We start from the raw sequence: 56,993 nt of genomic DNA, 5'->3' as shown, positions 1-56,993 counted from the left end.
TCGCCGCCGCATCCGCCGCCGCGCCGTCTCCTGCCACGGCCGTCTACCCGTTTTACCAGGAGCACCAGGCCGGCATTGTCACCCCGGCCCAGGACCGCCTGCACTTCGCGGCGTTCGACGTCTCCGCGGGCACCACCCGGGCCGGGCTGATCGAGCTGCTCCGGGACTGGACCGTGGCCGCCGCGGCGATGGCGGCGGGGCGCGATATCGGCGACTTCGGCGCCGTCAGCGGGCCCTACGACGCGCCCCCGGAGGACACCGGCGAGGCGCTCGGCCTGCCGGCGTCCGGGCTGACGATCACCTTCGGCTTCGGCCCGAGCCTGTTCGAGAACGCCGACGGGGTCGACCGGTTCGGCATCAGGGCTCGGCGCCCGGAGGAGCTGACCGAGCTGCCGCACTTCCCCGGCGACATGCTCGAACCGGCCCGCAGCGGCGGGGACCTCTGCATCCAGGCCTGCGCCGATGACCCGCAGGTAGCCGTTCACGCCATCCGAAACCTCTCCCGGATCGCCTTCGGGCGCGCGGTCATCCGCTGGTCCCAGCTGGGTTTCGGGCGCACCTCGTCGACGAGCACCAGCCAGGCCACCCCGCGCAACCTCTTCGGCTTCAAGGACGGCACGTCCAACATCAAGGCGGAGGAGCCGGACGCCGCCGACGGGCATGTCTGGGTCCGGGACGGCCCGGCCTGGCTGGCCGGCGGCTCCTACCTGGTGGCCCGCCGCATCCGGATGACCATTGAGACCTGGGACCGCACCATCCTGCGCGAGCAGGAGGCCGTGTTCGGGCGCAACAAGGGCGAGGGTGCTCCCTTGTCCGGCGGTACGGAGTTCACCACGCCGGACTTCGCACTCACCGGTCGGGCCGACCTGCCCCTGATCGGCGCGGCCGCGCACGTGCGCCTGGCCCACCCCAGCCGGAATGAAGGCATCCGGATGCTGCGCCGCGGTTACAACTTCGTCGACGGCACCGACGCGCTCGGCCGCCTCGATGCCGGGTTGTTCTTCATCAGCTTCCAGAGCAATCCCGAGCACTACACCGCCGTGCAGCTGAACTTGGCTCGTCATGACGCATTGAACGAGTACATCCGCCACGTCGGTTCGGCACTGTTCGCCGTTCCCCCCGGCACCGCACACGGTTCCTATGTGGGATCCGCCCTCTTCGCCTGATCCTCCGCGCCCGCTGCAAACCTCCCCCGTGCCGATCTCGGCCCGCGAGAGCGCAGACGGGGGGGGCCGAGGGGCTGCTAGGCGACTGGGGAGACCGTGTAGAGCACTCCTTCGGGGGTGCCGGCGATGACCACGGACCAGGTCTCGTTCGTCAGAGCCGCAACGCCGGCGTCGCCGATGTTCGCGGTGTCGGCGCTGAATCCGGCGGCTTCCAGAACTGTCGTGGCGTCGGAGAGCGGGTCCGCCGCGTCAGTGGTGACGGTGACGACCCAGCCTCTGCCACCATCCGTGCTGTTCGCTGCCCCGAATCCAAGGTCACCCTCTATCACCGGGATGTCCGCCGGCCAGCCGTCGGGCAGCTGACCGCCGAGGCTGACATCACCACCGGAGGCCTCCGTCACCACACCGTTCACCGCGCCGCCGACGCCCTCGCCGGAACACCCGGAGAGCAGGGCCAGCGCCGCCACGGCCACGGCCAGCACACGTACACGGTTCGGATGCATCAGCTACCCATTCGTCGGTTCGATCACTCGCGCATAAAAAAGGCGAAACCGCAGTGGTGTCGCTATGGAAGACCATAGACGACAACCCCTGCGGTTTCGCTCCGAAGCCTGTGCTCCGGCAGTGGCGACGGTTAGTTCGCGTCCTGCTTCTTCAGACGTGAGACATTGCGCTGACGAGCGGATGCCGCCAGTTCGACCTTGCGGATACGCACGACGGCCGGCGTAACCTCGACGCACTCGTCTTCACGGGCGAACTCGAGGCACTGCTCGAGGGTGAGCTGCTTGGACGGGGTCATCGACTCGAACGTGTCGGAGGTCGACTGACGCATATTGGTCAGCTTCTTTTCCTTGGTGATGTTCACGTCCATGTCGTCAGCGCGAGAGTTCTCGCCGATGACCATGCCCTCGTAGACCTCTTCGGTCGGGTTGACGAAGAACGACATACGCTCCTGCAGGGCGATGATCGCGAACGGCGTGACAACACCGGACCGGTCGGCGACGATCGACCCGTTGGTGCGGGTGTTGATGGTGCCGGCCCAGGCCTCGTAGCCGTGGAAGATGGCGTTGGCGATACCGGTACCGCGGGTGTCCGTGAGGAACTCGGTGCGGAAGCCGATCAGGCCGCGCGACGGAACGATGAATTCCATGCGGACCCAGCCGGTGCCGTGGTTCGCCATGTTCTCCATGCGACCCTTGCGGGCGGCCAACAGCTGGGTGATCGCGCCGAGGTACTCTTCGGGCGAGTCGATGGTGAGGTGCTCGTACGGCTCGTGGATCTTGCCGTCGACGCGCTTCACGACAACCTGCGGCTTGCCGACGGTGAGTTCGAAGCCTTCGCGGCGCATCTGCTCGACCAGGATGGCGAGGGCGAGTTCTCCGCGGCCCTGCACCTCCCAGGCGTCCGGGCGTCCGATGTCGATGACGCGGAGCGAGACGTTGCCGACGAGTTCCTTGTCGAGACGGTCCTTGACCATGCGGGCGGTGAGCTTGTGGCCCTTGACCTTGCCGATGAGCGGCGAGGTGTTGGTGCCGATGGTCATCGAGATGGCCGGGTCGTCGACCGTGATGGTCGGCAGCGGGCGTGGGTCCTCGGGGTCGGCGAGGGTTTCACCGATGGTGATGTCGGCGAATCCGGCGACGGCGACGATGTCACCGGGGCCGGCGCTCTCGGTCGGGTAGCGATCGAGAGCCTTGGTGATCATGAGCTCGGTGACACGCACGTTCGCGATGGTGCCGTCGTGCTTGATCCAGGCGACCGTCTGGCCCTTCTTGATCGTGCCCTGGAAGATGCGCAGGAGCGCGAGGCGGCCGAGGAACGGCGAGGAGTCGAGGTTGGTGACCCAGGCCTGGAGCGGGTGCTCGTCGTCGTAGACCGGCGCCGGGATGTGCTCGAGGATCGCTTCGAAGAGCGGCTCGAGGTCATCGTTGTCGGGCAGCTGGCCGTTGTCGGGACGGTTGAGGCTCGCGGAGCCGTTACGGCCGGACGCGTAGACGACGGGCACGTTGAGCACGAGGTCCAGGTCGAGGTCGGGAACGTCGTCGGCCATGTCGCTCGCGAGGCCGAGGAGCAGGTCCTGGCTTTCCTCGACGACCTCGTCGATGCGCGCATCGGGACGGTCGGTCTTGTTGACCAGAAGGATGACGGGCAGGTGCGCTTCGAGCGCCTTGCGCAGAACGAAGCGGGTCTGCGGCAGCGGGCCCTCACTGGCGTCGACGAGGAGCACGACACCGTCGACCATGGACAGGCCGCGCTCGACCTCGCCACCGAAGTCGGCGTGGCCGGGGGTGTCGATCACGTTGATGGTGATGGGGCCATCCTTGGCGTGGATGCCCTTGTAGGAGATCGCCGTGTTCTTGGCGAGGATGGTGATGCCCTTTTCGCGCTCGAGCTCGTTCGAGTCCATGGCGCGCTCTTCGGTGTGTGCGTGCTCAGCGAACGAGTTGGTCTGCTGGAGCATTGCATCAACCAGCGTGGTCTTGCCGTGGTCGACGTGGGCTACGATCGCGACATTTCGGAGGTTATTGCGCGTGGCAATCGCCATGAAGTAAATCCTTACGAAGAATGGATGCCGCAGAGTACCGCATGCGACGAAGAATGGATGTGTGTGGTCAAAGTCCGACCCAACGGACAATCCTACCGCACTCTCTCCGTCCGGAGGCTGAGAGTCGCGCTCGATCCGCCGGTGGGCATGAAAAAAACGGGACGGGAACCGAAGTTCCCGCCCCGTCAGCCGTGACGTGTTGCGGGCCTCTCGGTTACTTCTTCCAGCCGACGACGGACCAGTCGACCGTTTCGAACTGCGTGGCCCCGTAGTTGACGAGACCGGACTTCACGGCGTAGACGTTCGGCAGCGGCGCGAGCGGGATGATCGGCACATACGCGGCGAGCACCGTGTCGATCTCGTTGGCGATGACGATGCGCTTGTCGGCGTCGAGCTCCGTGTTGGCCTCGTCGAAGAGGTCCGCGAGCTTCTTGTCGGTGATGCCCGTGAAGTTCGACTCGGAGTCGACCGGGGCGAACAGCGCCTCGCTCGAGGAAATCGGCCACGGTGTGCCGACCCAGGAGAAGCTGGTCATCTCGAAGTCGCCCGGGATGATGTAGTCCGAGAAGTACTTAGCGGCGGGAACCTCGTTGAGCTCGACGGCGATGCCGACCTCCTTCAGGTCTGCCTGCACCTGCACGGCGCGCTGCTTGTTCGTGGGGGTGTCTGCCGGCACGGTGATGGACAGCTCGAGAGCCTTGCCGTCCTTCTCGCGCATGCCGCCGTCCCCGACCGTGTAGCCGGCGTCCTCCAGAAGCTTCTCGGCCGCGGTGACGTCGTAGCCGATCGCGTCGCCCACGTTGTCTTCATAGCCCTTCTGACCCGGCATGAAGATGTAGCTGCCCTGAGTGGTGGCGTCCACGCCGACCGGTGTGTTGGCCGATTCGGAGATCAGCGACCGGTTGACCGCGTGGCCGATGGCGCGCCGCAGCTCGACGTCGGCGAGCGGGCCCTTCGAGCCGTTCATGGTGACGTGGGTCCAGGTGAGGCCTCCGGATGCCTGGATCTCGGCATCCGCGCGCTTCTCAGCCGTCTGGTAGGCGTCCGCGTTCGACGAGATGTAGAGCACGTCGGTCTCGGAGTTGCCGAACGACGTGGCTGCCGCCGCGCCGCTGATGACCTTCACGATGATGGTCTCCAGCTTGGCCGCCTCACCCCACCACAGCGGGTTGCGGGTCAACGTGACGACCTGCCCGGTGGTGTCGACGTCAGAGATGACGAACGGACCGGACGACGGCACCGGCGTGGTGACGTAGGCGGTGTTGAATACCTCAGGCGTGGACGTGACACTGGCCGGCAGCACGCTCGTGAAGATCGACGCCCAGTCGGCGTTGATCGAGTCGAAGGTCACCGTGAAGTCGAAGTCGGTTCCGGTGGACTCGATCGCGCTGATCTGCTCGAAGATGGCTGTGGAGGCCGGGGAGAACTCTTCGTTGCTGCCGTTCATGGCCGCCCAGGTGGCCGCGTAGTCCTTGTAGGTGATCGGGGTGCCGTCTTCCCAGACCGCGGCCGGGTTCAGTTTGATCTCCACGACCTGAGGGTCGTCGCTGATGACCTCGACGCTGCTGGCGTAGTTCGGGTCCACCGTGGTGGTCCCGTCGGCCGAGACCCGGATCGGGCCTCCGGTGGTCGGCGCCACGGTGTTGACCGTGTCGGACTCGTTGCCGTCGACCTGGTAAGTGTTCCAGTTCGAGGGCAGGGAGCCGATGGAGAGGTTGAGCGTTCCACCGTCCTGCACGTCGGCGGCGTCGGCGACCTCCCACGCCGTGGTGGGAAGGACAGTGCTCTCGCTCGCGGCGGGCGAGTCCTCGGCGGTGTTTCCGGGAGCGCAGGCCGTGAGCAACAGGGCGGACGCACTCAGAACGGCGAGCGCTGCGAAACCAGTACTTTTCCGTTTCATGTGTGATTCTCCTTTTCTTGGTGGGATCAATTCCGGTGAGGGAAGTAAAGGGACTAGACGGCCGCAGTCAGGAGGGTGTTCTGCTCCGAGTGGTGGCAGGCCGTCTGCACCGTGTCGTGCAGCGCCAGCAGCGGGTCGAAGCTCTCGCAGAGAGAGCGCTTTTGCGGCGGCAGCAGGGTGTACAGCGGGCAGCGGCTGCGAAAATTGCAGCCGTCGATCTGCTCCGTCGGGCTCGGCAGGTCACCCTCCAGCAGCACGCGCTTACGGTTGCGCTCGATCTCGGGGTCCGGGATCGGTGCCGCCGAGATGAGGGCCTGCGTGTATGGATGCCGCGGGTGGGCGAAAACCTCGGCGACCGGTCCGTATTCGACGATCCGTCCGAGGTACATGACGGCGACCGTGTCCGCGATCTGGCGCACGATGGCCAAGTCGTGGGCGACGAACAGGTAGGAGAGGTTGAGCTGCTCCTTGAGGTCTTCGAGCAGGTTGATCACGCCGGCCTGGATGGACACGTCCAGCGCGGACACCGGTTCGTCGAGCACGACGAGCCGCGGGTTCGTGGCAAGGGCACGGGCGATGCCGACCCGCTGTCGCTGCCCGCCGGAGAACTCATGCGGGTACCGGTCGGCCATTGCAGGGTCGAGCCCGACGAGGTCGAGCAGCTCCGCCACTCGGGCGCGCCGGTCTGCGGGCTTCACGCCGTGCACGGTCAGCGGCTCGGCGATGATGTCGCCGATCGGCAGCCGCGGGTCGAGTGCGGCCATCGGGTCCTGGAAGACGATCTGCACGTCCTTCCGCAACCGCAGCAGGTCGGCCCGGCCCAGGGTGGCCACATCCTGGCCGTCGATCAGGATCTGCCCGGCCTGCGGCTTCCTCATCTCCAGGATTTCGAGGATGGTCGTCGACTTGCCACACCCGGACTCGCCCACCAAACCCAGGGTCTGGCCGGGCTGGATGGAGAACGACACCCCGTCCACGGCACGCACGGTGCCGATCTGGCGGGAGAAAACCCCGCCCTTGGTGAGGGGGAAGTGGCGCACCAGCCCCGTGACCTTAAGGACCGGCTCGGTGTCCGCGTTCTTCTCCCGGTGCTCCACGGCCAACGGTTCCGGCCGGGGGAAAACGTCGGGCCGGGTCAACGTGCCCGACGCGATCTCGGCCGAGCGGTGGCAGGCGGCGACGTGCGCGGCCTCGCCGAGCCCGGCGACGGGCACGCCGGGTGCCGCCGGCGCGTGGTCCAGCAGCACGGGCTCGGTGTCGAGGCAGGCGGATACGGCGATCGGGCACCGTGCCGCGAAGGGGCATCCGCGCGGCAGTACCGTGAGCGACGGCGGCCGCCCCTCGAGTGGAACCAGCCGCTGCGTTCCGGCGGTCTGCATATTGGGCACCGAGCGCAGCAGCCCGATCGTGTACGGCATATGCGGGTCGGCGAAGACCTCATGGGTCGTGCCGTTCTCCACGAGCTTGCCCGCGTACATCACGGCGATGCGGTCGGCGTGGCCGGCCACCACACCCAGGTCGTGGGTGATCAGCACCACGGCGGCGCCGGTCAGGCTCTTCGCCTTCTCGAGAACCTCGAGGATCTGCGCCTGGATGGTGACGTCCAGGGCCGTCGTCGGCTCGTCGGCGATGATCAGGAGCGGGTCGTTGGCGATGGACATGGCGATCATGGCGCGCTGGCGCATTCCGCCGGAGAACTCGTGCGGGAACGCCCGGGCCCGTCGCTCGGGCGCCGGGATGCCGACGATCTTGAGCAGTTCGACGGCCCGGGCCGCGGCGGCCCGCTTGCTCAGGGCGGCGTCGTGCAGCAGGAGCGCCTCGGCGATCTGGTCGCCCACGGTGTACACGGGCGTCAACGCCGAGAGCGGGTCCTGGAAGATCATCGAGATCTCCTGGCCCCGGATGCCGGAGAGCTGCCGGTCGTTCAGCTCCAGCAGCGACCGGCCGCCGAACAGGATGCTGCCGGTCACCGTGGCCGAGCTGGGGAGCAGCCCCATCAGCGCCAGTGACGACACGGACTTGCCCGAGCCGGACTCCCCCACGATGCCGAGGAACTCACCCTTGTGCACCTGATAGCTGATGCCGCGCACCGCCTGGACCGACGGGCCGCCGCGCTGCGGAAACGTGACCGAAAGGTCCCTGACCTCGAGGAGTGGGGGGTCGGTGCGACCGTTCCCGGACGGGTTCTCGTTCGTCAGCAGATTAGTCACGGTTGACTCCCGAGGTTGGATCGACGGCGTCGCGCAGGGCGTCACCGATGAGGCTGACGGCGAACAGGGTCACGATGAGCGCACCCGCCGGGAAAACGAACAGCCACGGCCGCGTCACGGCCGCGCTCGTCCCCTCGGCCAGCAGGGTGCCGAGAGAGACGTCGGGAGCCCGGATGCCGAAGCCGAAGTAGCTGAGGCTGGTCTCGGCCAGGATCGCCGCGACAACGCCGAGGGTCGCGTCGATGATGAGCAGCGACGCCACGTTCGGGATGATGTGGCGACCGAGAATCTTGGGCATGGGAACGCCCATGTACCGGGCTGCCTTGACGAAGTCGCGGTCGCGCAGCGACTTGGTCTGGGACCGCACCACCTGGGCCATGATCATCCAGCTGAAGCCGGCGATGAAGATGGTCAGGAACACCCAGGACAGCCCCTTGAAGAGCGGGCTCAGGATCACCAGCAGGATGAAGGACGGCAGCACCAGGAGCAGGTTGATGCACCAGACCAGCACCCGGTCGACCACACCGCCCATGTAGCCGGCGACGGAACCGACCACCGCGGCGATGAGGGTGCCGAGCGGCCCGGCGATCAAACCGATCACCAGCGACTTCTGCAGACCGACGAGGGTCTGGGCGTACAGGTCCTGGCCGATGCTGTTGGTGCCGAACCAGTGCAGCTGGGTGGGCCCGAGGCCCATGTTCAGTGGGTCACGCCCGAAGGCGTCGAACGGGTAGAACAGCGGTCCGAGCAGCGCCCAGGCGAGAATCAGGCCGATTACGATCGCCCCCACCCAAAACCGGGAGGTCTGGGTGAGCCGGCGCCAGATCAGGCGTCCTCGGGACCGGGGCCGGGCCGGCGGACCGCTCGGCACGCCTACCCCGAGGGGTTGCGGCGTGACCAGGACGTCCGGGGCACCCAGTTCGGCGTTGGTTTCTTCGAGCAGGGACATCTCAGTTCCTCACTCTCGGGTCAAGCGCGGCGTAGAGCACTTCGGAGAGCGTCGACGAGAACAGGATCAGGATCGCCACGAACAGCGTCGTGCCCGCGACGGCGTTGATGTCGCTCTGGCTGATGGCGTTCAGGGCGAATTCACCCATTCCGTGGAAGGAGAAGACGATCTCCAACATGATCGAGCCAGAGACCAGGGTGCCGAAGCTGTAAGCGAAGAAGGTGGACATCGGGATGAGCGCGACCCGAACGCCGTGGCGCACGAGCGCCGAGTTGCGGGAGCGGCCCTTGGCCCGGGCGGTGCGGATGAAGTCGGCCGACAGCACGTCGAGCATGACACTTCGCTGGTAGCGCGAGTAGCCGGCGGCGCCGATCAGTGCCAGCGCGATGGTGGGCAGGAGTAGGTGGATGCCTCGATCGAGGGCCAGGTCCCACCACGACCCGGTGAGACCGGCCGAGTATTCCCCCGTGAAGGTGATCAGCTGCATGCCCGCGGCGCCGTTCAGCACTGTCGCACCGATCATCAGCAGCACTCCGATCACGAAGGTCGGCGTGGCGAAGATCAGGTAGGAGCCGTAGGTGACCACCTGATCGCTCAGCTTGTACTGCCGCACGGCACCCCAGACACCCAGGGTCACGCCGACGATGGCTCCGATCAGGGACCCGATCAAGAGCAGCCGCAGACTGACCCCCGCCCGGGAGATGATCTGGTCAACGATGGAGACGCCGTTGACGCCGTTGCCCAGTGAACCGTGCGCGACGATGTTGACCAGCCACTCCCAGAGCCGCTGCAGAACGGGGACGTCAGGGTTCACCCCCAGCCCATTGAGGATGTTGTCAATCGTCTGCTGCGTCGGCTGCGGGTTGCGCCCGTAGTACTTGGCCGCCGGGTCGAGCGCCAGGCTGGAGACAACGTAGGCGAGGCAGGTGGCGATCATCGATAGGAAGAAGTAGTTGATGAAGCGCTTGAAGATATAGAGAACCATCGAGGCGGGAGATCAGAACCGCGGGCCGCGCACTGCGATCGACAACGTGCAAAGAACCGAAACCATGGCAACTCCCCCATCGCGCCTCCTGCCGGATTCCGGCGAGAGGAACAGTTTGCAATCTCATGTGTTGAGGGGAGAGCCCATGCCTGAGCGAAGCGACTCTGCCCCAGTTGTCAGTCTGGACCAGATTCAGACAAAAAATGTAACAGTTTCGAAACTTAGGGAGCATTCTGTTCAGAAGAGCACGATTCGATTGAGCAAAACTCAGTCAATGGCCACCACAAGAAGCTGAACGACCACGGCGACGGCGAGCGTGGCAGCCACCAGGATCGACCGGCGATGCCAGCGGCGAACGCTGGCCTCCCCCACCCGCCGTGGAGCCTCATGCCGCTCCCAGTAGCCCCGGATGGCCCGGTGCGCTCCGGAGCCGCTGATCCGGCCGCTCGGTTCGCGCCCCTGCGACGCCGTGCGGGTGGTTAACGCAGTCGAGCGCGCCGACGACGGGGCGCCCCAGCACAGTAGCCGCTCACCGCTCCGGGTCAGCACGATGACCTGGTGGCGCAGCGCGATGTCTTCCACCTCGCCCCAGGGCACGCTGGTCGTGCGCAGCACGTTGACAACGTCGAGCCCCTCCGCGCGCAAACGCAGGCAAGGTCTAGCGAAGACAAGCCAGGCAGCCCACAGCAGGAGTGCCACCGCAGGCAGGGCGGCCAGGGCCACGTCCCAGCGCCCCCGCAGGGTCGCATCCGTCACGAGGGCGGCGCACAGCAGGGCCACGGCCGCGAAGACCACGACCGATGCCGGCGACCGCACCGCTATCACGGCCGGCTCCAGCCGCATGTCAGCCCCCGAGGGTCTCCGGCGGTCGGGACGTCGTCCCGAGCCGCCGGTCACGCGCTAGCGGCCGAACTCGAAGTTGGCACCGGGGATGGCTGCGAGCAGCTCCCGGGTGTAGGCCTCGCGGGGGCTGTCGAAGACCTCGTCCGTGGACGCGGACTCCACAATTTTGCCCTTCTGCATGACGCAAACGTTGTCGGCGACCAGGCGCACGACCGCCAAGTCGTGCGTGATGAAAAGATAGGTCAGGTCCAGCTCCGTCTGTAGCTCGGTGAGCAGGTTCAGGATCTGGCCCTGCACGAGCACGTCGAGGGCGGAGACGGCCTCGTCGAGCACGAGCACGTCCGGTTTGAGGGCCAGGGCGCGCGCGACGGCGATACGCTGGCGCTGCCCGCCGGAGAGCTCGCTCGGGTACCGGTACCGGGTGGCCCACGGCAGGGACACCTGGTCGAGAAGTTCGCGCACGCGAGCCTGGCGTTCCGCCGACGAGCCGATCTTGTGCGCCAGCAGCGGCTCCGCGATGGTGTTGCCCACGTTGTACTGCGGGTCGAGGGAACCGTACGGGTCCTGGAAGACCGGCTGAACCCGGCGACGGAACTTCAGCAGCGCCGTGCCCTTGAGCCCGGCGACATCCTGGCCGTCGAATTCAATCTGCCCGCTCGTGATGCTTTCGAGCTGCAGGATGAGCTTGGCCACGGTCGACTTGCCCGAGCCGGACTCGCCGACGAGTGCTGTGGTGGTGCCCTTTTTGATGGCGAAGGAGACGTCGTTGACGGCGAGCAACTCGTTGTACTTCAGGCCTTTTGTGCGGATGCGGTACATCTTGGAGATGTTCTGCACCTTGATGAGGTCTCTCGCCTCGGCGGCAGGCTCCCGCTCGGCCGCGCGGGCCACGAGGGTCGTGTCGAGCGATCCGCCGGAGTAGATGTCCGCGCCGCTCGCATCGTCGTTCTTGGCCGACTGGATGCGACGAGAGGCCAGGCTCGGAGCCGCGGCCACGAGACGCTGGGTGTACGGGTGCTGCGGGTTGGCGAGGATCTCCTGCGACGGCCCGGATTCGACGACCTTGCCCTTGTACATCACGACGAGCTGTTCGGCCCGCTCGGCCGCGAGGCCGAGGTCGTGGGTGATGAACAGCACCGAGGTGCCGTAGTCACGCGTGAGGGTGCCGAGGTGGTCGAGGATCTGGCGCTGCACCGTGACGTCGAGGGCCGAGGTGGGCTCGTCGGCGATCAGGAGCTTCGGCCGGGCGGACAGGCCGATGCCAATCAGTACGCGCTGGCGCATGCCGCCTGAGAATTGGTGCGGGAACTGCTTGAGGCGGTCCTGGGCGTCGCTGAGGCCCGCTTCCTGCAGTACCTGGATGGTGCGCTGGCGTGCGGCCTTGCCCTGGGCCACGTTGTTGGCCCGGATTGCCTCCTCCACCTGGAAGCCGATGTTCCACACGGGGTTCAGGTTGCTCATCGGGTCCTGCGGCACGTAGCCGATCAGGCGACCGCGCACATCCTGCATCTGCTTCTCGGACAGGCCCGCGAGGTCGCGGCCCTCGAAGAGGATCTGCCCGGCCGTGATCGTGCCGGTGCCGGCAAGGAGTTTGATGATGGCCTGCGCGGTCGTGGTCTTGCCAGAGCCGGACTCCCCCACGATCGCCAGCGTCTGGCCGGCGTAGAGCGTGAGGCTGACCCCGCGCACGGCGGGAACGAGCCCGCGCTGGGTCTGGAACCCGACCTCGAGGTCACGGATCTGGAGCAGGGGTTCTTTGGCCAGGCCGGAGCCGTCGTTGACGGGTTCGCTGACGGGTTCGATGACGGTCTGGCTCATCGGCGGGCTCTCGCTTCGGGGTCGAGGGCGTCGCGCACGACGTCGCCCAGCATGAGGAACGCGAGGACTGTCACGGACAGGGCTGCAGCGGGGTACAGAAGCACCTGCGGATTGGTGCGGAGGGAGCTTTTGGCGGCGTCGATGTCGTTGCCCCAGGACATGATGGCCGGCGGGAGACCGATGCCGAGGAATGACAGGGTGGCCTCGGCCACGATGAATGTGCCCAGCGAGACGGTCGCAATCACGATCACGGGCGCGATCGAGTTCGGAACGACGTGGCGCAGCAGGATGCGGAACTTGGAGACGCCCAGGGCGACGGAGGCCGTGACGTAGTCCGAGTTGCGGGCCGAGAGCACGGCGCCACGCATGATGCGCGCGATCTGCGGCCACGCGAAGAGCGAGAGCACCAATGCGATGGTGACGGGCGTGCGCTCCGGCAGGACCGACATCAGCACGATGGCGCCCAGCACGGTGGGGACGGCGAAGAAGATGTCGCCGATGCGGGAGACGATGGCGTCGAGAACGCCGCCGTAGTAACCGGCGAGGGCACCCACGATGATCCCCGTGAAGGTGACCAGGATCGTCGCGAGCAGGCCGACGGTGACCGAGGCCTGCGTGCCGAAGATGATCCGCGCGTAGATGTCGCAGCCCTGTCGGGTGAAACCGAGCGGATGCCCGTCCTCGGCGCCACTGTGACTGTCACCGAGGTCGCAGTCCCGGGGCGAGACCTGGGCGAACAGGCTCGGGAACAGGGCGACGATGACGATCAAGAGGATCAGGGCCGAGGAAACCCAGAAGGTGGGTCGCACGCGCATGGCGTCCCAGGCATCCGCCCAGGTGCTGCGGGCCTTCTGTGATTCGTCGAGCCGGTCGACTGTCTCTACCGGCGTCTCTTCCAGCGCGGCGACGTAGTGCGTCTGCGCGTTCGGGTTCTTATTTGGCATAGCGAATCCTCGGGTCCAGGGCTGCGTAGAGGAGGTCGACGAGCAGGTTGGCCAGCACGAAGATCACGACCATCACCGCGATGAACGAGACCACGGTGGGTCCTTCCCCCAGCTTGATCGCCTTGTAGATGGTGCCGCCGACGCCGTTGATGTTGAATATGCCCTCGGTGACGATGGCACCGACCATCAACGATCCGAGGTCGACACCGAGGAAGGTGACGACGGGCACCAGGGAGTTGCGCAGCACGTGCACACCTACGACGCGGCGGCGGGAGAGCCCCTTGGCCGTGGCCGTGCGCACGAAGTCCGCGTTGAGGTTGTCGGACACGCTCGCCCGGGTGAGTCGCACGATGTACGCGAACGAGACGGAGGCCAGCACAAGGGCCGGCAGCAGCAACTCGCTGAAGGGAGCCTCACTGCTCACCGTGGTGCGCGCCCAGCCGAGCTTCACCGCAAAGACGTACTGCAGAACGAACCCGATCACGAACGTGGGAACGCTGATCAGGAGGAGGCTGACCACGAGGGCGCTGGTGTCGAACAGCTTGCCCTTGCGCAGGCCTGCGACCAGGCCGACCAGAATGCCGAAGAAGGCTTCTATGGCCAGCGCGAGCAGGGCTAGGCGGGCCGTGATCGGGAACGCCTGCGCCATGACGTCGCCGACGGGACGGCCGGAGTAGGTCGTTCCCAGGTCACCCTGGAAGAAGTTTCCGATGTAGATGAGGTACTGAACGATGAACGGCTTGTCCAGGTTGTACTGGGCGCGGATCTGCTCGATCACGCCGGGCGCCGGAGGCCGGTCGCCGTACAGGGCAGCGATGGGGTCCCCAGGGAGGGAGAACACCATGAAGTAGATCAGGAGGGTTGCACCGAAAAACACCGGGATCATCTGGAGCAGGCGCTTGCCGGTGTACCAGATCATCAGGTTCCCAAGCCGGAACGTATGTACATGAGATTCACAATCACTGGTTGAGTCTAGTCAGTGTGGGGTCCGGGGCTTCACGCCCCGGACCCCACACTTGGTTCTATCTACTGCTGTTGAACAAATCGAACGAGTTCTACTCGCCCTTGGTGATGTCGGTGTACAGCGGCACAGAGTCCCAGCCGTAGACGACGTTCTCAACCTTGTCGGACCAAACACCGGTCACGTTGGAGTACCAGAGCGGGATGGTCGGCAGGTCCACGAGCAGCAGTTCCTGCGCTTCCTGGTACTTCGCGGTCGCATCCTCGACGGAAGACGCGGATGCGCCTTCCTTCAGCAGAGCGTCGAACTCGGGGCTGGCGTAGTCCTCGTAGTTCGAGCCGGCACCGGTCTGGTACAGCGGGGCGAGGAAGTTGTACAGCGACGGGTAGTCGCCCTGCCAGCCGGCGCGGGTTCCACCGGTCAGTGCGTCGGATTCACGGTCTTCGAGGGCCGCGGCGAACGTCGGGTACGGCTTGCCGATGGCTTCGATGCCGAGCGTGTTCTTGATGCTGTTGGTGACCGCGTCCACCCAAGCGGCGTGGCCGCCGTCGGAGTTGTAGGAAAGGTCGAACGTGCCGGTGTACGGCGCGATCGCTTCGGCTTCGGCCCACTTGGCCTTGGCCTCTTCGGGGTTGTACTCGAGAACTTCGGCACCCTTGAGGGAGTCGGAGTAGCCGTCGATGACCGGCGAGGTGAAGTCGGTCGCCGGGGTGCGGGTGCCCTGGAAGATGACGTCTGTGATTTCCTTACGGTCGATCGACATCGAGATGGCGGCGCGGCGCAGCTTGCCTTCCTCACCGCTCCAGTGCTCGAGGTAGTAGGGCATGTTGAAGCCCTGGAAAATCGCGGCCGGCTGGTTGATGAAGCGGTCCGGGAAGTCCGACTCATAGGATTCGAAGGCCGCATCCGGGACGGCGTCGAGCACGTCGAGGTTTCCACCCTGCACGTCCGCGTACGCTGCATCCTGCGAGGCGTAGAAGACGATGGTCAGGCCGCCGTTGGCGGGCTTGCGCACGCCGTCGTAATCGGGGTTGGTGACGAGGTCAATTCCGACCTCGTGCTCCCAGGCACCCTCTCCGTCCAGCATGTACGGACCGTTGCCGATCGGGTTCTCACCGAAGGCTTCCATGTCGTCGTAAGCGGCGGAGGGCAGCGGCATGAATGCCGTGTAGCCGAGGCGCAGCGGCCAGTCAGCCTCAGGCGAGGCCAGCTCGACCGTGAAGGTGGTGTCGTCGACGACCTTCAGGCCGGTCAGTTCGGCATCGGCCTCGCCGTTGAAGCCCGCGATGTCATCAAAGAAGTACGAGGCACCCTGCGCGTTGCTGAACATGGCGCCGTAGGTCCAGGCATCCACAAAGGAATCGGCCGTGACGGCCTCGCCGTTGGTGAACTCCCAGCCCTCGTTCAGGGTGACGGTCCAGTTCTGCGCGTCGTCGGATTCGATCGACTTGGCGACCTCATTCTCGGTCTCGCCCGTGGCGGTGTACGAGACGAGTCCGGCGAAGATCGAGGTGGCGATCTTGCCACCACCGGTTTCGGTGGTGTTCGTCGGGATGATCGGGTTCTGCGGCTCAGAGCCGTTGGTCGTGATGATCGACGCTTTGTCGCCCTCTGCGGGGGTGTCTCCGCTGGCGCATCCGGAGAGCACGAGGGCTCCCGCAGCGGCCAAGGCGATGGCTGGTATGCCCAGTCTCCTGATTTTCAATTTTCCTCCAGTGCGCAGGGAAATGTCGCGCGGCCCTTGGGCGCGCAGACACCTCGGATATATCGACCTTAAAGAGCAGGTGCGGAATTCGCATAATCTCTTGAGGAAACGTTACACATGCGAAACAAACTGCGCAGGATAGTTGCGCCACAGCAGGTTCTTGCGCGCAAACTCTCCGCCACATTCAGCATCATGCCCGTTCCGGGCAGTGGCAGGATTGGATGATGACCGTGACCGCACCTGCCCGTCTTCCGCTGCTGATCTTCGACGGCGATTGTGCCTTCTGCACCACGTCCGTCAACGCCATGAAGAGCCTCCTGCCCGCTATGCCTGCCTCCTCCCCCTACCAGTGGACCGACCTGGCCTCCTATGCGCTGACGACGGAGGATGCCCAGTCCCGGGTGTGGCTGGTCGTCGACGGACACCAGTTCGGTGGCGCCGCCGCCGTGGCGGCGCTGCTCCGGCATCAGCCCACGGCCGCGCTGCGCGCCCTGGGCTGGCTGGGTACCGTTCCGCCGTGGTCCTGGGCCGCCGAAGCGGGCTACCGGTTCGTGGCCCGGTACCGCCACCGGCTGCCAGGCGGAACCCCGGCCTGCCGGATGAAGCCCTGAGCGTGACCGGGAGCGGAACCGGGAGCGTGACTCTGCGCGGTGATCGGCGCGCTCTCCGCTGGGAGGTGGGGATCGTCCTCGGGCTCTCGCTCGGCGCATCCGCTCTCTATTCGATCATCTCGATCATCGCCCGACTGACCGATACCCGCCCGCTCGCGGAACAGTCGGCGACCCTCAACGGGTCACAGTCGACTCGAGAGTGGCTCGACTTCAGCTACCAGTTCCTGGAGATCTTCTTCGCCCTGTTCTCGGTGGCCCTGGTGTTCTACCTGCTGTGGCTACCGGGGCAGAACTCGTTCCGCCGTCTCGGCTTCGACCTCACCCAGCCGGGGCGGGACCTGAAGCGGGGTGTCGGGCTGGTGCTCGTGATCGGCATCCCCGGCCTGGCGCTCTACCTCGCCGGACGGGCCCTCGGTTTCACGGTGGCGGTCGTTCCGTCACCGATGGATACGTTTTGGTGGACGATCCCGATCCTGCTGCTCTCGGCGCTGCGCTCGGCACTGGTGGAGGAGCTGATCGTGGTCGGCTACCTGTTCACCCGGCTGCGCGAGCTGGGCTGGTCGACCTGGACGATAATCGTGTCCTCGGCGCTGCTGCGCGGCAGCTACCACCTTTACCAGGGCGTGGGTCCGTTCTTCGGCAATGCGGTTATGGGGGTGCTGTTCGGCTGGTGCTACGTGCGTTGGGGACGCACCACGCCGCTGGTGATCGCGCACTGGATCCTCGACATCGTCTCCTTCGTCGGCTATCCGCTCGCCCTGGCCTGGTGGCCCGGCCTTCTCACCCCCGCAGCCTGACCCACCCCGACCGGGCGAATTCGACGGAGATTTTGCCGCATGAGGCGCGAATCGGGCCCAAACGGGTCCGAATGTACAAAATCTCCGTCAAATTCGTTGGAGACGTTACGACTCGAAGGCCTCGGGGGGCGGACAGGCGCAGACGAGGTTGCGGTCGCCGTAGGCGTTGTCGATCCGACGCACGGGCGGCCAGTACTTGCCACGGATGAGGCTGCGCACCGGGTAGACCGCCGTCTCCCGGTCGTAGGCGTGCGTCCACTCCCCCTCGATCACCGACTGCGCGGTGTGCGGAGCATTGCACAGCGGGTTGTCGTCGGCAGGCCAGCGGCCCGCCGCCACGGCATCCGCTTCGGCCTTGATCGCGATCATGGCCTCGACGAACCGGTCGATCTCGGCCAGGTCTTCACTCTCCGTCGGTTCGATCATGAGTGTGCCGGAGACCGGGAAGCTCATGGTCGGGGCGTGGAAGCCGTAGTCGACGAGGCGCTTGGCCACATCGTCCACGCTGACCCCGGTGGTCTCGGTGAGCGGGCGCAGGTCGAGGATGCACTCGTGCGCAACCAGACCGTTGTCACCCGCGTAGAGCACCGGGTAGTGCGCCTCGAGCCGCTTGGCCACATAGTTGGCCGCCAGAACCGCGGCGCCGGTGGCCTCATGCAGACCCTCGGCTCCCATCATGCGCACGTAGGCCCAGGAAATGGGCAGGATGCTCGGACTGCCGTACGGGGCCGCCGAGACCGGCCCGCCGGTGTGCACGACCGTGCCGCCGACACCGCCGGCGAGCGCCGGCGCGTCGCCGGCCCCGAGCAGGTAGTGCTCGTCGCCCTGGGCCATGGGATGCCCCGGCAGGAACGGTGCGAGGTGAGCCTTGGCCGCGACCGGTCCAACGCCCGGCCCACCGCCGCCGTGCGGGATGCAGAACGTCTTGTGCAGGTTCAGGTGCGACACGTCGCCACCAAAATCGCCGTAGCGGGCGAATCCGAGCAGGGCGTTGAGGTTGGCGCCGTCGACGTAGACCTGGCCGCCGGCGTCGTGCACGGCCCGGCAGATGGCGCCGACCTCGTGCTCGTAGACCCCGTGCGTGGACGGGTAGGTGATCATCAGGGCGGCCAGGCTCTCGGCGTGCTCCGAGATCTTGGCGCGCAGATCAGCGAGATCGACATTGCCGAGCTCGTCGCAGGCGACGACAACGACCTTCATGCCGGCCAGCACGGCGGATGCCGCGTTGGTGCCGTGCGCGCTGGACGGGATCAGGCAGACCGTGCGCTGGGTGTCCCCGGTGGAGAGGTGGAAGCCGCGGATCGCGAGCAGCCCGGCGAGTTCGCCCTGACTGCCCGCGTTGGGCTGAAGGGATACCGAGTCGTAGCCCGTGACATCCGTCAGCCAGGTTTCGAGCTGCCGGATGAGCTCGAGGTAGCCCTCGACATCGGCGCGCGGGGCGAACGGGTGCAGGCCGCCGAACTCGGGCCAGCTGACGGCTTCCATCTCGGTGGCCGCGTTCAGCTTCATGGTGCAGGAGCCCAGCGGGATCATTCCGCGGTCGAGCGCGTAGTCGTAGTCGGCGAGGCGCTTGAGGTAGCGCATCATGCTCGTCTCCGAACGGTGCGTGTTGAACACCGGGTGGGTGAGGAACTCGCTGGTGCGATGCAGTTCGGGCGGGAGCCCCGCTTCGACCATGCTGAAGTCGACCAGGCCGAAGGCGTCCCTGCCGCCGAACGCGCCGACGACGAGGGCGAGATCGGCCAGGGTCGTCGTCTCGTCGACAGCGATGCCGATCGTGTCCGCGTCAACCAGGTGCAGGTTGATGCCGCTGACAGCGGCGGCCCGGACGACCTCGGCGGCGCGGCCAGGCACGGAGACCCGGACCGTGTCGAAGAAGGTCGCGGTGACGACGTCGACGCCGGCGGCGAGAAGGGCGACGACAAGTTGCCCGGCGCGCTCGTGCACCTGGCGCGCGATCGTCTTCAGCCCCTCTGGACCGTGGTACACGGCGTACATGCCGGCCATCACGGCCAGGAGCACCTGGGCGGTGCAGATGTTCGAGGTGGCCTTGTCCCGACGGATGTGCTGCTCACGTACCTGCAGCGACAGGCGGTAGGCCGGGTGGCCGGCCGCGTCCACGCTGACGCCGACCAGGCGGCCGGGAAGTTGACGCTCGAGGCCCTTGCGCACGGCCATATAACCCGCGTGCGGACCGCCGAACCCCATCGGCACGCCGAAGCGCTGGCTGGTGCCAACGGCGACATCCGCGCCGAGTTCGCCGGGCGAGGTGATCAGGGTCAGCGCCAGCAGGTCGGCGGCGACGACGGCGAGCGCGCCCTGCGCCTGCGCCGCGGCGATGACGCCGGCCGGGTTCCAGACCCGGCCGGATGCACCGGGGTACTGCACGAAGAGACCGAAGTACTCGCCGAGTTCGGCGGTCGCGTCGGCAGCGGTCGACGCGAGGTCGACCTCCACCAGGTCAATCCCGAGGGCGGCCGCACGATTGGCGAGCAGCGCCTTCGTCTGCGGGAGCGCGTCGACGTCGACGAGGAACCGGGTCGACTTCGATTTCGATGCCCGGCGAGTGAGCAGCATGCCTTCCACGACCGCGGTCGCCTCATCGAGCATCGACGCATTGGCCGTGGACAGGCCGGTCAGATCCGCGACCATGGTCTGGAAGTTGATCAGCGCCTCGAGACGGCCCTGGGAGATTTCGGGCTGATACGGCGTGTACGCCGTGTACCAGCTGGGGTTCTCGAACACATTGCGCTTGATCACGGCGGGGGTGACGGTGTCGTAGTAGCCGAGCCCGATCATCGAGCGCTTCACGGTGTTGCGTCCGGCGAGTTCGCGCAGCTCCGCAATCGCCTCGCGTTCCGTGGCGGCGGGCGGCAGCGTGCTGTCGCCGACGGTGCGGAACTGGTCCACCTGGATCGATTCGGGCACAGCGGCGTTGACGAGGGCGTCAATCGATTCGTAACCGAGGATGGCCAGCATGCGGGACTGCGCGTCGGCATCCGTGCCGATGTGGCGCTGAGTGAAAGGCTGTGACATGTGTGCGGGAACCTGCGCTTTTCTTTATCGCTACTCGCCGATGAGGGCGGAATATTCGGCGTAGCTGAGGAGGGGAGGTAACTCGGCGAAGCTGACCTTGATCAGCCAGCCGGCACCGAAGGGGTCTCCGTTGACAAGCTCGGGGCTGTCGACAACGGCATCGTTGGTCTCGGTGACGGTGCCCGTGATAGGGGCGAAGAGCTCGCCGACCGACTTCGTGGACTCGATCTCGCCCACGACCGTGCCGCTCGCGACATCGCTGCCCACGGCAGGAAGCTCGACGAAGACGACGTCGCCGAGCTTGTCCGCGGCATACGCGGTGATGCCGACGGTCGCAGTGGCGCCGTCGACCAGCACCCACTCGTGCTCGGCGGTGTACTGGAGTTCGGACTGTTCAGCCATGGCGGTGTTCCTCTCGAGGGGGTGAATTATTTCTGACGTTTGTAAAACGGAAGGGCGGTCACGGTCGCGGGGACGCGCGTGCCGCGCACGTCGACGAAGACTTCGGTGCCTGATCGGGCCAGCCCGGGCGCGACATACGCCATGGCGATCGGATGCCCGAGCGTCGGCGACAGCGCCCCGCTCGTGATCACGCCGTCGGACACGGTCGCATCCGCGCTGCGATATACCAAGTAGTCGGCCCGCCCCGCACGTTTGCCGGCCGACGCCAGCCCCACGAGCACGCGCGCCTCGGCGCTTGGGCCCTCCTCGCTGGCCTCGCGGCCGATGAAGTCGACCTCCTTGCCGAGGTTGACGACGCGGCCGAGACCGGCCTGGGCCGGGTAGGTTGAGGTGCTCAGCTCGTGGCCGTAGAGCGGCATGCCGGCTTCCAGGCGCAGCGTGTCACGGCTGGCGAGTCCGGCCGGCACGAGGTGGAAGGATGCCCCCGCCGCGCAGAGCGCGTCCCAGAGCGCCGCGGCATCCGACACGTCGACGTAGAGTTCGAAGCCGTCTTCACCGGTGTAACCCGTGCGGGCGACGAGTACGGTGCCGGCTTGGAAGGTGCCGCCGAGAGCACGGTAGTACTTGAGCGCGGGCAGGTCGCCGTCGACCGTGAGGTCGGCGGTGGCTTCGAGGATGGCGCGGGAGTTCGGCCCCTGCACGGCGATCAAAGCGACGTCGTCACTCGTGTCGGTGACGGTGACGTCGAAGCGGGCGGCACGGGCCGACAGTGCTTCAAAGGCCGGGAACCGGTTGCCGGCGTTGGCGATGACGAGGTACTCGTTCTCGGCGGTGCGGTAGACGACGACGTCGTCGATAATGCCGCCGGCGCGGTTGAGGATGAGGCTGTACTTCGCCTGGAGCAGGTCGATCGCGGAGAGCTTGCCGGCGAGGGCGTAGTCGAGGTAGGCGCCCGCTTCCGGCCCCGAAATGACGATTTCGGCCATGTGGGACAGGTCGAAGATGCCCGCACTGGTGCGAACGGCGTGGTGTTCGGCGAGATCGCTCGAGTAGCGCACCGGCATCTGCCAGCCCGCAAAGTCCGTGAAGTTGGCACCGGCATCGACGTGCGCCTGGTGCAGCGGGGAGAAGCGCTCAGCCTGTGGGGCGGAATCGGGGTGGGCGGCGGTGTCCGAGGTCATGAGTTCTCCAGGTTGTCGTCGACCGGAGCCGAGCGAAAATCTCCGGGGCGCGGTCGAGCGATCGAACCCCTGGGAACTCCCCCTCTGTCGTCAGGCCTGAGAGCTTCACCGCCGCCGTTGCCGGAGCGATTTTCACCATGGGCGAGTCGCTGTGGTTCCGCGACTACTTTTCAGAGTGGCCAGTTCGATGCGGTACGAGTACCTGAGAGATTGTCGGGGAGGATTGCTCCTTCGGTGTTCGGCTGCCTGACGGCGTCGAACTCTCCCGCATCGACCTTGACGGCCCGATATTCACTTTTCGGGTCCAGCCTAGCGTGCGCCGAGCCCATGAGAGATGGTCGACCGGGTCCGAGCCGGGAAGAGCAGGCAGCGCAGGCGGACCGCCAGCATCGGCGGGCGGTGCAGGCGGTCCCGCGGTACCCGCGGGCGGCGTCACGGTGGATTGCAGGTTCGTCGCTTCCCGGTCGATATTCGTCGCGTCAAGGCCGGAACTCGGCTCCCCGCCCAATTGCGAATTGTCCACAAATCGTCCAGAACCAGGACTTACTTCACCAGAGGGGTGATACCTGAGTACCGGAGTCGTGGGGGAAGACGCCGTCGCCTCCACCGGCATCCGTCACCGCGGGCCACACTCGGCGCGTACCCTATGAGTCTGCCCGCGAATCATGCGGGTCAGAAGAAAGGCGTTCCCGTGGACAACACCCTCCTCCGGCACTTCATCGCCGTCGCCGAGGAGTTGCATTTTCCGCGCGCCGCGATGAACCTCAGCATCTCCACCCCGAAGTTGCGTTCCTCGATCGCGAAACTCGAGGCGAACCTCGGCGTCGTGCTCATCGACCGCACCACGGAGACCACCCGGCTGACCACCGCGGGCACCCTGTTTCTGACGGATGCCCGCACCGAGCTGGCTGCCTCGAACGAGCCCTGGAAGCCGCCGCTCCCGGCGGGCGGCAAGGCCAAGGCGGCGAAGGGCAAGGGCCGCGCACCCGAGGTCAAGGGCCAGCCGCGGCCCGGTAAGCGTCGCCAGGGGCGCTAGCCGGGGCTCTCCGTCGACCGCTACAGACCGTCCAATCGCGTCATGTCGACCGGTCCCTCTGCCGCGCGCACTCCGGTCGAGGCCCGGCGCCAAGCGGAGAAACTGGCTACCGAGCCGCTGTGCGGCTCCACCAGCCACGGCCACGGATGCAGCTCTGCCGCGCCCTCCGCATAGCGAGCGAAGCTCGGCACCGGTGCGGATGTGACGGCTGCGTCGAGGCCCGGAACGATCACGCGCGGGTCGCCCAGGTGCACGACCACCTCGCGGCGCCGGGCCAGATCCTGAAGGGTCTCCACCGTGAAGATCAGTCTCTTGCTCGACAGTCGCAACCGGGCCAGGGCCGGCTCGTCGAAGACGAAGACGGCCGGAAGGTCGGGATGCTCTGCGAGGGCCGGATCTGCATCGCCCAGGGAGTCCACCGTCAGAAGCACCGACCGGGCCGCGCGGCGCCGGACGACTGCGGCGGGTCCCCGCGTGATGGACAGCTGAGGGTCGCGGGTGAGGTTCGCCGGGGCATCCGTCACCGGAACCGGGGCGCGCGCCGCCGGGAACTGCTCGATCGGGCAGGCCCTGGCGAGCGGGCAATCGCGGCAGAGCTGCGGGGCCCGTTTCTCAACCTGCCAGCGGGCGAAGCCGTAGGGGGAACCGGTGCCGGCCCCCACAGTCCACTGCCAACCCAGCAGGTTGGCCGCACGGGAGCCGTCGAGCAGGTGCCGATAGAACACCTCCTGGCCGGCGTGCCACCCGGCGCCGGCGCGGACCGTGTACTGGGAGGCGAGCCACATCCGGGTCTGGTTGACCAGCCAGCCGTCGGTTTTCAATTCCGACACGACCGAATCGACGCAGTGCATGCGCTGCGGCCAGGCGGCGGGCTCGAAGTCCCCGGCCCAGGGTGCCTCGAAGCGCAAGTTCTGGTGCAGGGCCGCGCCCACCCGCGCGTAGAGGTGGCGGGCATATTCCTGCCAGAGCAACTCGTCCCGGAATTTGCGGGCGTCCCGGGCGGGTCCGTCGGCGACGTGCTCCCACACCCGGCGCAACGGCAACAGGGAGTGTCGAATATACGGTGAGAGCCGGGATGCACCGCGATCGGTTTCCGGCAGAACCTGGCTGCGCCTGGCCGCGTAGCCCGCGACCGAAAATGCGGCCAGGGCACGGTCGGCGCGGCTCTGGCCGCCCTGGATGCCGAGACTCGCCCGCACCTCGTCGTTTCCGTCGTTGTTGTCGTCGTCGTCGTCGTCGTCGTCGTCGTCGTCGTCGACCAGATGGTGCAGCCGGCGGCGCACGAGGGCCTCTGCGGTTCCGTCGTTCAGGGCGATGAGCACACTTGATTTTAGACTCCGGCGAGCTGTGGGCAGGCAGAGAAAAGGCCTGGGCCGGTCGCGATCATGCGATCACGACCGACCCAGGCCCGATGGTTCCGGGCAGGAGGCCGGGTAGGCCTACTTGCCGCGTAGGTTCGTGCTGGACGCCATCTCGTCAGCTTCATCGACGGACAGTTCGAGGCGCGCGAACGCCGGGTCGTCCGCGAACGACTTCATCCGAGCGATCTTGTAGATGATCAGGCCGTAGAGGGCCTTGGCCAGGATGTCAGCGATCGAGTAGCCGATCTGCTTGCCGACCCAGGCATCCGAGCCGTCGATGCCCAGCATGGGCAGCAGGTAGGCGATCGGGTAGACACCCCAGGTCAGCAGCAGCAGCAGGCGTAGCTGGCTGATCGTGCGACGCACACTCGCCGGCTGGCGGTCGAGGGACCTGGTCAGCTCGACGAACAGAACGTAGAGGATGTATGCGAACGGGATGGTCGAGAGCAGACCGAAGATTCCGCGAACCGCGTTGTCTCCGCTGAGCTCACCCGGGTATCCGAGGATGATCATCAGTGCCGAGGCCGGGATGAGGCGATAGAGCAGACTGGTTTGTACCTTGCGCGCCAATGCGAGAACCGCGATCAGTTCGAGCAGAAGGAGGGGAACGGTGAGGAGCCAGTCAACGTAGCGGTAGCCCTCGTTGAAGGACGCCCCGGCAACCTGCACGTAGTCGCCCGCACCACCGACGGCTTCGGTGACGAAGGCCGCTTTGAAGGAGTCGAAAATGCGGAAGTAGTGGTATGCGGCAATCGCACACACAATGGCAGCGACGGTCATCGCCTGCCGGTAGCGCGGGAGAATCCGCTTGAGAGAGGCGAGGATGAAGATCGCCGTGAAAAGCTGTGAGGCGATGACGAGCGAGAACATGTTGTAGACGGTGTCGTACTGAATCTGGGTGAGGGAATCGGGTATCACTTTGTCCTCCGGATGAGCGAAAAAGAACAGGGAATAGCTGTGCCGACGTGCCTTGCTGTGCTGCTTGATTGCTTGCGTACTGAAATGTCTGTCTGATTGCTTACTAGGAATTTAGTACGAGTTTCCTGAGTCTGGGCAGGGAGTATCGACACCGGTCAGACACGGAATCGGCACGGGAGCAGATGGCTGCCGATCGCAACCCTGAAGGCGGCGCTGGCTCTGCTTGCGCCGGCCGGTTCCCGCCTCGCGCCGCGTGAGGGTCACGGTCGCCGACGACACGCGCACTCGTCGATCTGGTTGGTAGCCGCCTATCCGCGGGCACCTCTCTGCTTCACGACCCGACGAAGGAGCAGCAGCGGCAACGTGACGGTTGCCACGGCCGTGACCAACCAGACCACGAGGGTGGCCAGGATCCAGGTCTGCCAGCCGGAGATGACCAGGCCGTTGCCCACGACGGATGCGATCAGAAGTGCCACGAAGGTCGATAGCAGCCCGACCCCACCCAGGAAAGCCGGCGCGTTGCGGGCGGTCAGTTTCATGATGAAGGGCAACAGGATGCTCTGCGCCGCGGCGAAGACGAGCACCGTGACGAGTAACCCCTGCCAGGTGAGTGTGAAGCCCTCGAGCACCAGCGAAGCCACCCAGAGGCCGAGCGCGGCGGAGCCGAGGAAGATCACCGCGCGGATCAGGAAACGCACCATGACTACTCCTTCTTCTTGGCAGCTGCCTTAGCCGCCCGCTTGGTTTCCCGCACCCGGTTCAGGGATTCGGGGTCGACGATGTCGGCGACGGATCGGAACGAGCCGTCCTCGCCGTAGGGGGCAGAGGCCTCGCGCCAGCCCGGCGCCGTGAGACCGAGCCGCTTGCCGAGCAGGGCCAGGAATATCTTCGCCTTCTGCTCGCCGAACCCCGGGAGCGCCTTCAGCCGCCGGAGGATCTCGGCGCCGTCCGGGGTACCGGCGGTCCATAGGGCGGACGCGTCGCCGTTCCAGTTCGTTTCGATCACCCCCGCGAGGGTCTGCGTGCGCGCGGCCATCGAGCCTGGATAACGGTGGACGGCGGGGGTGGCCCGGAACACCTCGACGAAGGCGTCGGAGTCGAAGCCGGCGATGGCCGACGGGTCGAGCGAGCCGATTCGGTCGCGGATCTTGGCCGGCCCGGCGAACGCGGTCTCCATTGCGATCTGCTGGTCCAGGAGCATCCCGAGGAGTAAGGCGAACGGGTCCTCGCTGAGCAGAGTGTCGGCGGCGGAATCGCCGGTAAGGTTCAGCATCATCCGCCCATTGTGCCACCGGCGGGGCGCCACCGGGATGCCCCTAGACTCGGCGCATGTCCCGCCTCGTCGTCGTCCTCCCGCTCAGTCCGCTTCGCACAGGCGACAGCTTCCCCGTGTCGGAATGGCCGTTGCACATCACGGTACTGCCTCCCTTTCACACGGATGCCGCGGTATCCGTCATCGCAGACGTCATTTCCGGTGTCCTGGCCGCTACGGCCTCTGGCCGCACCGCTCTCACGTCTGTCGCGGGCGCCGACGCCCTGTTCGGCCGGCGCGAGGACGTGCCGGTGACGCTCCTGGAAGACGACCCGCGCCTGGCCGGGTTGCACCGCGCCCTCGTCGACGCCGTGCGGCCGTTCGCCTCCACGCCCGATGAGCCCCTGTTCACTGGCCCCGACTTCCGGGCCCACATCACGATCAAGAACGGCGCCCGCGTGCACGCGGGCCAGAGACTCCCCCTCACCCAGGTCGCTCTCGTGGACATGGCGCTCCGATCGGCGGCAAGCGGGCGCACAGTGATCGCCGTGTTCTCCCTGGCTACACCGGGCGCGGCCGGAGCCTCCGTCGCATGACTCCGATGGCATGGCGACGATGTTCGCGCCGAAGGGTTCGAGTCGTCGGCGTGCTGGTACCTGCCCTGAGGGCTCGGCCCTGCGGTGAACCGAGGGATAGGGGGAACGGCAAGGCGGGCATCACGCGCGCTTATCGACGGAGCCGTCACGGGCGGTTTTTCCGCTCATCTTGATGCGACGGATGCTGCGCCGACCCGATCGCGCAGGACCGGTCCGGCTGGAGCTCACCTGCCGCCTGTCACCGCAGTCCCGGTCTGCCCGGCAGGCTTCAGGCATCCATTTCACGCTGAGTTCGACGGTTGCGGTCGAGTTCGGCTGGTGGGCCGGACGAGGTGCTCGTCAAGGTCTACGCGAGCACGGTGAGCGCCGCTGACTATCGGTCTCGCTCACGCTCAGTCCCAAAGGGGCTGGCCGTGCCGGTTGCGCTCGCGCTCGAAGTATTCCGCCCGCGCAAGCGGGTCTTGGGCATGGATGTCGCCGGCGTCGTCGAAGTTGTGGGCCTGGGCGTCACGTCGTTCAGGCCCGGTGACGAGGTGATCGCAATGCTCGGCAGCCGGTTCGGCGGGCACGCGGAATACGTCTGCATCTCGCAGGATGGCGTGATCACGGCCAAGCCACGCAACATGACCTTTACGGATGCCGTGACTCTCGTCTTCGGCGGAACCACCGCCCACGCTTTTTTCCGCCGCACCGCGATCAAACCGGACAGCACCGTTCTCGTGAACGGCGCATCCGGTTCCGTGGGCACGGCGGCGGTGCAGCTCGCCGCGCAGGTGGGTGCGCGAGTCACCGGTGTCTGCAGCGGCGCCAACCGCGAGCTGGTCACGGCGCTCGGCGCTGACCGGGTGATCGACTACACGGCGGAAGATTTCCTCCTCGAAGGGCGAACCTACGACGTCATCATGGATTGTGTGGGGAACGCCCCCTTTGAGCGCGCTGGGGCGTGCGTCAATCCCGGCGGTGCTCTGTTGCTCGTCATTTCCGATCTGAAGGGTCTTCTTCTGGCCGCTTGGAATACCAAGCGGAGCGGGAAGGTAATCGCCGCGGGCAACATCGAGAACACCTCGGAATCTCTTGCCTTCCTGGTCGGGCTCGCGGAATCAGGTCGGTTCCAGGCCGTCATCGACCGCACCTACGACCTTGCCGACATCGCCTCCGCGCACCGCTTCGTCGACACAGGGCACAAGAAGGGAAACGTCGTCCTCCGCATCGCGGCGAGTTGATCGGGGCTGCACAGCCGTGCCGGGGCGGCCGCGGTGCGGCGCGCGTCCACTTTGGCCGTGTCCCCTGCCGAACTCGACCGGACTGTCAACCTCGCCTGTCGCAGCCCGCGGAAGAACCCCGTCATTTGATCGAACAGCAGACCCGATGTCTTCTGTCCAGTTCCATGCCGCAGATGCCTTCACCGATCACGGGGTTCGGCGCTCCCATTCCGAGCTGGGGCGTGTGAAGTCCTCGCTCCCGGTAAAAGGGAACCCTGCGATACATCTGAGTGGACCACCGGATCCTGTCCGTCACAGCATGAGGCACACAGGATATCGCTGTGCTCAGCTCCTCTTCCTCAACCATCAGACCCGGAACGGGACGGTGCCCTACTCCAACACGAGCCTTGCCGCGAGTTCTCATCCGCCAGATGATCCGCTGAGAATGTTGCCGGCGAAATTCGAGTGGTGCGGCCGTCGATGTCGACCGACCTGTCGAGCTGGGCGAGGCTCCCCACCGCCCCGGCGGTCGAGACTACGAGGACAGGCGGGCACGCAGGCAGGCGGTGTCGCGCAGCCGGATAGACACGGCCCACCCACGACGGCCGCTGATACGCAGTCTGTGCAACGATGAATCGGCTGCAGTCAGATCTAGGGGTATCGGGGAAGTATGACCGCTCACGGCGTACCAGATAAGTCCGGCAAAGCGCTTGCGGCACTGCTGCTGATTGCAGGTGTGATTCTGACCGGATGTTCCGGCCCACCGGTCCCCGTCCGCGACGGCGAGAGCCCGTCGGCAACAGCAACGCCGCCGGCGACAGCAACGGCAACGCCGGGCCCGACTGAAGCGGCGCATCCGTCAGCTTCGGCCCCTGTGACAGACCTTTTCATCACTGCAACGACGATCGAACTTCGAGACGCGTCCGGCACGACCCTGTCCACGTTCGACTATTTTCAACCTGCCGGCGAGTTGGTTGCCGGGCTTTCCACGGCTTTCGGAAGCGCACCGATCTCGAAGCCCTTTATGGGCGGCAGCGAGGTGCCTCCGGGAACCAATTACATCTGGAGCGATATCCTGCTGACAGGCCCTGAGTCACCTACTCCATGGGACGGCGACTTCATTCTCGTGGATGGTGAGCCCGGCGGGGCGTCACCACATGAGCCGAACACCTGGGTGAAGGTTTCCTCGTCCGCCGTCAACGGTGTTCACATTAGAACCGTCGACGGAATCGCTGTTGGAGATGACGCCGCCGAGATCGCGGCAATACACCCCGACACCGCGCGCCCTCAAGGCGGCAGGCTCGATATTTTCGTTGGTCTCGTGCCACTCCCGCCCTTGGACTCCCTGACAGAACCGGCGTTTTCAGTCTGGCTCATCGCCGCCGACCCACTCGGCCCTATTTCCGAGTTCCGCTCTCCCTCACCGAACTGGGGCGCTTGAGGTCCTCACTCTCTCTGAGAGGACACAGCCTTTCGCGGTGAGGCTCCGGACCCGGAGACTCTGCAAATGGCGTTCCGACCATTGCAAGTGACCTCGTCTGGGAGTAGGCGAATGGCGGGAGGCTACGCCTCGGAGCCACGAATCCGACCTGAGCCCCGCGGGGAAGAAGTAGGCTCCGACCAGGCCCCACCATCACACCGTGGTGGACGTTGTTTTGCCACACCCGGACCCGGCTACACGTTGGAGCAAACTCTGCGGAGTGGCATCGCAGAGTAACCGTCGGAGCCTCGTTTCGCGCCCTCCTGATTGTCTCTGCAACGTCGCTGGCAGCAGCGTAGTGCCCCTACTCTCTGCCTTCCTCAAGCGGGATGAGCATCGTGCGAAATGGCCCGGCAACGGCATGGAGGTCCCAAATACGATCGGCGACGCCGTCGATGCCATTGACAAGCTGTAGCTGTGGGATGCCGCCGGGAATCACGAGTTGGCTGACCCGGACTCCCTCACCCTCGAGCGCGTCGTGGAGCATCTCACCGTAAGCGCTCTCAGCCGGGAAGGCGACCGATGTACCTGCGAAGTCAGCGCGGGCCTTCACCGAGGTTCCCCCGTTGATCATGATGATGCTGCCGCTTCCTGCTTGCCGCATTGCTGGGAGCACCGTGCGCACCGCGTGGATGAGACCGAGAGCCGAGAACTGCAGTGCCTCCACAGCCAGCTCTGGAGTCATCTCAAGCACCGGCTTCAGGTAGTCGCGCGATGGGAGCGGGCTATATTGCAGCGCGGTGATGGGCCCGAGTTCTGCCGCGGCACGCACAAGGGCATCCTCGAGCGCCGCCGGTACTCGTACATCCGCAGTGTAACCACTCACGGTGATGCCGGCAGTACTGAGATCCGCAGCCATGGAGTCCAGCTTCGTCTGGTTCCTCGAGATGAGGGCGACTGAGAATCCCTCGCGCCCGAACCTTCGCGCAACTGCTGCTCCGAGTCCCGGTCCAGCTCCGATGATGGCGATGACAGGCACGATGGTCTCCTTCGATTGCTGCTGCTGTGATGACTAACGCGAGGAGATAGAGCCTATACAGTGAACCTCTACTTCACCGGATTACCGGACTAAAACACGTCACGAGCAGCAGATAACGCCGCTGATCCAAGCCGAGCCAAGGAAGACCATCACGACTCGCTCGAGTTCAACGAGCTTCGCCATCGCAACTGATGCCGGAACGGACAACTGGGCGCCGTGCATCGGCCACACATGTCCGATATAGAAAAAGTTGCGGCCGGAACGCGGCTACACGTTGAAGCGGAACTTCACCGCGTTCCGTCACTAAAAGACGAGTAGAGCACTGCGGAGTGTGGCTATTTCAGGAGAATCATCCGGCTGAGGCTGGAATCACCAAGAACGACCAGCCTGACGACGTCCTCGGGCGACAGATCTCCTGAATTGGCCACACCCCGTGGTGCCCGACTTCGTCGCGCGAGGCCTGCCGCGTCCACTCATCCGACGGCCGCTCCGCTACCGCTAGCAACCGAATTCGCCCATTGCGGTCGAAATCGTCCCGCCCACCACGCGGACTCGACCGGATCTGGCGATCTCGGCGATCGTGGCCACAGATAGAGAGGGGCGACACGGGCCGGGACTGCGGCTACACGTTGAAGCGGAACTCCACCACGTCGCCATCCTGCATGATGTACTCCTTGCCCTCGATGCGGGCCTTGCCCTTGGAGCGGGCCTCCGCCACGGAGCCGGCTTCCATCAGGTCGTCGAAGGAAAAGATCTCCGCCTTGATGAACCCCTTCTGGAAGTCGGTGTGGATCACACCGGCCGCCTGCGGGGCGGTCCAACCCTTATGGATGGTCCAGGCCCGGGTTTCCTTCGGGCCGGCCGTCAGGTAGGTCTGCAGCCCGAGGGTGTCGAAGCCGATGCGGGCAAGCTGGTCGAGCCCACTCTCGGCCTGACCGGTCGACGCCAGCATCTCGGCGGCGTCCTCGGCGTCGAGCTCGCTGAGCTCGGATTCGAGCTTCGCGTCGAGGAAGACGGCGTTGGCCGGGGCCACAAGGGCGGCCAGAACGGCGAGCTTCTCGGCATCCTGCAGCACCGCCTCGTCAACGTTGAACACATAGATGAACGGCTTGGCCGTCAGCAGGCCCAATTCACGGATGGGCTCGATGTCGAGCGTGGCCGACGACAACGGAGCCCCAGCGTCGAGGATCGCCTGCGCCTTGAGCGCGGTCTCGAGCACGATAGGAGGCAGCTTGCGTCCCTTGACCTCTTTCTCGAAGCGGGAAACCGCCTTCTCGAGGGTCTGCAGGTCGGCAAGGATGAGCTCGGTGTTGATGGTCTCCATGTCGCCAGCCGGGTTCACGGCCCCGTCGACGTGCACCACATCGGGGTCGGCGAAGCCGCGGATGACCTGCGCGATGGCGTCGGCCTCACGGATGTTGGCGAGGAACTTGTTGCCGAGCCCCTCCCCCTCGCTGGCGCCGCGCACGATCCCGGCGATGTCGACGAACGACACCGGGGCAGGCAACAGACGCTCGCTGCCGAAGACCGCGGCCAGCTTTGCCAGGCGGTGGTCGGGCAGATTGACGATGCCGACGTTGGGCTCGATGGTGGCGAACGGGTAGTTCGCCGCGAGCACATTGTTCTTGGTCAACGCGTTGAAGAGGGTGGACTTGCCGACATTGGGCAGTCCGACGATTGCAATAGTAAGAGCCACGGGAACCCATCGTACCGTCTGCGAATCGTGGCCCGGTCGGCCGACGGAGACGCAGTGTCGTCGGCCCATGAAAGGATGAACCGGTGCCAGTCAACTTCACCGCCATCGACTTCGAGACCGCCAACTCCTCCAGCGCTTCGGCGTGCTCGGTGGGACTGGTGAAAGTTCGCGACGGCGAGGTTGTCGACAGAGTGGCGTGGTTCATCAAACCGGCCGTCGGGCACGACCTGTTCCTGGCCTGGAACATCAAGATCCATGGCATCCGGCCCACGGATGTCGCGGGTGCGGCAACCTGGGCCGAGCAGCTTCCCGATCTGGTCGCCTTCGCCGACGGCGACCACCTGGTGGCCCATAACGCCGGCTTCGACCTCGGCGTGATCAAGACGTCTTCCACCGTCGCCGGGCTGGCCGTGCCCGACTTCAGCTACGTCTGCAGCCTGCAGGTGGCCCGCCGCACCTACCACCTTGACTCCTACCGGCTCCCGGTCGCCGCGATGGCCGCGGGTTTCGAGGGCTTCGCCCATCACGACGCCCTGGCCGACGCGGAGGCCTGCGCGGCCATCATGATCCACGCGGCCGGCCGGCACGGGGCCGGCACGATCGATGAACTGGCCCGGATCACCGGCGTGAAAGTCGGCGCCATCGGACCGGTCGCCACCAAGGAGAAATCCGCAACGCACGGTCCGATGGCCCTGAACTAGGACCCGCGCAGCGCCGACGCGGCAGTGTCGGTGGCTACTGACAGAGTGGAACCATGGATTCCTGGCTCAGTCTTCTTCTCGGTCTCGTTGTCGGAGCCCTGCTCGGCACCCTGTTCACGATCGTCCTCCTGCAGCGTCGGGGATCGACGCAGACCCCGGACGAGGGGCCCGCGGTGGTTGAGGCGCGCCATGCCCTGGCATTGTCCGAGGTGCGGGCGTCCGAGGCCACTGTGCGAGGTGCCCTTCAGTCCGAATTGTCGGCGGCCTTGGCGACAGTCGACGGCCTGACCGGTCAAATCGACCATCACCGGGATCAATACCGGGAGCTGACCGAGCGGCGCGATGCCGATCAACAGGAACAGAACGAGCGGGAACGGCGCGAACACCTGGTGCTTGAAGCGCTCAGCCCCGTCAAGGAGACCCTGCGCACCATGCAGCAAAAGGTCACCGAATTGGAGACACAGCGCAGCGAACAATACGGCTCGCTCTCGGAGCAACTCAAGCAGGCCCAGCTCTCAGATGAACAACTGCGAGTGACCACCGAGTCACTTGCCAGCGCGCTGCGCTCGAACAGCACCCGGGGCGTCTGGGGCGAGACGCAGTTGCGTCGCGTGGTGGAGGCCGCAGGCCTCGCCCAATACGTTGACTTCACCACGCAGTCGAACATCACGACGGATGCCGGTCTCGGCCGGCCTGACATGGTGGTGCGTCTACCCGGCAACAAGTCGATCGCCATCGACGCCAAGGTTCCCCTCGAGCACTACATTGAGGCCAGCACGATTGCACTCACCGCTACCGGCGAGGAGGGTGCGCGCCGTAAGACACTCGTTGACAAGCATGTCAAGGCCGTACGGGCGCACATCGATGCCCTGGCCAAGAAGACCTATTGGGAAGGTTTCGACGCCAGCCCCGAGTTCGTGATCGCCTTCATCCCCAGTGAATCATTGCTCTCATCGGCACTCGAAGCCGATCCGTCGATCCTCGACTACTCATTCAGCAAGCGCGTTGCCTTGGCCTCGCCCGTCAACCTGTGGGCGGTCCTGAAGACCGTCGCCTTCACGTGGCAGCAGCAGGCCGTGACCGACGAGGCAAAAAAGCTCTTCGACCTGGGCAACGCCCTGTATCAGAGGCTCGGCACACTCTCCGGTCACGCCGAGGGGCTCCGCAAGGCATTGGAACGAACCGTCGACAGCTACAACAAGTTCGCTAACTCGCTGGAGACCCGTGTCCTGGTCACCGCCCGGCAGTTCCCCGGGATCGACGAAACAAAGATCAGTCTGCTCGCGGAACCCGCGATCATCCACGATTCGCCACGCAAGTTGACAGCACCGGAGTTTGGCAGCCCGGAGATTGGCAGCACGGAGTTCGCCGACGAACTGGTTGAACTCGACCCGGTCTGACGACCGAGCCGAGTCGACCGGTCATTCTCCTAGAGCCACTTTGAGGCGAGGTGCTCGCCGATCACACGACGCGAGGTGCCGGACTTCGAGCGGAGCACGATGCTCTCGGTTCGGATGATCGGGCCCTGGCGGCGCACGCCGTCGACGAGTCCGCCATCCGTGACGCCCGTGGCGACGAAGAAGGTGTTGTCGCCGCTGACCATGTCGTCGAGCTCGAGCAGCTTGTCGACGTCGAGGCCGGCCGCGATGGCGCCCGCGCGTTCGGCATCGTCCTTGGGCGCGAGGCGTCCCTGCATATAACCACCGATGGCCTTGAGCGCACAGGCCGTGGTGATTCCCTCGGGGCTGCCTCCGATGCCGACGCACATGTCGATGCGGGTCTGCCAGCGAGCCGCGTTGATGCCGCCGGCAACATCGCCGTCGCTCATCAACCGGGTGCCGGCACCGGCGCTGCGGATTTCATCGATCAGTCCGGCGTGACGGGGACGGTCGAGTACGGCGAGGACCATTTCGCCGACCGGCTTGCCGGTGGCCTTGGACAGCTCGCGAATGTTGTCGCCGATCGGCGCGTCGAGGCTGACGACTCCGCGGCCGGCGCCGGCCGTGACGATCTTGTCCATGTAGAACACGGAGGACGCGTCGAGCATGGTGCCGCGGGAGGAGACCGCGATCACGGAGAGGGCGTTCTGGCGTCCGGCTGCGGTGAGGCTGGTGCCGTCGATCGGGTCGACCGCGATGTCGCAGGCGGGCCCGGTGCCGTTTCCGACCCGCTCCCCGTTGAAGAGCATGGGTGCTTCGTCTTTCTCACCCTCTCCGATGACGATGAGGCCATCGAAGTTGACGGTGCCGAGGAATACGCGCATGGCGTCGACGGCTGCCTTGTCCGCGGCGTTCTTGTCACCACGACCAATGAAGGGAACTGCGCGAATCGCCGCGGCTTCTGTGGCCCGCACCAGTTCCATCGCGAGGTTGCGGTCGGGGTGCGTGAAATTGGGGGCGACTTCGGGGCTGTTCACAGATGGTCCTTCCCGGACGAAGAGTGCGGCAGTGGCATGACCCATCTTTGGGCCGGCACCGGCATCGGTGCTGCCTCGTTCAGCCTAGCGCCCGCTCCCCATCGAGGGGATGTCGGGGGGCTCTCGGGCTCCGGCACGACCGAAGACCCTTCTCGATAGGATGAGAGAACCGAAACGGTTCAACCGAGGAGACGCAACAATGCCCATCGCAACCCCAGACCAGTATGCCGAGATGCTCAACAAGGCCAAGACGAAGGGGTTCGCCTACCCGGCGTTCAACGTTTCGTCTTCGCAGAGCATTAATGCCGTCCTACAGGGCCTGACCGAAGCCGGCTCAGACGGCATCATCCAGGTCACCACCGGTGGCGCAGATTACTTCGCCGGCCACACGGTCAAGAACCGCGCATCCGGTGCGCTCGCGATGGCACGCTTCGTGCAGTCCGTCGCCGACAATTACCCCATTACCGTCGCACTGCACACGGACCACTGCCCCAAGGGCGCGCTCGAGGACTTCGTCCTCCCGCTCATCACCGCTTCCGAAGAAGAGGTGAAGGCCGGCCGCAACCCGATCTTCCAGTCCCACATGTGGGATGGCTCCGCCATCGCATTGGGCGAGAACCTGGAAATTGCCAAGGGCATCCTGAAGCGCACCCAGGCCATCAACGCCATCCTTGAGGTCGAGATCGGTGCCGTCGGCGGCGAAGAAGACGGCGTCGAGGGCGACATCAACGAGAATCTGTACACGACTCTCGACGACGCGCTGTCCATGATCGACGCGCTCGGCATGGGCGAGAACGGCCGCTACATGGCAGCCCTCACCTTCGGTAACGTGCACGGCGTCTACAAGCCCGGAAACGTGAAGCTTCGCCCGGAGCTCCTCAAGGAGATCCAGGATGGCGTCGCCGCCAAGCTGGGCGCCGGCCCGAAGCCGCTCGACTTGGTCTTCCACGGCGGATCGGGCTCCACCGATGCCGAGATCGCTGAGGCCGTCGCGAACGGTGTCGTCAAGATGAACATCGACACCGACACCCAGTACGCCTTCACGCGTGCAGTCGCCGGCTACATGCTGAGCAACTACGACAGCGTTCTCAAGGTTGACGGCGAAGTCGGCAACAAGAAGGTCTATGACCCTCGTGCCTGGGGCAAGGTTGCCGAGACGGCTATGGCCGCTCGCGTCGCCGACGCCACCCGCCAGCTCGGCTCTGCCGGCCAGTCGAACAGCTAGTACCGGATGACAATGGCCGAGAATTCTTCGTCGACTCCTCCGGGAACCCCTCCGGAGGATTCCCGGCCCCGTCCCCAGTACGGCGAGCTTGCGCCCGAGGGCTGGAGCTGGACTCCGACCCCGGATGAGCGCACGCTCGCCACACCGGCCGCACCCGGGCCGTCCACGGCCCCCGATACGGCTCAGCTCCCGCGCGGCACCGCGCCGCGGTGGGACCGCGCGGTCACGCTGAGCCTGCTCGTGCTCGGGCTGCTGTCCACGCTCTTCGCGGTCAGCCTGCTCGCCATGATCACCGATTCGATCCAGTTGATCTACACGCAGCTGGACCTCGGCGCATACGATCCGGACCCGTCCGTTCCCGGGCTGGTTACGGCCGGCATCGTCGGCGTGAGCCTGGTCTGGCTTGCTACGGTGGCAGGCGCAATCCTGCTGCTGGTTCGCGGCCGGCGTGCCTTCTATGTGCCGCTGATCGGTGCGGTCCTGTTTGTGGTCGTGTTCATCGCCTTCACCAGTGCTGTGCTGGCGACCGACCCGACGCTGCTCAACAACCCGAACTTGATGGACGTCTACGGCACGCTGTAGAAGTCAACGTTCCCACCGGGTACGGCATGCACGAAGCCCTCGGCGATCAGATCAGGTCTGATCGCCGAGGGCTTCGTGGTGAACGCGGCGCCGACTACTCCGAGCGGCTGACCCGACCGCCCAGTGCACGAGCATCCGTGTTGCCGGCCAGGTCCTTGCGCAGTTCCTTCGGCAGTGAGAAGAGCAGATCCTCCTCGGCCGTCTTGACCTCCTCGACGTCGCCGTAGCCGGCCTCTGCCAGATCTGCGAGGACCTCATGCACGAGCTCGTCGGGCACGGATGCCCCGCTCGTCACACCCACGGTAGCCACCCCGTCGAGCCACTCCTGCATGATCTCGCTGGCGAAGTCCACCCGGTAGGCAGCCTGGGCGCCGTACTCCAGCGCCACCTCGACCAGACGCACCGAGTTAGACGAGTTCGCCGAGCCCACGACGATGACGAGGTCGGAGTCGCGGGCCACCTTTTTGATCGCCACCTGGCGGTTCTGGGTGGCGTAGCAGATGTCGTCGCTGGGAGGATCCTGCAGGTTCGGGAAACGGGCGCGAAGTCGGCGCACGGTTTCCATGGTCTCGTCTACGCTCAGCGTGGTCTGCGACAGCCAGACCACCTTGTCAGGGTCGGGCACCTCGATGGTCTCGGCCTCGTCGGGGCTGCCGACAAGCGTCGTGTGCTCGGGCGCCTCTCCCGCGGTTCCCTCGACCTCTTCATGGCCCTCGTGACCGATCAGCAGGATATGGAAGTCGTCCCGCGCGAAGCGCACGGCCTCTCGGTGCACCTTGGTGACGAGCGGGCAGGTGGCGTCGATGGCGAGCAGACCGCGGTCGGCCGCGGCGGTGACGACGGCCGGGGACACGCCATGGGCGCTGAAGACGATGTGCGAGCCTGTGGGTACCTCGTCGACTTCCTCGACGAAGATGGCACCCTTCTTCTCCAGCTCGGAGACGACGTAGATGTTGTGCACGATCTGCTTGCGTACGTAGACCGGAGCGCCGTACAGCTCGAGCGCCTTCTCGACGGCGATCACGGCCCGGTCCACGCCGGCGCAATAGCCGCGCGGGGCGGCCAGCAGCACCCGTTTGTGTCCGACCACCGGGGTATCCTTGAGCCTGTTGCGTGCTCGGGGAATCCGTGGCATGCCAAGGCCGATCACAGGCGAATCCGTACTGATAGTCACCAACCCAGTCTATGGGGGCCCGACTGTGCAGTCCGTGGGAGGAACGATTGATGACGGACGCACCCCCTACCCTCGAGGCCCCGTGGCCGGTCGGGCTGTTGGCCAACAAGATCCGCGGCTACATCGAGCGTCTCGGATCGGCCTGGGTCGAGGGTGAGATCACCCAGTGGGGCGCCAGCGGTGGCAACGTTTACGGCAAGCTGAAAGACCTCACCGAAGACGCCACGGTCAGCTTCACGGTCTGGTCCTCGGTCCGCGCGAAACTCACCAGCGACTTCAAGCAGGGCGACCGGGTCATCGCCCTCGTCAAGCCCAACTACTGGGTCAAGGGCGGAACGCTCACCATGCAGGTGTTCGAGATGCGTCACGTGGGACTCGGCGATATGTTGGAGCGCCTGGAGCGACTGCGCAACCAATTGGCCGGTGAGGGCCTCTTTGACGCCTCCCGCAAGAAGCCGCTGCCTTTCCTCCCGCACTGCATCGGACTGATCACCGGCAAGGACTCCGACGCCGAGAAAGACGTCATCCGTAACGCCCAGCTGCGCTGGCCGGCCGTCAACTTCCACCTGGCGTACGCGGCCGTGCAGGGTGAGCGCATGGTCGGCGAAGTGACCGCAGCCATCCAGCGACTCGACGCCGACCCCGAGGTCGACGTGATCATCGTCGCCCGCGGCGGCGGCGACTTCCAGAACCTGCTCGGCTTCAGTGACGAGAAGCTGATCCGCGCTGCGGCAGCCTGCGTCACCCCGCTGGTCAGTGCCATCGGCCACGAGGCCGACCGGCCGCTGCTCGACGACGTCGCCGATCTTCGCGCGTCGACGCCGACGGATGCCGCCAAGCGCGTCGTCCCTGACGTCTCCGACGAACTCAACCGAGTGCAGCAAGCCCGCGCCCGTCTCAGCAACCGGTTGACCGGCATCCTCGCGCATGAGGTCGACCGCATCGGCCAACTGCGCTCACGCCCCGTTCTGAGCACCCCACAGTGGATCGTCGATTCCCGGTCCGAAGACCTCACCCGCTACGTCGCCCGCGGAGCCGAGCTGGTCGACCGGGCGGTCGAGCGCGCGGGCGCGGTGATCGTCGACCTGCGCTCACAGCTGCGCACCCTCTCACCCCAGGGCACCCTCGACCGCGGATACGCGATCGTGCAGCTGGAAGACGCCAGGGTCGTGCGGTCGCCCAGCCAGGCACCAGCCGGGACGACGCTCCTGATCACCCTCGCCGAGGGCGCCGTGGCGGCCACCGCTCACACGCCAGCCACCGCCGCGGCAACCTCCGACCCGACACCGTCGAATTAGATAATTAGAATGGACACCATGACCTCGGCAGCAGACGATATCGACGCCCTGAGCTACGAACAGGCCCGGGACGAACTCGTGCGCGTGGTGAACGCCCTCGAACAGGGTGCCTCGTCGCTCGAGGAGTCGCTCGCGCTCTGGGAACGCGGCGAGGCTCTGGCCCGTCGCTGCGAGGAGTGGCTGATCGGCGCCAAGGCCAGACTGGATGCCGCACGGGCAGGCCAGGTCGATTCCGCCGCATCCGCCGGATGAGCGCCGCCAAGCGCGCGCCCCGCATCGTCGCCGAGCTGGGACGACCGGAGACCCCCAGCGAGACCACGAGCAGGCTCGCTGAAAACTCCCGCAAGTACCGGTCCCACAAGACTGTGAACAATCTGGTCCTGTCGCTTCTGGCCACCCTCGGCATGGTGTTCGTGCTCGTGCTGATCGTTCCACGCAGCGAGGCACCGTTGAACCGCGCCGTCGACTTCGCCGCCGTGGCCGAGCAGGTGCAGATCGGAATCGACGAGCCTCTGCTGGTCCCGGAGCTCCCTGCCGACTGGACGGCCAACTCCGCGCAGTGGCGGGCAGGCGGGACCGACAAGATCCCCTCCTGGAACATCGGCTTACTCACCCCGGCCAACGAGTACATCGGCCTGACCCAGGCTCTCGGGGCCAACCCGAGCTGGCTCGCCAACGAACTGAACGACACAGCCGCCAGCGGCACCGTCACGATCGCCGGCGTCACCTGGGACGTGCACCGCAACCCGGAGCCGGAAAAAGACCGCGGCAACTTCGAATCCGCGCTCGTGACGGCCGCCGGCGACAGCACGTACCTTCTCGTCGGCACCGCCGATGACGACGAACTTGCCGCCCTCGCCGAGGTGCTTGCCGAACAGATCAGCATGAACGACACCGAAGGACAGTAATGGGCAAGGCAGCGACACCGGCAGAGGTCTGGACGGACCTTCAGCGCGGCAACGACCGATTCGTGAACGGCGAGCCGCAGCATCCGCGTCAGGACGTGGACCGCCGCGCCGAACTCGCCTTCGTGCAGACCCCCGACGCCGCCCTGTTCGGTTGCAGCGATTCCCGGCTGGCCGCCGAGATCATCTTCGACAAGGGCCTCGGTGACCTTTTCGTGGTGCGCAACGCCGGTCAGGTCATCTCCGATTCGGTGCTTGGCTCGCTCGAATACGCTGTGGCCGTATTGCAGGTGCCGCTCATCCTCGTGCTCGGGCACGACGGCTGCGGCGCCGTGCGCGCCGCCATCGATTCCCAAGCCGTCGACGCGCCCCCCCTGCCCGTTCACATCAACCGGATCATCGAGAAGATCGTGCCGGCCGTTCGGCGGGTCGCGGGATCCACGGATGCGTCGCCGATCGATCCCGATCAGGTCGATGCTCTCGCCGTCGGCCGCGAGCACCTGCGCGACACGGTGTCCGAGCTGCTCGAGCGGTCGGAGATGATCAGTGCGGCCGTAGCAGAAGGTACATTGGCTATCGTCGGGGCGAACTACCGGCTACTCGAAGGCCGTGCCGTGGCCGACATTGTCGTCGGCGTGGTGTAGCCGAGCCCAGCGTTGGCGGCGGGCTCCAGGGTACCGCCGCGCGTTCCCGTCTCGAAGAGATTCGAATCCAGAAGATTCCCAACCGAAAGGTAATACACACCGTGGTGGACAAGACCGCTGAAGCCGAGTACCGGATCGAACACGACACGATGGGCGAGGTCCGGGTTCCGATCGCCGCCCTTTACGGGGCGCAGACGCAGCGGGCCGTCGAGAATTTCCCGATCTCCGGCTCCGTGTTGGAGCCCGCCCAGATCGCCGCGCTGGCTCGGATCAAGAAGTCAGCCGCCATCGCCAACGCGAAGCTGGGGGTGCTCGACGCCGAGATCGCCCAGGCGATCGCCGAAGCCGCCGACCTGGTGGCCACCGGCCGCTACGACTCCGAGTTCCCGATCGACGTTTACCAGACCGGCAGCGGAACGTCCTCGAACATGAACATGAACGAGGTCCTCGCCACGCTCGCCACCCGTAGTCTCGGCCGTACGGTGCACCCTAACGACCATGTGAACGCGTCCCAGTCCTCCAACGACGTCTTCCCTACCTCTGTGCACCTCGCCGTCACCAGCGCCCTCATCGACGACCTCATCCCCGCGCTCGACCACCTGGCCTTTGCCCTCGAGGCGAAGGCCGAGCTGTGGGCCGGTGCCGTCAAGGCCGGCCGCACACATCTGATGGATGCCACCCCGGTCACCCTCGGTCAGGAGTTCGGCGGCTACGCGCGGCAGATGCGCCTCGGAATCGAGCGCGTGCGCACCGCCCTCCCCCGCGTCGCCGAGGTCCCCCTCGGCGGCACCGCGGTCGGCACCGGCATCAACACTCCGTTCGGCTTCCCGCAGCTCGTGATCGAGTTGCTCGTTGAGGAGACCGAACTACCGGTCACCGAGGCACGCGACCACTTCGAGGCGCAGGCCAACCGGGACGGCCTGGTGGACGCATCCGGTGCCCTCCGCACCATCGCGGTCAGCCTGACCAAGATCTGCAACGACCTGCGCTGGATGGGCTCGGGTCCCAACACGGGCTTCGGCGAGCTGAACATCCCCGACCTGCAGCCCGGATCCTCGATCATGCCGGGCAAGGTGAACCCGGTGATCCCGGAGGCCGTGCTGATGGTGTGCTCCCGTGTGATCGGCAACGACGCCACCATCGCCTGGTCGGGCGCGTCGGGCTCCTTCGAGCTCAACGTGGCGATCCCGGTGATGGGCACGGCCTTGTTGGAGTCCATCCGCCTCCTCTCGAACGCGACCCGCGTGCTCGCCGACAAGACCGTCGACGGCCTGACGGCGAACGTTGAGCGCGCCCGCGCGCTGGCCGAGTCCTCCCCCGCAATCGTCACCCCGTTGAACCGGGTCATCGGCTACGAGGCAGCGGCCAAGGTCGCCAAGCATTCGGTGGCTGAGGGGGTCACCGTGCGCGAGTCCGTCATCGCGCTGGGTTTCGTCGAGCGCGGTGAGGTCACCCTCGAACTGCTCGACACCGCCCTCGACGTGCTCAGCATGACTCGTCCGCCCCAGCCCCGGTAGCCCTCGACTCCTCGCCCGCCGGCACTCACCAATTCGACGGAGATTTTGCTCCCGAAGGCCCGCTTTCGTTCCGAAAGGGGGTTTTGAGGCAAAATCTCCGTCGAATTCGTCAGGGCGCTAGCGCACCTCGTTGCCCTCAAGCATCTCCGTGACGAGGGCGGCGATCGCGCTTCGCTCCGAACGGGTCAGCGTCATGTGGGCGAACAGCGGATGTCCCTTGAGCGTCTCGATCACGGACGCCACCCCGTCGAAGCGGCCCACCCGCAGGTTGTCACGCTGGGCCACATCGTGGGTCAGCACCACGCGCGAGTTCTGACCGATCCGGCTGAGCACCGTGAGCAGCACGTTGCGCTCGAGCGACTGGGCCTCGTCCACGATCACGAAGGCGTCGTGCAGTGACCGGCCACGGATGTGCGTGAGCGGCAACACTTCCAGGATGCCCCGCTCGATCACCTCCTCGAGCACGTTCTCGGACACGATCGCCCCGAGCGTGTCGAACACCGCTTGGGCCCACGGGCTCATCTTCTCAGCGGCGTCTCCGGGCAGGTAGCCGAGCTCCTGACCACCAACCGCGTAGAGCGGCCGGAAGACCATGATCTTGCGGTGCTGCTGACGTTCCAGTACGGCTTCCAGGCCGGCGCAGAGGGCGAGCGCCGACTTCCCCGTGCCAGCCCTCCCCCCCAACGACAGGATGCCGATCTCCGGGTCGAGCAACAGGTCGATGGCCAGCCGCTGTTCCGCTGAGCGGCCCTTCAGTCCGAAGACGTCCCGATCGCCGCGCACGAGCTTCATCTCACCCTTGCCGGTCACCCGGCCGAGCGCCGAGCCGCGGTCGGAGTGGATGACCAGGCCCGTGTTCACCGGCATGTCCTGCACGAGACGCGTGTGCACGACCTCCTTGTCGTAGAGCTCGTCGATCAGGTTGGAGCCCAGCGTGATCTCGTCCATGCCCGTCCAGCCGGAGTCCACCGCGAGCTCGTGCCGGTACTCCTCCGCGGTGAGGCCGAGCGAAGCCGCCTTCACCCGGAGCGGCAGGTCTTTTGTGACGACGGTCACGTTCAGGCCGTCGTTGGCCAGGTTGAGGGCCACTGCGAGGATGCGGGAGTCGTTGTCGCCGAGTTGCAGGCCGGAGGGGAGCACCGACATGTTCGAGTGGTTCAGTTCCACGCGGAGGCTGCCACCCTCGCCGACCGGAATCGGGAAGTCCAGGCGTTCGTGTTTCACCCGGAGCTCGTCGAGAAGCCGCAGCGACTGCCGGGCGAAGTATCCGATCTCCGGGTCATTGCGCTTGGCTTCGAGCTCCGCGATGACCACGACCGGCAGTACCACGGCATGCTCCGCGAAGCGGAAGATCGCCTTGGGATCGGAGAGCAACACCGATGTGTCTAGAACGTAGGTGCATTCGGCCTGCCCGACCGTGGCCGTCCGGTTCGAACCCTTGTTGTCGATCTGATTAGCGGTCACAACCACTCCCACCCCGTGCCCCGTGAGGCACAGATTGTGTTGGCGAGCAGCCACAGGGTTCTCGAGCCGTACTTATGTGGCCGTCTCGACCAGGCGCCATACCTGATGTTCTCGACGCTACTTATACAAGCCCAGCAAGGGAAGAGCGACACGCGCATTCGAAACAGACGTTCACCGGGCAGTCATCATCCGGACTATGCCCCGACCGGCACGCAATGGTCAATAGATCACCGCTGTCGCATACGACGTGAACGCGCCGCGCAGCATGTCGACCGTGTGCGGGCTGAGGGCCGCGTGGGTGCTGATCCGCACGGTGCCGCCACGCGTGGTCGCCGTCACTCCGTGGTTGTGCAGCGCGATGCTCAGCAGCGTGAGCTGAGCGGCCGGGGGTTCGAGCACCAGGATGCCAGCACGCTCCCGGTCGTCCCTGGAGGAGACGACGGGCACGGCGAACTCGTCGGCCAGATCGATCAGCTGCGCCACATTCAGGTTGATTGCGTCCTCGATCGAACGGATGCCCACGTCGGCCACCTCTTCGAGGGCGGCCGCGAACCGGGCCTGGGCTATGGCGTCGCCGTTGCTCACCCGGAACGCGTTGGCGCTGCGGCTCGGCGGCGGCACCTCGTCCCACGGCTCGACGGTGTCCGTGCCGGTGAAACCGGAGAACACGGGGACCAAGCGTTCGACGGCGCGGTCGCTGAGTGCCAGGAACCCGGTGCCCCACCCGGCTCTGGCCCATTTCTGGCCGCCCGAGGCGACGACATCCGCCACCTCGTAGGGGACATCCACCGACCCGAGGCCCTGGATGGCGTCGACGATGAGCAGGCGGTCGCCGATGACCTGACGGATGCCTTCCAAGTCCACGCGATAGCCCGTGCGGGAATCGACGAGGCAGACCGCCACCGCGGCGGTGGCCGGGGTCAGTTGTGCCCGGATCTGCCCGGGGGTGACCCGACCGTGGTCGGTCTCCAGCCAGATCGGGGTGACCACGCGCAGAGCCTCCGCCGCTCGCACGGCCGCGAACGGCACCGTGGGGAAATCGCCGCGCGAAAGCAGCACCGGCCCGGTGAGGCCGAACATGGCGTGCATGATCCCGGTAGTGGTGTTGGGTTCGCAGACGACCTGGTCAACGCGGAAACCGGTGGCGAGGGCCACGGCGGCGCGCAGCCGTGCGTCCTGCGTTCCGAAATGGTCGAGGCTGCCGAACCGAGCCCGGGACAGCGCATCCGTTTGGCCGAGGGTCTCGGCGACCACACCGGCGGACAGCGGTCCCACCCGGGCGTAGTCGAGGTAGCCGGGCTCTTCGAGAAACCCCTTCAGATAGCGCTCGAGAACGGTCATGGGTTCTCCTACCCGCCGAACCGGCGCTGGCGGCGAGCAAAGTCGCGCAGGGCGCGCAGGAAGTCGACCTGGCGAAGGTCTGGTCCGAGCGCTTCCACGAAATAGAATTCGCTGTGCGCGCTCTGCCAGAGCATGAAGTCGCTGATGCGCTGCTCCCCCGAGGTGCGGATGACCAGGTCGGGATCAGGCTGACCCCCCGTGTAGAGGTGCGCCCCGATCAGCTCGGGGGTCAGGGTCTCCGCGAGGTCTTCAAGGGTCTGGCCGTTCTCGAGGTGCGCCCCGACGATGCTCCGCATCGCGTCGGTGATCTCGGTGCGGCCGCCGTAGCCCACGGCGAGGTTGATATGCAGACCTTTCTTACGGGCCGTGCGCGCCTCCGCGGCGTTCAGGGCGGCGACCAACGGCTCGGGCAGGCCGGCCTTGGACCCCACCTGCTGCACCCGCCAATCGCGGTACCGGGAGAGCTCTTCCGCGAGCTTCGCGATGATCTTCATCAGCTCCTGGAGCTCGTCGCTCGGCCGGTTGGTGAGGTTGTCGGAGGAGAGCAGGTACAGCGTGACGACGGAGATGCCGAGGTCGTCACACCATTTGAGGAATTCCCGCATCTTGGCGGCACCGGCCCGGTGCCCGTGAGCGGCGGAGTCGAAGCCGAGTTGCCGAGCCCAGCGCCGGTTGCCGTCGATGATCATGGCGACATGGTCCGGCAGTACATCCGGAGTCAACCCTCGGCGGAGACGACGCTGGTAGACCCCGTAGAGAATGCCGCGCGCCCATGGAATTTCCCGTTTCTGCACATATTTACGCTAGCCCACTCGCGACCGTTGCGTGCCGCACGGGGCATGCACGCTGTCGTATTCTTGCAGCATGGCCCCAGCGAGTGACATCCCCAACCTGCCGTTGTTCGAGGACAACCTGCCGCAGCCGGTGGAGGTCAAGCCCACTTGGCGAGGCTGGATCCACGCCGGAACCTTCCCCGTCACGATCGTGGCCGGCATCGTGCTTCTGCTCGCCGCCGACGGCACCGCTGCTCGTGTGAGTTCGCTCGTATTCGTGCTGAGTTCGATGCTTCTGTTCGGCAATTCAGCCCTGTACCACCGGTTCAACTGGGGCCCTCGCACAAAAGTGATCCTCAAGCGGATCGACCATGCCAATATCTTCCTGCTGATCGCGGGCTCCTACACTCCAATTTCGGTGCTCGCCCTTCCACCAGCCAAGTCCGCTTTGCTCCTGTCTCTGGTCTGGGGCGGCGCCTTCCTCGGAATCGCATTCCGGGTGTTTTGGATCAATGCCCCGCGCTGGCTGTACGTTCCGCTATACCTGGCGCTCGGATGGGGCGCGCTCATGTTCATCGTCGACTTCTTCCAAGCCAACGCGGCGATGATGACACTGATCATGATCGGGGGGCTGTGCTACTCCGTGGGTGCCGTCATCTACGGCATGAAACGGCCCAACCCCCTCCCGGGCGTGTTCGGCTTCCACGAGATCTTTCACACCCTGACCGTGGTGGCCTTCCTCTGCCACTGGGCGGCGATCATGATCATCGCCACCAACCCGATCTACCCGTAGCCCCGCCGACCCGGTCCGCGTGCCGGTCTACGCCTTGTCCGCGCCCGCCGGGTCGGCGTCGGCAGCGGACTTCGCCGCAATCTCGGCCTGCAGTCGTTCCTGAATTTCGGCACGGTAGGTGTTGCGGCGCACGCGCCGAGCCATGTCGATGGACAGAAGCACCGTTCCGACGGCCACGACGGCAATCGCGACGAAGCCCGCTGGGCCCGGCGTCACCGTGTTCGGGTCGAACTCGGGCGAGGGGGTGGCCGCTGCGACGATGCTGACAAGCGGGGCGAGGACGACGAGACTCATGCGTCGTCCCTCACTCCGGCGAAAAGGTCGGATTCAGGTATCACGGTGTCCACTTTCGATTCGACGAGCTGGAAGTCCTCGTAGGGCCAGGCCTCACGGATGAGATCGTTCGGCCAGAAGAAGAAGCTGCTGGTGGGAGAGACCTGGCTGGCATGTGCCCGGAGTGCCGCGTCCCGCGCCTCGAGGAAGTCTCCGACGGGAACATGGGTCGTCGCCAGCTTCGGGTAGTCCTTCATCCATTCCCTGGCCGCTTCCAGCGGCTCCAACAGGGGCGACTCGGGGTCCTTGACGCTCAGTTCCAGGAACATGGCATCGATGCGTTCGAGGTTGAAAATCCGGTCGTAATAGAGTTTGTCGACCTGCCAGGGCGCACCGGCATCCGGGTACCGGGTCGGGTCGGCGGCGGCCCGGTAGGCCTCCATCGACACGTCGTGGCAACGGATGTGGTCGGGGTGCGGGTAGCCGCCGTTCTCGTCGTACGTGATCAGGACCTGCGGTCGGAAGTCACGGATGAGCCGCACGATCGGCTCCGCGGAAATCTCCACGGGGATGTCCGCGAACGAGTTCGCGGGCACCGATCCATCGTCGTTCATCCCGGAATCCTGGTAACCGAGCCACCGGTGCGCGACCCCGAGAACGCCTTGCGCCTCCGCCATTTCCAAACGACGAAGTCCGGCGAGGTCACGTTCGGCCAGCGGATGTGCCAGCAGGTCCTCGTTCAGGATGCTCCCCCGCTCGCCGCCCGTGCAGCTCAGGATCATGACCTCGGCGCCGAGGCTCCGGTAGTGGGCGTAGGTGGCGGCACCCTTGCTCGACTCGTCGTCGGGATGGGCGTGCACCGCCAAGAGTCGCAGCGACATGAAACTCCTCAGAAATGCCAGATAACCTTGGTGCTAAGACTAATCGTTGATCCGTGAGTGTGGAGTCTGAGTGACCGCGACCAGCAACCTCGATACCCGATACGGGCGTGCCCCGAACCGCGGCACGAGAGACCGCCGCGTCCTCTATGTCACCGCCGGCTCGCTCGCGGCGATCCTGGTTGCCTTCGTGGTCTGGGTGGGGCTGGGTGCCTCCGAGCCCCTGATCGAGACCCGGGACATCGGCCATACCATCGTCGACGAGAATCTCGTGACGGTGACCTTTGAGGCGTCGATTCCGGTCGGCCGCAGTTCCAGCTGTGCTGTGCAGGCACTGAACGAGACCTTCACCGTGGTCGGCTGGACGGTCATCGACCTGCCCGCCAGCCCAATATATTCACGGTCGACGACCACGGATGTGCGCACGACCGAGCAGAGTAACACCGGATTGATTTACCGCTGCTGGCTGACCTAGACTAAGTATTTCGCCCTGACGTACTCGTCGGGGCGTCCGTTGTATAACTGCGGGTTCACCCCTAGGGCATCGAACGAGCATGACCGAGCATGAGGAGATTCCACCCATGACTACCGAAACCACGGTCACCTGGCTGACCCAGGAGGCCTACGACCGCCTCGCCGCCGAGCTGGATACGCTCAGCACCGTCGGACGCGTCGAGATCGCGAAGAAGATCGAATCAGCTCGAGAAGAGGGCGACCTCAAGGAGAACTCGGGCTACCACGCCGCCAAGGATGAGCAAGGCAAAATGGAGGCGCGCATCCGCACGCTCGTGCTACTGCTGCGCACCGCCGAGGTCGGCCATGCGCCCGAGAGCAGGGGCGTCGTTGAGCCCGGCACCGTGATCACCGCAACCATCGCCGGCGAGAAGAATCGTTTCCTGATCGGCAGCCGCGAGATCGCCGGAGACAGCGACCTTGACGTCTACAGCGAGCAGAGCCCGCTCGGTACCGCGATCATCGGCCTCACGGTCGGTGCGAAGACGTCGTACGAGACACCCACCGGCAAGGAAATCGCCGTCGAGATCTTCCTCGTGGAGACCTGGGCCGGCAACTAACCACACCGCTTCACCGCTCCCGGCGGGCACCGTCATCCGTCGAGGCTCTCCGTGTCGTGCTGCGCCGGCGGCTGCCCGTTCGGCCTCTCACCAATTCGACGGAGATTTTGGGAAAAATGCGGCTGTCCGCAGGGTGGAGAGCCAATCCGGACACAATCTCCGTCGAATTCGTCAGTCGAACTGCGGGTCGTAGCCGGCCGCGCGCAGCACGTCCACGACGAGTTGGCGGTGGTCGGGGCCGCGGGTCTCGACGCTGACGTTGAGTTCGACCTCGCTGATCTGCAGCCCCACGCCGTGGCGGGTGTGCAGAACTTCGATCACGTTGGCGTGCGCCTCCGCGAGCAGTTCCGAAATGCGGGCCAGTTGCCCGGGGCGGTCGGGCAGCATGATGCGCAGCGTCAGGTAGCGACCGGATGCCGACAGGCCGTGACTGATCACGCGCTGCATCAGCAGCGGGTCGATGTTCCCCCCGCTCAGGATTGCGACGGTCGGACCGGTCGCAGCGACCTTGCCGGCCAGGATCGCGGCAACGGCGACCGCGCCGGCCGGTTCCACGACGAGCTTGGCGCGCTCCAGCAGCACCAGGAGCGCACGGGCGGTGTCGTCCTCGGTGACGGTGACGACCTCGTCGACGGTGTCCCGCACGATCTCGAAGTTGAGCAGCCCCGGTTTGGCCACCGCGATGCCGTCGGCGATGGTGGGCGTGATCGGGATCTCCAGCACCCGACCGGCCGCCAGCGAGGGTGGGTATGCGGCCGCGTTGGCGGCCTGCACCCCGATCACGCGGATCTGACGACCGTCGCGCCGGGCGAGCTGTTTGATCACGCTGGCGACGCCGGAGATCAGGCCGCCACCGCCGATCGGAACGACGACGGTGGCAAGGTCGGGCACCTGGTCGAGGATCTCCAGACCCACCGTGCCCTGCCCGGCAACGACGTCCGCATGATCGAACGGGGGAATCAGTATCGCCCCGGTCTCCTCGGCGTAGGCCGCCGCGGCCAGCAGCGGCTCGGCAACCGTATTGCCGCGCAGGATGACGTGCGCTCCGTAGTCGCGGGTCGCCTGCAGCTTCGGCAGGGCGACGCCCACGGGCATGAAGATCGTGGCCTTGATGCCGAGTTCCCGGGCCGCGAAGGCAACACCCTGGGCGTGGTTGCCGGCCGAGGCCGCAACGACGCCACGGGTCTTCTCTTCGTCGGTGAGCCGGGACATCCGGTTGTATGCACCCCGGATCTTGTAGGAGCCGGTGCGCTGTAGGTTCTCGCATTTGAGGAGGACGGGCGAGCCGAGCAGCTCCGAGAGGTAGCGGGAGGATTCCATCGGGGTCACGGCCGCTACCCGGCCGACCACATTTCGAGCGGACTCGAAGTCGGACAGGGTCGGTCCGACGAGAGAGGCATTAGTCAAGGGGGGCACTTTTCTCGAGGGGGTCGCCGTGGCGACGGAAACCGGGGCGTTGCGGAACGGTCTGCCAGAGGGGGGAGGCCAGCAAGGTCGCGGGGGGTTCCAGACTGGAGCGCCACACCCCACTGTTGATGTACGTGATCATGACGTTCAGCACGGCGGCGACCGGAACGGCGAAGAGCGCGCCCGGGATGCCCGCGAGCAGCGCACCGGCGGCCACGACCAGCACCACTCCCAACGGATGCACCTTGACCGCGGTGCCCATGATCAGAGGTTGCAGAATATGGCCCTCGACCTGCTGCACGAGCAGCACTACCCCGAGCATCAGCAGCGCCACCACCCAGTCGTTGAAGATCAGCGCGATCACGACGGCCACGGCCCCCGTGGCCACCGCACCGACGATGGGAATGAAGGAGCCGAGGAACACGAGCACGCCGATAGGCACGGCCAGGGGCACGCCCAGCAGAGCCGCGCCGCTGCCGATGCCGATGGCGTCGATGGAGGCCACCAGGATCTGCACCTTCGCGAAGTTGCCCAGTGTGGTCCAGCCTGCCACCCCCGCGCCGTCAATGGCCGCGCGGGCACGCCGCGGAAACAGGCGTACGATCCACGCCCAGATGCTCCGGCCGTCGATCAGGATGAACAGCAGGCTGAACAGCGCCAGCAGGATACCGGTCGCCAGGTGGCCGATCGAGGAACCCACTGACAGCGCCCCGGACACGAAGACCGCTCCGTCTGCCTGGATGGCCTGCCAGGCCTCTCCGAGGAAGGCGTTGAGCTCCGGCTCCGTCAGCTGCAGCGGCGACGCCAGAAGCACGGCTTTCAAGCTGGCGTAGGACGCGGCGAGCCGGTCGTTCAACCCGACCGTGCCGACGGCGATCTGGGTCACGGCCAGCGTGATCAATCCGCCGATGATGGCGAACGTGCCGATCAGGGCCAGCACGACGGCCAGCGCCTTGGGCCACCGGTGCCGCACGAGGAAGCCGACGAAGGGCACGAGCAGCGCCGAGACCAGGACGGACACCAGCAGCGGGATGACGATCAACCGCAGCTGGATGACGATGAAGATGACGACGGCCAGCGCACCGGCGAGCGCCAGCAGGCGCCAGGACCAGGCTGCGGCGAGACGGATGCCGGCGGGCAGGTTCTCGTCCACTCCGTTGGGGTGCGCGGGGGGTGCCGCGAGCAGGATCGGGGGTGCCGGCCTGCGGCGCCCGAAGGCGCCGAAGAAGCCGCCACGGGCGGGTTTTCCGTCGGATTCCATCACGGCATCATTCTAGGCAATCCCACGTACCGGCTCCGGCATGAGCCGGACGGTTATATCGGCGCCGGAATCGGGTCGACCGAGACCGGCGCACCCGTGAACGTCACACCGACCTGGTCGCCCACCGTCGGCCGCAGCCGAACGTCGTGCTGCACGACGAGCGACGAGCCGTCTTCCAGGCGCACCGTCGTGCGTCGGAGGGAACCGTGGAAGCTCGACGAGAGGACCACCCCCGGAGCGCCCTCCCGGCCGAGTTCGAGATCTTCCGGACGCACGGAGACAGTGACGCGGCCATCCGCCTGGGAGGGGTCCAGGAGAGGCAGTTTCGCGCCGTGCACCTGCGCGAAGCCATGCAGCACCCTGCCGATGAGCTGGTTGCTCAGACCCACGAAATCGGCGATGAACGGCGAGGCGGGCCGGGTGTAGAGCTCTTCCGGCGCCCCGACCTGCTCGATCGAACCGGCACGCATGACGGCAACCCGGTCGGCCACGGCAAGCGCCTCGTCCTGGTCGTGCGTCACGAACAGCGTTGTTATGCCCAGTTCGGTTTGGATGCGCCGGATCTCCTCCCGCAACGCCACCCGCACCTTGGCGTCGAGGGCGGAGAGCGGCTCGTCAAGGAGGAGCACCCGCGGCTCGGTGACCAGGGCACGTGCCAGCGCCACCCGCTGCTGCTGCCCGCCGGAGAGTTGGTGCGCGAAACGGTCGTAGTGGGCGTCGAGCCCGACCAGGGCCAGGGCGGCGGCCGCGCGAGCGCGCCGTTCCTCCCCGCGCACTTTCCGCATCCGCAGGCCGAACTCGACGTTCTCCCCCGCGCTGAGATGAGGGAACAGCGAATACGACTGGAAGACCATGCCCAGGTCGCGACGGCTGGTGGGCAGCGCCCCGACGTCGACACCGTCGATCAAGATGGAACCGGCATCCGTGGCCTCGAGGCCCGCCAGCACCCGCAGCGCCGTCGTCTTTCCGCTGCCGCTCGGGCCGAGCAGGGCGACGAGCTCACCCGGGTGCAGGGTGAGGTCGAAGTGCGCCAACGCACGGTGGCCGGCGAAGTCCTTGACGACTCCCTCGAAGCGCACCGCGGCTCCCGCCCGGGCCGTCGTTGCCGGGTTCGCCGGGGTGCGCGCCGGAAGCCGGTTCTGGTTGTGGAGTTGATTCTGGATCATGACTGACCTCCAGTGGTGGGCCGACGCCGCCCGGTGCGGACCAGGCCGAGACGCCCGATGACGAGCAGGAGTAGGAACGCGAAGGTGAGCGCGAGCAACGACAGGATGACGGCTGTGTACGGGTCGGCTTTGCTCACGACCAGGAGCGAGGTCTGCAGGGTGATGCGGTTGAGCAGGGACGCGATCGTGAACTCACCGAGCACAACTGCGACCGCGATGAAAGCTCCGGCGAGGATGCCGCGGCGCAGGTTCGGGATCAACACCCGCACCAGTACACTCCCCCAGCCGGCGCCGAGGGTGCGGGCGGCCTCGCTGAGCGTGCGCACGTCAACGCCGTCGAGATTGGCCTGGATGGCCCGGTAGGCGAACGGCAGAACCGTCACGCCGTAGGCGAAGGAGAGGGTCCACACGCCGCTGCCGGCCACCCGGGCGAGCACCGAGTATACGGGGGCCAGGCCGACCACGAGCACGATGGCCGGGATGCTGATCGGCAGGATGCAGACGAACTCCATCAGGCGTCGCAGCCGGGGAAACCGCAGGTGCACCAGCAGCAGGGTCGGCACCAGCAGGAGCAACATGATCGCCACGGTGCCCATGGCCAACCCGACCGAGTTGCCGAGGGCTACGAGGACCGTTCGGTAGGGACCGGTGAAGCCGCCCTGGAACAGGGCCGTCCAGCGGGAGAAGTCGTGGCCGCCGGCAAGACCGCGGCGCAGCGTGAATTCCACCATCGCGACGATGGGAATGGCGAAGACGAGGCCGATGCTGCCAAGGATGAAACCACGCACCGGCCAGGTGGGGGTGTGCGCCACAGGCCTCACCGATGCCACCGTTCCGCCCGGGATTGCAACGCCGAATAGCCGGACATGACGACGGCCATCACCAGGATCATGCCGAGCGCGAGCGCCCCGGCCAGGTTCTCCCGGCCGAGCAGGGTTTCGCTTGTCAGGGCCGAGCGGATCTGCAGAGGGACGATCTGCGACCCCTGGCTGGTGAGCGCGGCGGCGGTGGCGTAGGAGGAGAACGCGTTGGCGAACAGCAGCAGCAGGCTGCCGAGGAACGACGGGGCGAGCACAGGGAACGCGATTCGGAACCAGTACGTCGTCCGGGTGCCGCCCAGAGTGGCGTTCGCCTCGGCCCAATGCGGGTTCAGGGCCTGCAGCGCGGGCAGGAAGGTGATGATCATCAACGGAACCTGGAAGTAGATGTAGGGCAGCACTAGTCCCGGCAGCTCGTAGAGCCATACCCCGTCGGCGAAGATGTCGACTCCGAAGGTGTCCCTCAGGGTCACGGTGACCAGACCCTGGATGCCGATGGTCGCTACGAACGCGAAGGCGAGCATGACGCCGCCGAACTGGGCGAGCACGCCGCTGAGCGAATCCACCACGGAACGGAGGGGGCCGCCCTCGCGAGCCCCGAGCAGTCCGTAGCAGGCGACGGCGCCGACGACCGCCCCCACGACGGCGGTGAGCGCCGACAGCCCGAACGAATTGGCGAAGGCGTTCAGTATGACCGGGTTACCGAGGGCCGCGACGGTGTCGAGCGTGAACCCTCCGGTCTCGTCGACGAACCCGGTGCCCACGGCGATCAACGTCGGCACGAACAGGAACAGCAGCACATACACCGCGAACGGCAGCAGCCCGAGGGCTGCTGCCGTGCCGCGTCGGCTACTGGACAGCTGAGGCCCACTTCTCGCCGAGGAGCGCGGCTCCCGCGGCGCTCTCCGCCTCAGTGGGGACGACGGTCTCGGCCGGGGTCTCCGGGAGGGCGGCGAAGAGGTCCGCATCGATGGTGCCGGCCGTCGCCATGGCGTCGGCACGCACGGGACGGGCCCCACCGGCGAGCCAGAGGTTCTGGCCCTCGTCGCTGTAGAGGAATTCCTGCCAGAGCCGGGCGGCAGCCGGGTTCGGGGCATCCTTGTTCACGGCCTGGTTGTAGTAGCCGGCATACCCGGTGCCGGGGAAGACGACGACCTCCCAGTTGCGCTCGCCCGCCAAACTGGTGCCGTAGCCCACGTTGAGGTAGTCCCAGTCGAAGACCACCGGAGTCTCCCCCGATGCGATGGTCGCCGCGGTGGGGTCGATCTTGACGAAGTTGCCGGCCTTGCTGAGCTCGCCGAAGAAGTCGATCCCGGCCTGGAAGTCGCCGACCGTGCCCTCGCTCTGCACGGTGGCCAGGCCGACGGCGGCGAAGGCGGCTCCGGCCTGCGTCGGGTCACCGTTGATCGCGACCTTGCCCTTGTACTCGGCACCGAGCAGATCGCTCAACTGCTTCGGCGCCGGTACGGCGTCAGGGTCGTAGCCGACAGCCATGTAACCGCCGTAATCACCCGTGTACAACCCGCTGGCCTCCTTCAACGCGTCCGGGATCTCCGCCCAGGTGGCCACCTGGTACGGCGCGAACCGGTCGGTGCTGGACAGCGCCACGGCCAACCCCAGGTCGAACACGTCCGGCGCGGTGTCCTGTCCGGCGAGGTTGTCCGCGGCCAGAATCTCCTCGGCGCTGGACGCGTCGGGCGACGCCTCAGTGATGGTGATCTCCGGGTATTTCTCGGCGAATGCGTCGAGCACGGCGCCGTAGTTGGCCCAGTCCCGGGGCAGGGCGATCACGTTCAGGGCGCCTTCAGCCCGTGCAGCATCCTCGAGCGCGGCCAAGTCGCCGAACGCGGACAGGCTGGTCGCTGTGGCGGCGTCGACCGGGGTACCGGCATCCGCGGCACTGGAACAGGCGGCCAGGCTGAGGGCGAGGGCGGTGGCCGCGGCAAGGGCGGCCAGGGAACGCGTGGTGAACAATTTTCCTCCGTCGGACCAGCTAGGGGCGGCCGCGGTTCGCGGTCGACTTTCGGATTGTTACTGGTCACGGCGAGGCTAGAAGCCGTGGCCGACCGCCAGGGAGCCTCAACCTGAACACTGCGTGAATGCCGCGTGAAAGGGTGCCGCTAAGGTCGGTGAATGGTTCAGCCGATCTCCCCCGCACTCGCCCGCCGCATTGCGCTCGGCGCGCAGGGCTTCGGGCGCCCGTCGCCCGTGACGCCGGGCATCCGTCAACTGGATGCCCTGGTGAACCGGCTCGGGCTGTTGCAGATCGACTCGGTGAACGTGTTCGAGCGCAGCCACTACCTGCCGGCGTTCAGCCGACTCGGTGGCTACGACAAGGCGCAGCTGGATCGGCTGACCTCGGGCCGGGAGGCGCGTTTCACCGAGTACTGGGCGCACGAGGCGTCATTCCTCCCGATCGACACCTGGCCGCTGTTCGGCTGGCGGATGCGGGACTACCGGGACCGGTCGGCGACTGAGGCGTGGGCGCAGGGCAACCGCCAGCTTTTGAACTGGCTGCTGGCCGAGCTCGCCGTCAAGGGCCCGTTGCGCGCGAGCTCCATCGAGCACGACGCGAACCGGCGCTCCGGGCCGTGGTGGGGCTGGTCGGATGTGAAGACCGGGCTCGAGACGCTGTTCCGTTGGGGTGACGTGGCGATCACGGGCCGCGAACGCTTTGAGCGAGTTTACGGGCTGCCCGGGCAGGTGTTCCC

Annotated in this window: 53 protein-coding genes and 2 riboswitches (2 of these 55 running past the window's edge); of the genes, 20 read left to right on the top strand and 33 right to left on the bottom strand. The window is 66.3% G+C overall.

From position 1 onward, the window contains the following. Positions 1-1,166, top strand: partial view of an iron uptake transporter deferrochelatase/peroxidase subunit gene (gene efeB / locus E3O65_RS06650; protein ID WP_134362950.1) — the 3' portion only. It extends 136 nt beyond the left edge of the window; the window shows 1,166 of its 1,302 coding nt (coding positions 137-1,302); its start codon lies beyond the left edge, outside the window; the stop codon is at positions 1,164-1,166. 77 nt (positions 1,167-1,243) lie between these two features. On the opposite strand, the gene E3O65_RS06645 is transcribed toward efeB, so the two are convergent. The 11 genes from E3O65_RS06645 to E3O65_RS06595 form a co-directional block, all read right to left on the bottom strand. After that, on the bottom strand, positions 1,244-1,669 hold the full coding sequence (locus tag E3O65_RS06645; RefSeq protein ID WP_134362949.1) for a hypothetical protein: 426 nt from the start codon (positions 1,667-1,669) through the stop codon (positions 1,244-1,246). A 131-nt stretch (positions 1,670-1,800) separates the two neighbouring features. Then, positions 1,801-3,711 carry a translational GTPase TypA gene (typA, locus tag E3O65_RS06640; protein ID WP_134362948.1) on the bottom strand — a complete coding sequence of 637 codons (1,911 nt, stop codon included), beginning with the start codon at positions 3,709-3,711 and terminating at the stop codon, positions 1,801-1,803. Positions 3,712-3,925: 214 nt separating this feature from the next. Next, a complete protein-coding gene (locus tag E3O65_RS06635; RefSeq protein WP_134362947.1) occupies positions 3,926-5,611 on the bottom strand; it encodes an ABC transporter family substrate-binding protein in 1,686 nt (561 codons plus the stop codon). Positions 5,612-5,664: 53 nt separating this feature from the next. Beyond that, complete coding sequence (locus E3O65_RS06630) at positions 5,665-7,821, bottom strand: dipeptide ABC transporter ATP-binding protein (RefSeq protein WP_134362946.1); 2,157 nt, start codon at positions 7,819-7,821, stop codon at positions 5,665-5,667. After that, positions 7,814-8,770, bottom strand: coding sequence for an ABC transporter permease (locus E3O65_RS06625; protein WP_134362945.1), 957 nt, complete (start codon positions 8,768-8,770; stop codon positions 7,814-7,816). The genes E3O65_RS06630 and E3O65_RS06625 overlap by 8 nt, the downstream gene beginning before the upstream one ends. Before the next feature lies 1 nt (position 8,771). Continuing rightward, positions 8,772-9,755, bottom strand: a complete 984-nt coding sequence (locus E3O65_RS06620; RefSeq protein ID WP_134362944.1) for an ABC transporter permease — start codon at positions 9,753-9,755, stop codon at positions 8,772-8,774. A gap of 267 nt (positions 9,756-10,022) precedes the next feature. Beyond that, entirely contained in the window at positions 10,023-10,598 is a 576-nt protein-coding gene (locus E3O65_RS06615) for a PH domain-containing protein (protein ID WP_134362943.1), read from the bottom strand. Between the two features lie 57 nt (positions 10,599-10,655). Continuing rightward, positions 10,656-12,416, bottom strand: coding sequence for a dipeptide ABC transporter ATP-binding protein (locus E3O65_RS06610; protein ID WP_134362942.1), 1,761 nt, complete (start codon positions 12,414-12,416; stop codon positions 10,656-10,658). Then, a complete protein-coding gene (locus E3O65_RS06605) occupies positions 12,413-13,360 on the bottom strand; it encodes an ABC transporter permease (RefSeq protein WP_134362941.1) in 948 nt (315 codons plus the stop codon). Before E3O65_RS06605 ends, E3O65_RS06610 begins: the two co-directional genes overlap by 4 nt. After that, positions 13,350-14,279, bottom strand: a complete 930-nt coding sequence (locus E3O65_RS06600) for an ABC transporter permease (protein ID WP_134362940.1) — start codon at positions 14,277-14,279, stop codon at positions 13,350-13,352. Before E3O65_RS06600 ends, E3O65_RS06605 begins: the two co-directional genes overlap by 11 nt. Positions 14,280-14,415: 136 nt before the next feature. Next, positions 14,416-16,026, bottom strand: coding sequence for a peptide ABC transporter substrate-binding protein (locus E3O65_RS06595; protein ID WP_134362939.1), 1,611 nt, complete (start codon positions 16,024-16,026; stop codon positions 14,416-14,418). A gap of 224 nt (positions 16,027-16,250) precedes the next feature. Here E3O65_RS06595 and E3O65_RS06590 point away from each other — a divergent pair, with 224 nt between their 5' ends. Next, positions 16,251-16,637: a thiol-disulfide oxidoreductase DCC family protein gene (locus tag E3O65_RS06590; RefSeq protein WP_241985846.1), complete on the top strand. Its 387-nt coding sequence runs from the start codon at positions 16,251-16,253 to the stop codon at positions 16,635-16,637. Continuing rightward, complete coding sequence (locus E3O65_RS06585) at positions 16,634-17,434, top strand: CPBP family intramembrane glutamic endopeptidase (protein WP_422386408.1); 801 nt, start codon at positions 16,634-16,636, stop codon at positions 17,432-17,434. Before E3O65_RS06590 ends, E3O65_RS06585 begins: the two co-directional genes overlap by 4 nt. Positions 17,435-17,539: 105 nt before the next feature. On the opposite strand, the gene gcvP is transcribed toward E3O65_RS06585, so the two are convergent. The 3 genes from gcvP to gcvT are packed head-to-tail and all read right to left on the bottom strand — an operon-like array spanning position 17,540 to position 22,053. Then, entirely contained in the window at positions 17,540-20,470 is a 2,931-nt protein-coding gene (gene gcvP, locus E3O65_RS06580) for an aminomethyl-transferring glycine dehydrogenase (RefSeq protein WP_134362936.1), read from the bottom strand. Between the two features lie 30 nt (positions 20,471-20,500). Continuing rightward, positions 20,501-20,872, bottom strand: a complete 372-nt coding sequence (gene gcvH / locus E3O65_RS06575) for a glycine cleavage system protein GcvH (protein ID WP_134362935.1) — start codon at positions 20,870-20,872, stop codon at positions 20,501-20,503. A 26-nt stretch (positions 20,873-20,898) separates the two neighbouring features. Beyond that, on the bottom strand, positions 20,899-22,053 hold the full coding sequence (gene gcvT / locus E3O65_RS06570; protein ID WP_134362934.1) for a glycine cleavage system aminomethyltransferase GcvT: 1,155 nt from the start codon (positions 22,051-22,053) through the stop codon (positions 20,899-20,901). 77 nt (positions 22,054-22,130) lie between these two features. Continuing rightward, a riboswitch (glycine riboswitch) is annotated at positions 22,131-22,232 on the bottom strand. Position 22,233: 1 nt separating this feature from the next. Then, a riboswitch (glycine riboswitch) is annotated at positions 22,234-22,331 on the bottom strand. Positions 22,332-22,744: 413 nt separating this feature from the next. Between gcvT and E3O65_RS06565 the strand changes: the two genes are divergently transcribed. Then, entirely contained in the window at positions 22,745-23,089 is a 345-nt protein-coding gene (locus E3O65_RS06565) for a LysR family transcriptional regulator (protein WP_241985845.1), read from the top strand. Between the two features lie 20 nt (positions 23,090-23,109). Here the strand turns inward: E3O65_RS06565 and E3O65_RS06560 are convergent, their stop codons facing one another. The 4 genes from E3O65_RS06560 to E3O65_RS06545 all read right to left on the bottom strand — a co-directional run bounded on the left by E3O65_RS06560 (position 23,110) and on the right by E3O65_RS06545 (position 26,644). Then, on the bottom strand, positions 23,110-24,411 hold the full coding sequence (locus E3O65_RS06560; RefSeq protein WP_198411721.1) for an FAD-binding domain-containing protein: 1,302 nt from the start codon (positions 24,409-24,411) through the stop codon (positions 23,110-23,112). Positions 24,412-24,528: 117 nt separating this feature from the next. Further along, positions 24,529-25,368, bottom strand: a complete 840-nt coding sequence (locus E3O65_RS06555) for a bacteriorhodopsin (RefSeq protein ID WP_198411720.1) — start codon at positions 25,366-25,368, stop codon at positions 24,529-24,531. Between the two features lie 308 nt (positions 25,369-25,676). Then, complete coding sequence (locus E3O65_RS06550; RefSeq protein WP_134362932.1) at positions 25,677-26,069, bottom strand: phage holin family protein; 393 nt, start codon at positions 26,067-26,069, stop codon at positions 25,677-25,679. Between the two features lie 2 nt (positions 26,070-26,071). Then, the gene (locus E3O65_RS06545) at positions 26,072-26,644 is read right to left on the bottom strand and encodes an HhH-GPD-type base excision DNA repair protein (protein ID WP_134362931.1); all 573 of its coding nucleotides are present in this window, start codon (positions 26,642-26,644) and stop codon (positions 26,072-26,074) included. A gap of 53 nt (positions 26,645-26,697) precedes the next feature. On the opposite strand from E3O65_RS06545, the gene E3O65_RS06540 reads away from it, so the two are divergent. From E3O65_RS06540 to E3O65_RS06530, 3 genes are all read left to right on the top strand, one after another. Then, positions 26,698-27,216 (top strand): 2'-5' RNA ligase family protein, encoded by a 519-nt coding sequence (locus E3O65_RS06540; RefSeq protein WP_134362930.1) that lies wholly within the window; start codon positions 26,698-26,700, stop codon positions 27,214-27,216. A 332-nt stretch (positions 27,217-27,548) separates the two neighbouring features. Beyond that, positions 27,549-28,439, top strand: coding sequence for an NAD(P)-dependent alcohol dehydrogenase (locus E3O65_RS06535; protein WP_277870455.1), 891 nt, complete (start codon positions 27,549-27,551; stop codon positions 28,437-28,439). 649 nt (positions 28,440-29,088) lie between these two features. Beyond that, positions 29,089-29,859, top strand: coding sequence for a hypothetical protein (locus E3O65_RS06530; protein ID WP_134362928.1), 771 nt, complete (start codon positions 29,089-29,091; stop codon positions 29,857-29,859). Positions 29,860-30,202: 343 nt separating this feature from the next. Here E3O65_RS06530 and E3O65_RS06525 read toward each other — a convergent pair whose 3' ends face one another. Next, on the bottom strand, positions 30,203-30,877 hold the full coding sequence (locus E3O65_RS06525) for an SDR family NAD(P)-dependent oxidoreductase (protein WP_134362927.1): 675 nt from the start codon (positions 30,875-30,877) through the stop codon (positions 30,203-30,205). Between the two features lie 622 nt (positions 30,878-31,499). Further along, positions 31,500-32,573: a redox-regulated ATPase YchF gene (gene ychF, locus E3O65_RS06520; protein ID WP_134362926.1), complete on the bottom strand. Its 1,074-nt coding sequence runs from the start codon at positions 32,571-32,573 to the stop codon at positions 31,500-31,502. An 83-nt stretch (positions 32,574-32,656) separates the two neighbouring features. Here ychF and E3O65_RS06515 point away from each other — a divergent pair, with 83 nt between their 5' ends. Further along, positions 32,657-33,274, top strand: coding sequence for an exonuclease domain-containing protein (locus E3O65_RS06515; protein ID WP_134362925.1), 618 nt, complete (start codon positions 32,657-32,659; stop codon positions 33,272-33,274). A gap of 53 nt (positions 33,275-33,327) precedes the next feature. Continuing rightward, positions 33,328-34,674, top strand: a complete 1,347-nt coding sequence (locus E3O65_RS06510) for a DNA recombination protein RmuC (RefSeq protein ID WP_134362924.1) — start codon at positions 33,328-33,330, stop codon at positions 34,672-34,674. Positions 34,675-34,703: 29 nt separating this feature from the next. Here the strand turns inward: E3O65_RS06510 and glpX are convergent, their stop codons facing one another. Next, the gene (glpX, locus tag E3O65_RS06505; protein ID WP_241985859.1) at positions 34,704-35,636 is read right to left on the bottom strand and encodes a class II fructose-bisphosphatase; all 933 of its coding nucleotides are present in this window, start codon (positions 35,634-35,636) and stop codon (positions 34,704-34,706) included. 253 nt (positions 35,637-35,889) lie between these two features. Between glpX and fbaA the strand changes: the two genes are divergently transcribed. Beyond that, complete coding sequence (gene fbaA / locus E3O65_RS06500) at positions 35,890-36,915, top strand: class II fructose-bisphosphate aldolase (RefSeq protein ID WP_134362922.1); 1,026 nt, start codon at positions 35,890-35,892, stop codon at positions 36,913-36,915. 12 nt (positions 36,916-36,927) lie between these two features. Continuing rightward, the gene (locus E3O65_RS06495) at positions 36,928-37,497 is read left to right on the top strand and encodes a DUF6264 family protein (RefSeq protein ID WP_134362921.1); all 570 of its coding nucleotides are present in this window, start codon (positions 36,928-36,930) and stop codon (positions 37,495-37,497) included. A 94-nt stretch (positions 37,498-37,591) separates the two neighbouring features. Here the strand turns inward: E3O65_RS06495 and E3O65_RS06490 are convergent, their stop codons facing one another. Further along, positions 37,592-38,632, bottom strand: coding sequence for a 4-hydroxy-3-methylbut-2-enyl diphosphate reductase (locus E3O65_RS06490; RefSeq protein WP_134363002.1), 1,041 nt, complete (start codon positions 38,630-38,632; stop codon positions 37,592-37,594). 89 nt (positions 38,633-38,721) lie between these two features. Between E3O65_RS06490 and xseA the strand changes: the two genes are divergently transcribed. From xseA to E3O65_RS06465, 5 genes are all read left to right on the top strand, one after another. Next, entirely contained in the window at positions 38,722-39,969 is a 1,248-nt protein-coding gene (gene xseA / locus E3O65_RS06485) for an exodeoxyribonuclease VII large subunit (protein WP_134362920.1), read from the top strand. Between the two features lie 9 nt (positions 39,970-39,978). After that, positions 39,979-40,221, top strand: coding sequence for an exodeoxyribonuclease VII small subunit (locus E3O65_RS06480; RefSeq protein WP_134362919.1), 243 nt, complete (start codon positions 39,979-39,981; stop codon positions 40,219-40,221). Beyond that, the gene (locus E3O65_RS06475; protein ID WP_134362918.1) at positions 40,218-40,877 is read left to right on the top strand and encodes a DUF4245 domain-containing protein; all 660 of its coding nucleotides are present in this window, start codon (positions 40,218-40,220) and stop codon (positions 40,875-40,877) included. The genes E3O65_RS06480 and E3O65_RS06475 overlap by 4 nt, the downstream gene beginning before the upstream one ends. After that, positions 40,877-41,518, top strand: coding sequence for a carbonic anhydrase (locus E3O65_RS06470; protein ID WP_134362917.1), 642 nt, complete (start codon positions 40,877-40,879; stop codon positions 41,516-41,518). The genes E3O65_RS06475 and E3O65_RS06470 overlap by 1 nt, the downstream gene beginning before the upstream one ends. A gap of 104 nt (positions 41,519-41,622) precedes the next feature. Further along, positions 41,623-43,035 (top strand): class II fumarate hydratase, encoded by a 1,413-nt coding sequence (locus tag E3O65_RS06465; protein WP_422386406.1) that lies wholly within the window; start codon positions 41,623-41,625, stop codon positions 43,033-43,035. A 117-nt stretch (positions 43,036-43,152) separates the two neighbouring features. Here the strand turns inward: E3O65_RS06465 and E3O65_RS06460 are convergent, their stop codons facing one another. From E3O65_RS06460 to E3O65_RS06450, 3 genes are all read right to left on the bottom strand, one after another. Next, complete coding sequence (locus tag E3O65_RS06460; protein ID WP_241985857.1) at positions 43,153-44,484, bottom strand: PhoH family protein; 1,332 nt, start codon at positions 44,482-44,484, stop codon at positions 43,153-43,155. A 234-nt stretch (positions 44,485-44,718) separates the two neighbouring features. Next, a complete protein-coding gene (locus E3O65_RS06455) occupies positions 44,719-45,840 on the bottom strand; it encodes an aminotransferase class V-fold PLP-dependent enzyme (protein WP_134362914.1) in 1,122 nt (373 codons plus the stop codon). 8 nt (positions 45,841-45,848) lie between these two features. Further along, the gene (locus E3O65_RS06450; RefSeq protein WP_134362913.1) at positions 45,849-46,634 is read right to left on the bottom strand and encodes an isoprenyl transferase; all 786 of its coding nucleotides are present in this window, start codon (positions 46,632-46,634) and stop codon (positions 45,849-45,851) included. Between the two features lie 70 nt (positions 46,635-46,704). Between E3O65_RS06450 and trhA the strand changes: the two genes are divergently transcribed. Next, the gene (gene trhA / locus E3O65_RS06445) at positions 46,705-47,406 is read left to right on the top strand and encodes a PAQR family membrane homeostasis protein TrhA (protein ID WP_134362912.1); all 702 of its coding nucleotides are present in this window, start codon (positions 46,705-46,707) and stop codon (positions 47,404-47,406) included. Positions 47,407-47,433: 27 nt separating this feature from the next. Here trhA and E3O65_RS06440 read toward each other — a convergent pair whose 3' ends face one another. Together E3O65_RS06440 and mca are read right to left on the bottom strand one after the other, a co-directional pair. Further along, positions 47,434-47,700: a hypothetical protein gene (locus E3O65_RS06440; RefSeq protein ID WP_134362911.1), complete on the bottom strand. Its 267-nt coding sequence runs from the start codon at positions 47,698-47,700 to the stop codon at positions 47,434-47,436. Next, positions 47,697-48,560 carry a mycothiol conjugate amidase Mca gene (gene mca, locus E3O65_RS06435; RefSeq protein WP_174722270.1) on the bottom strand — a complete coding sequence of 288 codons (864 nt, stop codon included), beginning with the start codon at positions 48,558-48,560 and terminating at the stop codon, positions 47,697-47,699. The genes E3O65_RS06440 and mca overlap by 4 nt, the downstream gene beginning before the upstream one ends. Positions 48,561-48,630: 70 nt before the next feature. Here mca and E3O65_RS06430 point away from each other — a divergent pair, with 70 nt between their 5' ends. Both E3O65_RS06430 and greA read left to right on the top strand, forming a co-directional pair. Then, positions 48,631-49,032 carry a DUF4307 domain-containing protein gene (locus tag E3O65_RS06430; RefSeq protein ID WP_134362910.1) on the top strand — a complete coding sequence of 134 codons (402 nt, stop codon included), beginning with the start codon at positions 48,631-48,633 and terminating at the stop codon, positions 49,030-49,032. Between the two features lie 106 nt (positions 49,033-49,138). Next, on the top strand, positions 49,139-49,630 hold the full coding sequence (gene greA, locus E3O65_RS06425) for a transcription elongation factor GreA (RefSeq protein WP_134362909.1): 492 nt from the start codon (positions 49,139-49,141) through the stop codon (positions 49,628-49,630). Positions 49,631-49,801: 171 nt separating this feature from the next. Here the strand turns inward: greA and ilvA are convergent, their stop codons facing one another. The 6 genes from ilvA to E3O65_RS06395 are packed head-to-tail and all read right to left on the bottom strand — an operon-like array spanning position 49,802 to position 56,256. Next, positions 49,802-51,037: a threonine ammonia-lyase gene (gene ilvA, locus E3O65_RS06420; RefSeq protein WP_241985844.1), complete on the bottom strand. Its 1,236-nt coding sequence runs from the start codon at positions 51,035-51,037 to the stop codon at positions 49,802-49,804. Then, on the bottom strand, positions 51,030-52,298 hold the full coding sequence (locus E3O65_RS06415) for an AI-2E family transporter (protein WP_134363000.1): 1,269 nt from the start codon (positions 52,296-52,298) through the stop codon (positions 51,030-51,032). The genes ilvA and E3O65_RS06415 overlap by 8 nt, the downstream gene beginning before the upstream one ends. A gap of 53 nt (positions 52,299-52,351) precedes the next feature. Then, the gene (locus tag E3O65_RS06410; RefSeq protein WP_134362907.1) at positions 52,352-53,464 is read right to left on the bottom strand and encodes an ABC transporter ATP-binding protein; all 1,113 of its coding nucleotides are present in this window, start codon (positions 53,462-53,464) and stop codon (positions 52,352-52,354) included. Continuing rightward, entirely contained in the window at positions 53,461-54,276 is an 816-nt protein-coding gene (locus tag E3O65_RS06405; protein WP_241985843.1) for an ABC transporter permease, read from the bottom strand. The genes E3O65_RS06410 and E3O65_RS06405 overlap by 4 nt, the downstream gene beginning before the upstream one ends. Positions 54,277-54,281: 5 nt before the next feature. Then, on the bottom strand, positions 54,282-55,082 hold the full coding sequence (locus E3O65_RS06400) for an ABC transporter permease (protein WP_422386405.1): 801 nt from the start codon (positions 55,080-55,082) through the stop codon (positions 54,282-54,284). Positions 55,083-55,131: 49 nt separating this feature from the next. Beyond that, entirely contained in the window at positions 55,132-56,256 is a 1,125-nt protein-coding gene (locus tag E3O65_RS06395; protein WP_134362905.1) for an ABC transporter substrate-binding protein, read from the bottom strand. Between the two features lie 159 nt (positions 56,257-56,415). Between E3O65_RS06395 and E3O65_RS06390 the strand changes: the two genes are divergently transcribed. Next, positions 56,416-56,993, top strand: the 5' portion of a protein-coding gene (locus E3O65_RS06390) for a winged helix-turn-helix domain-containing protein (protein WP_134362904.1). 625 nt of this gene lie beyond the right edge of the window; 578 of the gene's 1,203 nt are visible here — the first part of the coding sequence; the start codon lies at positions 56,416-56,418; its stop codon lies off the right edge, out of view.

The sequence above is a fragment of the Cryobacterium breve genome (assembly GCF_004402375.1).
In the GTDB taxonomy this organism is placed as follows: Bacteria; Actinomycetota; Actinomycetes; order Actinomycetales; family Microbacteriaceae; genus Cryobacterium; species Cryobacterium breve.
The sequence above is the reverse complement of the archived record's forward strand: the minus strand, read 5'-3'. Positions and strand labels throughout refer to the sequence as shown.

Bases quoted from the DNA above. Each gene is read 5' to 3' on its own strand.
- E3O65_RS06410 (WP_134362907.1), bottom strand. From the start codon at position 53,464: ATGATCCAGAATCAACTCCACAACCAGAACCGGCTTCCGGCGCGCACC.
- greA (WP_134362909.1), top strand. From the start codon at position 49,139: ATGACTACCGAAACCACGGTCACCTGGCTGACCCAGGAGGCCTACGAC.
- gcvH (WP_134362935.1), bottom strand. From the start codon at position 20,872: ATGGCTGAACAGTCCGAACTCCAGTACACCGCCGAGCACGAGTGGGTG.
- mca (WP_174722270.1), bottom strand. From the start codon at position 48,560: ATGTCGCTGCGACTCTTGGCGGTGCACGCCCATCCCGACGACGAGTCG.
- E3O65_RS06440 (WP_134362911.1), bottom strand. From the start codon at position 47,700: ATGAGTCTCGTCGTCCTCGCCCCGCTTGTCAGCATCGTCGCAGCGGCC.
- E3O65_RS06625 (WP_134362945.1), bottom strand. From the start codon at position 8,770: ATGTCCCTGCTCGAAGAAACCAACGCCGAACTGGGTGCCCCGGACGTC.
- E3O65_RS06615 (WP_134362943.1), bottom strand. From the start codon at position 10,598: ATGCGGCTGGAGCCGGCCGTGATAGCGGTGCGGTCGCCGGCATCGGTC.
- E3O65_RS06415 (WP_134363000.1), bottom strand. From the start codon at position 52,298: ATGGAATCCGACGGAAAACCCGCCCGTGGCGGCTTCTTCGGCGCCTTC.
- E3O65_RS06600 (WP_134362940.1), bottom strand. From the start codon at position 14,279: ATGATCTGGTACACCGGCAAGCGCCTGCTCCAGATGATCCCGGTGTTT.
- E3O65_RS06455 (WP_134362914.1), bottom strand. From the start codon at position 45,840: ATGACCGTTCTCGAGCGCTATCTGAAGGGGTTTCTCGAAGAGCCCGGC.
- E3O65_RS06590 (WP_241985846.1), top strand. From the start codon at position 16,251: ATGACCGTGACCGCACCTGCCCGTCTTCCGCTGCTGATCTTCGACGGC.
- E3O65_RS06605 (WP_134362941.1), bottom strand. From the start codon at position 13,360: ATGCCAAATAAGAACCCGAACGCGCAGACGCACTACGTCGCCGCGCTG.
- gcvP (WP_134362936.1), bottom strand. From the start codon at position 20,470: ATGTCACAGCCTTTCACTCAGCGCCACATCGGCACGGATGCCGACGCG.
- E3O65_RS06490 (WP_134363002.1), bottom strand. From the start codon at position 38,632: ATGCCACGGATTCCCCGAGCACGCAACAGGCTCAAGGATACCCCGGTG.
- E3O65_RS06530 (WP_134362928.1), top strand. From the start codon at position 29,089: ATGACCGCTCACGGCGTACCAGATAAGTCCGGCAAAGCGCTTGCGGCA.
- E3O65_RS06620 (WP_134362944.1), bottom strand. From the start codon at position 9,755: ATGGTTCTCTATATCTTCAAGCGCTTCATCAACTACTTCTTCCTATCG.
- fbaA (WP_134362922.1), top strand. From the start codon at position 35,890: ATGCCCATCGCAACCCCAGACCAGTATGCCGAGATGCTCAACAAGGCC.
- E3O65_RS06610 (WP_134362942.1), bottom strand. From the start codon at position 12,416: ATGAGCCAGACCGTCATCGAACCCGTCAGCGAACCCGTCAACGACGGC.
- E3O65_RS06475 (WP_134362918.1), top strand. From the start codon at position 40,218: ATGAGCGCCGCCAAGCGCGCGCCCCGCATCGTCGCCGAGCTGGGACGA.
- xseA (WP_134362920.1), top strand. From the start codon at position 38,722: ATGACGGACGCACCCCCTACCCTCGAGGCCCCGTGGCCGGTCGGGCTG.
- E3O65_RS06480 (WP_134362919.1), top strand. From the start codon at position 39,979: ATGGACACCATGACCTCGGCAGCAGACGATATCGACGCCCTGAGCTAC.
- E3O65_RS06510 (WP_134362924.1), top strand. From the start codon at position 33,328: ATGGATTCCTGGCTCAGTCTTCTTCTCGGTCTCGTTGTCGGAGCCCTG.
- glpX (WP_241985859.1), bottom strand. From the start codon at position 35,636: ATGGAACTGGTGCGGGCCACAGAAGCCGCGGCGATTCGCGCAGTTCCC.
- E3O65_RS06635 (WP_134362947.1), bottom strand. From the start codon at position 5,611: ATGAAACGGAAAAGTACTGGTTTCGCAGCGCTCGCCGTTCTGAGTGCG.
- trhA (WP_134362912.1), top strand. From the start codon at position 46,705: ATGGCCCCAGCGAGTGACATCCCCAACCTGCCGTTGTTCGAGGACAAC.
- gcvT (WP_134362934.1), bottom strand. From the start codon at position 22,053: ATGACCTCGGACACCGCCGCCCACCCCGATTCCGCCCCACAGGCTGAG.
- E3O65_RS06470 (WP_134362917.1), top strand. From the start codon at position 40,877: ATGGGCAAGGCAGCGACACCGGCAGAGGTCTGGACGGACCTTCAGCGC.
- E3O65_RS06545 (WP_134362931.1), bottom strand. From the start codon at position 26,644: ATGATGCTGAACCTTACCGGCGATTCCGCCGCCGACACTCTGCTCAGC.
- E3O65_RS06645 (WP_134362949.1), bottom strand. From the start codon at position 1,669: ATGCATCCGAACCGTGTACGTGTGCTGGCCGTGGCCGTGGCGGCGCTG.
- typA (WP_134362948.1), bottom strand. From the start codon at position 3,711: ATGGCGATTGCCACGCGCAATAACCTCCGAAATGTCGCGATCGTAGCC.
- E3O65_RS06540 (WP_134362930.1), top strand. From the start codon at position 26,698: ATGTCCCGCCTCGTCGTCGTCCTCCCGCTCAGTCCGCTTCGCACAGGC.
- E3O65_RS06550 (WP_134362932.1), bottom strand. From the start codon at position 26,069: ATGGTGCGTTTCCTGATCCGCGCGGTGATCTTCCTCGGCTCCGCCGCG.
- E3O65_RS06495 (WP_134362921.1), top strand. From the start codon at position 36,928: ATGGCCGAGAATTCTTCGTCGACTCCTCCGGGAACCCCTCCGGAGGAT.